54 protein-coding genes, 2 pseudogenes and 1 riboswitch (2 of these 57 cut by a window edge) are annotated in these 55697 nt (G+C 72.0%); of the genes and pseudogenes, 24 read left to right on the top strand and 32 right to left on the bottom strand.

All coding sequences use genetic code 11. From position 1 onward, the window contains the following. The 8 genes from ADL29_RS04960 to ADL29_RS04925 all read right to left on the bottom strand — a co-directional run. Positions 1-521, bottom strand: the 5' end (the start) of a protein-coding gene (locus ADL29_RS04960; RefSeq protein ID WP_053922513.1) for a beta-ketoacyl-[acyl-carrier-protein] synthase family protein. Its footprint begins 742 nt before the window's first position; only the first 521 of its 1263 coding nucleotides appear in the window; its start codon is at positions 519-521; the stop codon falls past the left edge of the window. Then, on the bottom strand, positions 518-769 hold the full coding sequence (locus ADL29_RS04955; protein WP_053922512.1) for an acyl carrier protein: 252 nt from the start codon (positions 767-769) through the stop codon (positions 518-520). The genes ADL29_RS04960 and ADL29_RS04955 overlap by 4 nt, the downstream gene beginning before the upstream one ends. Next, complete coding sequence (locus ADL29_RS04950) at positions 742-1848, bottom strand: beta-ketoacyl-ACP synthase III (RefSeq protein WP_053922511.1); 1107 nt, start codon at positions 1846-1848, stop codon at positions 742-744. Before ADL29_RS04950 ends, ADL29_RS04955 begins: the two co-directional genes overlap by 28 nt. A 30-nt stretch (positions 1849-1878) precedes the next feature. Further along, positions 1879-2754 carry an SDR family NAD(P)-dependent oxidoreductase gene (locus ADL29_RS04945; protein WP_053922623.1) on the bottom strand — a complete coding sequence of 292 codons (876 nt, stop codon included), beginning with the start codon at positions 2752-2754 and terminating at the stop codon, positions 1879-1881. Between the two features lie 20 nt (positions 2755-2774). Beyond that, positions 2775-3917, bottom strand: a complete 1143-nt coding sequence (locus ADL29_RS04940) for a 3-oxoacyl-ACP synthase III family protein (RefSeq protein ID WP_053922510.1) — start codon at positions 3915-3917, stop codon at positions 2775-2777. Further along, complete coding sequence (locus ADL29_RS04935) at positions 3914-5824, bottom strand: acyl-CoA dehydrogenase family protein (RefSeq protein WP_053922509.1); 1911 nt, start codon at positions 5822-5824, stop codon at positions 3914-3916. Before ADL29_RS04935 ends, ADL29_RS04940 begins: the two co-directional genes overlap by 4 nt. Next, entirely contained in the window at positions 5821-6777 is a 957-nt protein-coding gene (locus ADL29_RS04930; protein WP_063788390.1) for an ACP S-malonyltransferase, read from the bottom strand. The genes ADL29_RS04935 and ADL29_RS04930 overlap by 4 nt, the downstream gene beginning before the upstream one ends. 411 nt (positions 6778-7188) lie before the next feature. Further along, entirely contained in the window at positions 7189-8469 is a 1281-nt protein-coding gene (locus ADL29_RS04925) for an NsdA family TPR-like regulatory protein (RefSeq protein WP_053922508.1), read from the bottom strand. A 521-nt stretch (positions 8470-8990) separates the two neighbouring features. On the opposite strand from ADL29_RS04925, the gene ADL29_RS04920 reads away from it, so the two are divergent. Both ADL29_RS04920 and ADL29_RS04915 read left to right on the top strand, forming a co-directional pair. Then, on the top strand, positions 8991-10367 hold the full coding sequence (locus ADL29_RS04920; protein ID WP_053922507.1) for an NsdA family TPR-like regulatory protein: 1377 nt from the start codon (positions 8991-8993) through the stop codon (positions 10365-10367). A gap of 306 nt (positions 10368-10673) precedes the next feature. After that, positions 10674-11777, top strand: coding sequence for an aminopeptidase P family protein (locus tag ADL29_RS04915; RefSeq protein ID WP_046926566.1), 1104 nt, complete (start codon positions 10674-10676; stop codon positions 11775-11777). A 53-nt stretch (positions 11778-11830) separates the two neighbouring features. On the opposite strand, the gene ADL29_RS04910 is transcribed toward ADL29_RS04915, so the two are convergent. Further along, positions 11831-12844 carry a zinc-binding dehydrogenase gene (locus ADL29_RS04910; protein ID WP_053922506.1) on the bottom strand — a complete coding sequence of 338 codons (1014 nt, stop codon included), beginning with the start codon at positions 12842-12844 and terminating at the stop codon, positions 11831-11833. 294 nt (positions 12845-13138) lie between these two features. Between ADL29_RS04910 and ADL29_RS04905 the strand changes: the two genes are divergently transcribed. Further along, complete coding sequence (locus tag ADL29_RS04905; RefSeq protein ID WP_053922505.1) at positions 13139-13783, top strand: pentapeptide repeat-containing protein; 645 nt, start codon at positions 13139-13141, stop codon at positions 13781-13783. Between the two features lie 24 nt (positions 13784-13807). On the opposite strand, the gene ADL29_RS04900 is transcribed toward ADL29_RS04905, so the two are convergent. The 3 genes and pseudogenes from ADL29_RS04900 to ADL29_RS04890 form a co-directional block, all read right to left on the bottom strand. Then, a complete protein-coding gene (locus ADL29_RS04900) occupies positions 13808-14305 on the bottom strand; it encodes a hypothetical protein (protein ID WP_053922622.1) in 498 nt (165 codons plus the stop codon). A gap of 29 nt (positions 14306-14334) precedes the next feature. Beyond that, a pseudogene (locus ADL29_RS04895) lies at positions 14335-14727 on the bottom strand (LuxR C-terminal-related transcriptional regulator); the annotation flags it as partial. Beyond that, positions 14709-15757 (bottom strand): annotated as a pseudogene (locus ADL29_RS04890) (RNA-guided endonuclease InsQ/TnpB family protein). The pseudogenes ADL29_RS04895 and ADL29_RS04890, both read right to left, overlap by 19 nt. A gap of 310 nt (positions 15758-16067) precedes the next feature. On the opposite strand from ADL29_RS04890, the gene ADL29_RS04885 reads away from it, so the two are divergent. Further along, a complete protein-coding gene (locus ADL29_RS04885) occupies positions 16068-16661 on the top strand; it encodes a GlcG/HbpS family heme-binding protein (RefSeq protein WP_053922621.1) in 594 nt (197 codons plus the stop codon). A 17-nt stretch (positions 16662-16678) separates the two neighbouring features. Here the strand turns inward: ADL29_RS04885 and map are convergent, their stop codons facing one another. Then, entirely contained in the window at positions 16679-17446 is a 768-nt protein-coding gene (map, locus tag ADL29_RS04880) for a type I methionyl aminopeptidase (RefSeq protein WP_053922504.1), read from the bottom strand. Positions 17447-17606: 160 nt separating this feature from the next. Here map and ADL29_RS04875 point away from each other — a divergent pair, with 160 nt between their 5' ends. Then, on the top strand, positions 17607-17888 hold the full coding sequence (locus ADL29_RS04875; RefSeq protein ID WP_053922503.1) for a helix-turn-helix domain-containing protein: 282 nt from the start codon (positions 17607-17609) through the stop codon (positions 17886-17888). A 149-nt stretch (positions 17889-18037) separates the two neighbouring features. On the opposite strand, the gene ADL29_RS04870 is transcribed toward ADL29_RS04875, so the two are convergent. Continuing rightward, entirely contained in the window at positions 18038-18613 is a 576-nt protein-coding gene (locus ADL29_RS04870) for a TerD family protein (protein ID WP_053922502.1), read from the bottom strand. Positions 18614-18853: 240 nt separating this feature from the next. Here ADL29_RS04870 and arfB point away from each other — a divergent pair, with 240 nt between their 5' ends. After that, positions 18854-19282, top strand: coding sequence for an alternative ribosome rescue aminoacyl-tRNA hydrolase ArfB (gene arfB / locus ADL29_RS04865; RefSeq protein WP_046926558.1), 429 nt, complete (start codon positions 18854-18856; stop codon positions 19280-19282). 44 nt (positions 19283-19326) lie between these two features. Here the strand turns inward: arfB and ADL29_RS04860 are convergent, their stop codons facing one another. Beyond that, positions 19327-19845: a flavin reductase family protein gene (locus tag ADL29_RS04860; protein WP_107094898.1), complete on the bottom strand. Its 519-nt coding sequence runs from the start codon at positions 19843-19845 to the stop codon at positions 19327-19329. Positions 19846-20299: 454 nt separating this feature from the next. Between ADL29_RS04860 and cdgB the strand changes: the two genes are divergently transcribed. Both cdgB and ADL29_RS04850 read left to right on the top strand, forming a co-directional pair. After that, the gene (gene cdgB / locus ADL29_RS04855) at positions 20300-21952 is read left to right on the top strand and encodes a diguanylate cyclase CdgB (protein WP_053922500.1); all 1653 of its coding nucleotides are present in this window, start codon (positions 20300-20302) and stop codon (positions 21950-21952) included. A gap of 276 nt (positions 21953-22228) precedes the next feature. After that, positions 22229-23116, top strand: coding sequence for a carbohydrate-binding protein (locus tag ADL29_RS04850; RefSeq protein ID WP_053922499.1), 888 nt, complete (start codon positions 22229-22231; stop codon positions 23114-23116). A 75-nt stretch (positions 23117-23191) separates the two neighbouring features. Here ADL29_RS04850 and ADL29_RS04845 read toward each other — a convergent pair whose 3' ends face one another. From ADL29_RS04845 to ADL29_RS04835, 3 genes are all read right to left on the bottom strand, one after another. Next, entirely contained in the window at positions 23192-24121 is a 930-nt protein-coding gene (locus ADL29_RS04845) for a 1-phosphofructokinase family hexose kinase (protein ID WP_053922498.1), read from the bottom strand. Positions 24122-24367: 246 nt separating this feature from the next. Then, positions 24368-25591 carry an N-acetylglucosamine-6-phosphate deacetylase gene (gene nagA, locus ADL29_RS04840; RefSeq protein ID WP_053922497.1) on the bottom strand — a complete coding sequence of 408 codons (1224 nt, stop codon included), beginning with the start codon at positions 25589-25591 and terminating at the stop codon, positions 24368-24370. After that, positions 25591-26523, bottom strand: a complete 933-nt coding sequence (locus ADL29_RS04835; RefSeq protein WP_053922496.1) for an ROK family protein — start codon at positions 26521-26523, stop codon at positions 25591-25593. Before ADL29_RS04835 ends, nagA begins: the two co-directional genes overlap by 1 nt. Before the next feature lie 259 nt (positions 26524-26782). Here ADL29_RS04835 and ADL29_RS04830 point away from each other — a divergent pair, with 259 nt between their 5' ends. The 3 genes from ADL29_RS04830 (at position 26783) to otsB (ending at position 29468) form a co-directional block, all read left to right on the top strand. Next, positions 26783-28051: an ABC transporter substrate-binding protein gene (locus tag ADL29_RS04830; RefSeq protein ID WP_470621516.1), complete on the top strand. Its 1269-nt coding sequence runs from the start codon at positions 26783-26785 to the stop codon at positions 28049-28051. A 68-nt stretch (positions 28052-28119) separates the two neighbouring features. Continuing rightward, positions 28120-28437 (top strand): DUF3263 domain-containing protein, encoded by a 318-nt coding sequence (locus tag ADL29_RS40515; RefSeq protein ID WP_078970744.1) that lies wholly within the window; start codon positions 28120-28122, stop codon positions 28435-28437. 86 nt (positions 28438-28523) lie between these two features. Continuing rightward, on the top strand, positions 28524-29468 hold the full coding sequence (gene otsB, locus ADL29_RS04820; RefSeq protein WP_053922494.1) for a trehalose-phosphatase: 945 nt from the start codon (positions 28524-28526) through the stop codon (positions 29466-29468). Between the two features lie 194 nt (positions 29469-29662). Here otsB and ADL29_RS04815 read toward each other — a convergent pair whose 3' ends face one another. Next, positions 29663-31174 (bottom strand): alpha,alpha-trehalose-phosphate synthase (UDP-forming), encoded by a 1512-nt coding sequence (locus tag ADL29_RS04815; protein ID WP_053922493.1) that lies wholly within the window; start codon positions 31172-31174, stop codon positions 29663-29665. 76 nt (positions 31175-31250) lie between these two features. Then, the gene (locus tag ADL29_RS04810) at positions 31251-32252 is read right to left on the bottom strand and encodes a glucosyl-3-phosphoglycerate synthase (RefSeq protein ID WP_053922492.1); all 1002 of its coding nucleotides are present in this window, start codon (positions 32250-32252) and stop codon (positions 31251-31253) included. A 183-nt stretch (positions 32253-32435) separates the two neighbouring features. Then, a riboswitch (SAM riboswitch) is annotated at positions 32436-32600 on the top strand. A 17-nt stretch (positions 32601-32617) separates the two neighbouring features. Between ADL29_RS04810 and thrC the strand changes: the two genes are divergently transcribed. From thrC to groL, 4 genes are all read left to right on the top strand, one after another. Next, entirely contained in the window at positions 32618-33901 is a 1284-nt protein-coding gene (gene thrC / locus ADL29_RS04805) for a threonine synthase (protein ID WP_053922491.1), read from the top strand. Between the two features lie 53 nt (positions 33902-33954). Continuing rightward, positions 33955-34233 (top strand): MoaD/ThiS family protein, encoded by a 279-nt coding sequence (locus ADL29_RS04800; RefSeq protein ID WP_046926545.1) that lies wholly within the window; start codon positions 33955-33957, stop codon positions 34231-34233. A 542-nt stretch (positions 34234-34775) separates the two neighbouring features. After that, positions 34776-34979: a cold-shock protein gene (locus tag ADL29_RS04795; RefSeq protein WP_003986833.1), complete on the top strand. Its 204-nt coding sequence runs from the start codon at positions 34776-34778 to the stop codon at positions 34977-34979. 331 nt (positions 34980-35310) lie between these two features. Next, entirely contained in the window at positions 35311-36933 is a 1623-nt protein-coding gene (gene groL, locus ADL29_RS04790) for a chaperonin GroEL (RefSeq protein WP_046926544.1), read from the top strand. A gap of 120 nt (positions 36934-37053) precedes the next feature. Here groL and ADL29_RS04785 read toward each other — a convergent pair whose 3' ends face one another. Continuing rightward, positions 37054-37701, bottom strand: coding sequence for a hypothetical protein (locus ADL29_RS04785; RefSeq protein ID WP_053922490.1), 648 nt, complete (start codon positions 37699-37701; stop codon positions 37054-37056). Positions 37702-37772: 71 nt separating this feature from the next. After that, complete coding sequence (locus ADL29_RS04780) at positions 37773-38642, bottom strand: AraC family transcriptional regulator (RefSeq protein ID WP_053922489.1); 870 nt, start codon at positions 38640-38642, stop codon at positions 37773-37775. Positions 38643-38923: 281 nt separating this feature from the next. Between ADL29_RS04780 and ADL29_RS04775 the strand changes: the two genes are divergently transcribed. Then, a complete protein-coding gene (locus ADL29_RS04775) occupies positions 38924-39208 on the top strand; it encodes an antibiotic biosynthesis monooxygenase (protein WP_053922488.1) in 285 nt (94 codons plus the stop codon). 96 nt (positions 39209-39304) lie between these two features. Here the strand turns inward: ADL29_RS04775 and ADL29_RS04770 are convergent, their stop codons facing one another. Then, entirely contained in the window at positions 39305-39670 is a 366-nt protein-coding gene (locus tag ADL29_RS04770; protein ID WP_245689143.1) for an ArsR/SmtB family transcription factor, read from the bottom strand. 112 nt (positions 39671-39782) lie between these two features. Here ADL29_RS04770 and ADL29_RS04765 point away from each other — a divergent pair, with 112 nt between their 5' ends. Then, entirely contained in the window at positions 39783-41018 is a 1236-nt protein-coding gene (locus ADL29_RS04765; protein WP_078970742.1) for an MFS transporter, read from the top strand. On the opposite strand, the gene ADL29_RS04760 is transcribed toward ADL29_RS04765, so the two are convergent. The 3 genes from ADL29_RS04760 to ADL29_RS04750 all read right to left on the bottom strand — a co-directional run bounded on the left by ADL29_RS04760 (position 41008) and on the right by ADL29_RS04750 (position 44616). Beyond that, positions 41008-42651 (bottom strand): PTS transporter subunit EIIC, encoded by a 1644-nt coding sequence (locus ADL29_RS04760; RefSeq protein ID WP_078970741.1) that lies wholly within the window; start codon positions 42649-42651, stop codon positions 41008-41010. The genes ADL29_RS04765 and ADL29_RS04760 overlap by 11 nt on opposite strands. Positions 42652-42716: 65 nt before the next feature. Next, positions 42717-43658, bottom strand: a complete 942-nt coding sequence (murQ, locus tag ADL29_RS04755; RefSeq protein ID WP_053922487.1) for an N-acetylmuramic acid 6-phosphate etherase — start codon at positions 43656-43658, stop codon at positions 42717-42719. Between the two features lie 58 nt (positions 43659-43716). Next, positions 43717-44616, bottom strand: a complete 900-nt coding sequence (locus ADL29_RS04750; protein WP_211274251.1) for a MurR/RpiR family transcriptional regulator — start codon at positions 44614-44616, stop codon at positions 43717-43719. A gap of 224 nt (positions 44617-44840) precedes the next feature. On the opposite strand from ADL29_RS04750, the gene ADL29_RS04745 reads away from it, so the two are divergent. The 3 genes from ADL29_RS04745 (at position 44841) to ADL29_RS04735 (ending at position 46116) form a co-directional block, all read left to right on the top strand. Then, positions 44841-45203, top strand: coding sequence for a hypothetical protein (locus ADL29_RS04745; protein ID WP_425424198.1), 363 nt, complete (start codon positions 44841-44843; stop codon positions 45201-45203). A gap of 1 nt (position 45204) precedes the next feature. Further along, complete coding sequence (locus tag ADL29_RS04740) at positions 45205-45492, top strand: DUF4031 domain-containing protein (RefSeq protein WP_053922485.1); 288 nt, start codon at positions 45205-45207, stop codon at positions 45490-45492. Between the two features lie 93 nt (positions 45493-45585). Next, a complete protein-coding gene (locus ADL29_RS04735; protein ID WP_053922484.1) occupies positions 45586-46116 on the top strand; it encodes a pyridoxamine 5'-phosphate oxidase family protein in 531 nt (176 codons plus the stop codon). Positions 46117-46154: 38 nt separating this feature from the next. Here ADL29_RS04735 and ADL29_RS04730 read toward each other — a convergent pair whose 3' ends face one another. After that, on the bottom strand, positions 46155-47384 hold the full coding sequence (locus tag ADL29_RS04730) for a Cmx/CmrA family chloramphenicol efflux MFS transporter (protein ID WP_046930883.1): 1230 nt from the start codon (positions 47382-47384) through the stop codon (positions 46155-46157). 203 nt (positions 47385-47587) lie between these two features. Continuing rightward, a complete protein-coding gene (locus ADL29_RS04725; protein WP_053922483.1) occupies positions 47588-48265 on the bottom strand; it encodes an HD domain-containing protein in 678 nt (225 codons plus the stop codon). 230 nt (positions 48266-48495) lie between these two features. Here ADL29_RS04725 and ADL29_RS04720 point away from each other — a divergent pair, with 230 nt between their 5' ends. Beyond that, on the top strand, positions 48496-49122 hold the full coding sequence (locus ADL29_RS04720) for a maleylpyruvate isomerase family mycothiol-dependent enzyme (RefSeq protein WP_245689142.1): 627 nt from the start codon (positions 48496-48498) through the stop codon (positions 49120-49122). Positions 49123-49148: 26 nt separating this feature from the next. On the opposite strand, the gene ADL29_RS04715 is transcribed toward ADL29_RS04720, so the two are convergent. Genes ADL29_RS04715 through ADL29_RS04705 form a run of 3 tightly spaced genes read right to left on the bottom strand, consistent with a single transcriptional unit; the run spans position 49149 to position 51287 of the window. Beyond that, complete coding sequence (locus ADL29_RS04715) at positions 49149-50051, bottom strand: transporter substrate-binding domain-containing protein (RefSeq protein WP_157878390.1); 903 nt, start codon at positions 50049-50051, stop codon at positions 49149-49151. Positions 50052-50097: 46 nt separating this feature from the next. After that, a complete protein-coding gene (locus ADL29_RS43325) occupies positions 50098-50832 on the bottom strand; it encodes a hypothetical protein (protein WP_053922482.1) in 735 nt (244 codons plus the stop codon). Then, positions 50829-51287: a hypothetical protein gene (locus tag ADL29_RS04705; RefSeq protein WP_053922481.1), complete on the bottom strand. Its 459-nt coding sequence runs from the start codon at positions 51285-51287 to the stop codon at positions 50829-50831. The genes ADL29_RS43325 and ADL29_RS04705 overlap by 4 nt, the downstream gene beginning before the upstream one ends. A 243-nt stretch (positions 51288-51530) precedes the next feature. Here ADL29_RS04705 and ADL29_RS04700 point away from each other — a divergent pair, with 243 nt between their 5' ends. Beyond that, positions 51531-52265 (top strand): copper homeostasis protein CutC, encoded by a 735-nt coding sequence (locus ADL29_RS04700; RefSeq protein ID WP_053922480.1) that lies wholly within the window; start codon positions 51531-51533, stop codon positions 52263-52265. 44 nt (positions 52266-52309) lie between these two features. Here ADL29_RS04700 and ADL29_RS04695 read toward each other — a convergent pair whose 3' ends face one another. Beyond that, on the bottom strand, positions 52310-54412 hold the full coding sequence (locus ADL29_RS04695) for a HelD family protein (protein WP_053922479.1): 2103 nt from the start codon (positions 54410-54412) through the stop codon (positions 52310-52312). Between the two features lie 336 nt (positions 54413-54748). Between ADL29_RS04695 and ADL29_RS04690 the strand changes: the two genes are divergently transcribed. Together ADL29_RS04690 and ADL29_RS04685 are read left to right on the top strand one after the other, a co-directional pair. Beyond that, a complete protein-coding gene (locus ADL29_RS04690) occupies positions 54749-54964 on the top strand; it encodes a hypothetical protein (protein WP_053922478.1) in 216 nt (71 codons plus the stop codon). A 182-nt stretch (positions 54965-55146) separates the two neighbouring features. Continuing rightward, positions 55147-55697, top strand: the start of a protein-coding gene (locus ADL29_RS04685) for a glycosyltransferase 87 family protein (protein WP_053922477.1). It continues 757 nt past the right edge of the window; the window shows 551 of its 1308 coding nt (coding positions 1-551); the start codon lies at positions 55147-55149; its stop codon lies off the right edge, out of view.

Below are 55697 nucleotides of genomic sequence, written 5' to 3'. Positions count from 1 at the left end.
GATGCGCAGGCCGTGGCCGTGTGCAGTACCGGCCCTTTGGCGTGCAGGGCGATCGCCAGCTGCCCGGCGGCCATGTTGGGCAGGAAGGCGGGGAGCGTGAGCGGCGAGACCGTATGGGCGCCGGTGTCCAGGAACTTGCGGTGCTGGTGCTCGTAGATGCCGACGCCGCCGGCCGCCGACCCCAGGATCACCGCGACCCGGCTGCCGATCCAGGCGCCGGGGTCCAGACCGGCGTCGTCCACCGCTTCCTGCGCCGCGGCCAGGGCGAACTGCGTGAACCGGTCGTGCCGCCAGGGGCGGGCGCCGCGCACATGGAGGCGGGGGTCGAACCCGGGGACCCGGCAGGAGAGGGAGACCGGAAGCCCGGCGAGCGCGGGATCGGCGGCCGCGGCCGCCGTGCCGGCGCAGACCCCCGCCCAGGTGTCCTGCCTGCCGATGCCCGCCGGGGTCACCAGGCCGATGCCGGTGACGGCGAGGGTGTCCCGTCCGGCGGCGTCCCGTCCGGGGAAGCGGCCGGTCACCGGGCGGGTCCCGGTTCCGTCAGCTGTGCGGCCACGGCCGCCGCGAACTGACGCAGCGTCATGTCCGCGGCGGAGTCGTCCTCGTCCAGCTGGACCTGCCAGTGCTCCTGGAGGGTTACGTAGAGCTCGACGACCGCGAGGGAGTCGAGCTCCAGGTCGGTCAGGGAGACGTCGGGGCCGATCCGGTCGCCGGTGACCTCGAACTTGTCGGTGAGGACGGTCACGAGCGTGTCGTAGACAGTTTCCATGGTGTGCTCCTGTGGGGATGCGGGGCTTCGGAGACGGACGGACGGGGTTCGGGGGCGTACGAGTGCGGGGCGGCGTCCGGCCAGCGCAGGGCGACCGATCCCCAGGTCAGACCGCCGCCGAAGGCGGTGAGGAGACTGCGGGCCCCGGGGCGGACGGCCTTGCGGGCCGCGGTGGCGGCCAGCGCCAGGGGGATGGACGCCGCGGCGGTGTTGCCGACCTCGCGGATGTTGCCGAAGCGGTGCCGGGGGGCGATGCCGATCCGGTCGGCGACCGAGTCGAGGATGCGCTGGTTGGCCTGGTGGCCGATGAAGGCACCGACGCCGTCCGGCCGCCAGCCGGCCAGGTGCAGTACGGCCTGGGAGGATGCGGTCATCCGGCGGACGGCCTGGCCGTACACCTCCCGGCCGCTCATGCGGAAGTAGCGTGCCTCCCGGCACAGCCGTGGCGAGGTGTCGGGCTGCCGGGAGCCGCCCGCGCCGATGGCGATCAGATCGCTGCCCGCGCCGTCCGCACCCAGGTCGACCGCCACCACCGCGCCCGGCTCGCCGTCCTCGCCAACGCGCAGGACGACGGCTCCGGCACCGTCGCCGAAGATCACCGCGGTGTCCCGGTCCAGCGGGTCGATGATGGTGGAGTAGGTCTCGGCCCCGATCACCAGGGGCCGGGCGCACACCCCGCTCCGTACCAGCGAGGTGGCCACCGCCAGGCCGTAGACGAAGCCGGAGCAGACCGCCGCGAGGTCGAAGGCGGGGACCGGTCCCAGGCCCAGCCGGTGCGCGACGTCCGGTGCGGTGCCGGGGCAGCGCCGGTCGGGTGTGGTGGTCGCCAGCAGGACCAGGTCGGCGCGGGTGCCGGCGGACCGCAGGGCCGCCCGGCCCGCGGCCACCGCGAGGTCGCCGGTGCTCGTACCGGGGTCGGCCTGCCGCCGCCGGGCGATGCCGGTACGGGAGCGGATCCAGGCGTCGGTGGTGTCCAGGACGCCCCGGCGTGCCACCTCATCGTTCGTCAGGACGCGCGGCGGCAGGCAGGAGCCGATTCCGCTGATCACGGCAGTGGGAGAGGGTTCGGGTTCGGTCATCGCGGTGGGTCCTCAGCTCTCGGGATGCGGTCAGGCGCCGGCGAAGGGGGAGGGCGGTTTCGGGATCCCGGCGAGTCCCCCGTCGGGTACGGAGGCGCCGCCGTCGAGGAGCAGGGCCTGTCCGGTGACGAACGACGCGGCGGGCGCGGCGAGGAAGAGGGCGGCGGTGGCGACCTCGTGCGGCTCCGCCCAGCGGCCCAGCGGGACATGGGCCATCAGCCAGTCGGACAACGGGCCCGTGGCGTAGGCGAAGCTCGTCATGTCGGTGCGGGTCCAGCCGGGGCAGAGGGCGTTGACCCGGATCCCGTCCCGCGCCCAGCCGGCCGAGAGGCTGCGGGCCAGCGAGATCTGGGCCGCCTTGGACGCGGCGTACGCCTCCATCCTGGGCGTACCGGCCACCCCGGCCAGCGAGGACATCAGCACGACGGCGGCCCGGGGCGAGGCGGCGAGATACCGGTGCGCGCGCCGGCACAGGGCCGCGGTGGCATTGAGGTTGACCGACACCACCGTGTCCCAGTCCCGCTGCGCGGAGTCCTGGAGGGGGACCATCGTGGGGCTGCCGTCGGGCCGGGACGGCAGGATGCCGGCGTTGTGGACGACGATGTCGAGGCCGCCGAGCGCGGTGGCGGCCTGGTCCACCACGGCGTCCGCCGCCCCGGTGTCGGCGAGGTCGCCCGGTACGAGGACGGCCGCGCGCCCTTCCTTCATCACCCGTTCCGCGGTCTCGGTGAGCGCGGTGGCCGAGCGGGCGGACAGCGCCAGGTCGGCGCCGGCCTGGGCGAGCGCCACCGCGACGGCCCGGCCGATGCCGCGGGAGGCGCCGGTGACCAGAGCGCGGGCCCCCTCGAGCCGGAAGGCTTCCAGGGCGGTGCCTCCCGAAGCGGCGTGGTACGTCGGGTCGTTCATGGGCTCGGTCACGGGGTCGTTCATGAGGTGCTCCTTTGCACGGCGGGGGCGGGGTGGGAGGAAGGGAGCGGGGAGGAGAGGGGGACGGTGCGGGCCGGGCGCGTCGGGCCCAGCCGGATGACGGAGGCGCCGGTCCAGGTCAGCAGGGCGCTGCCCCAGGTCACCCCCGCTCCGAAGGCGGCGATCAGGACCCGGCTGCCGGGCGTCAGCAGCCCACGTGCCGCGGCCCCGGCCAGCGCGTACGGGGCGCTTGCCGCGCCGATGTTGCCGACCTCGCCGCCCACGATGACCAGGCGTTCGCGGGCGATGCCGATGCGGTCGCCGAGGCGGCGCAGCAGGACGGGGTTGGGCTGGTGGGTGATGAAGACGTCGATGTCGCGGAGCCGGAGCCGGTTGCGGGCCAGGCTCTCGTCGACGACCCGGGGAAAGATCTCGGTGATGAAGTCGCGTACCGCCCGGCCGTCCATGTGGATGTGGTGCCGGCGGCCCGCCAGCGTCCCCGGGCTCGCCGGTGCGCGGCTGCCGCCGGCCGGGATGAGGACGTGGTGTGCGCCGGTGCCGTCGGAGCCGAGGCGGAAGTCCGCGAATCCGCCGTCGTCCGCCACGGGGCCCAGAACGGAGGCGGCCGCCCCGTCGGCGAACAGCACGGCCGTGCCGCGGTCGGCCGGATCGATGAATTTGGAGTACGCCTCGACGCCGACCACCGCCGCATAGCGCGTGCACGGGTCGCCCGCGAGCCAGTCGCGGGCGACCCGGGCGGCGAACAGCCAGCCCGAGCAGGCGGCGCTGACGTCGAGGGCCACGGCGTTGCGGGCCCCGGTCAGGGCCTGGACCCGGCACGCCGTGGAGGGCCCCAGTTCGTCGGGCGTCGAGGTGGCGAGGATCAGGAGGTCCAGCTGGTCGATGTCGATGCCCGCCGCGGCCACGGCGGCGCGTACGGCGGCCGCGGCCAGGTCGGATGCGGCCTCGCCGGGGGCGGCCACATGCCGGGTGTGGACGCCGGTGCGCTCGGTGATCCAGTCCGCGGTCACCCCCACGTCCCCGGCGATGTCCTCGTTGGTCCGCCGGGACCGGGGGAGGTACGTCCCCATTCCCAGCACGCCGATGCGGTGTGCGGTCGGAGCGGTCGGAGCGGTCGAAGTGGTCGAGGGTGTGGGGCTCATGACAGCCTTTCGGTGGGCCGGGCGGCGGATGCGGGCGGCCGGCCGACTGAGGCGGCCAGTGCGGCCGCGTAGTCGCCCGCGCCCAGTGGGGCGGGCAGCGCACTGCCCAGCGCTCCCATGGCGTCCTCCAGCAGGGGCAGATGAGGCAGCAGCCGGTCGCACAGCTCGTCCATCACGCCCGGCAGCGCACGCACCGTGGGCACGCCGATCACCCCCGTGGCCAGCAGCCGGCCGGCGAGACGCCGGGCCTCCACCGCCCCGTAGAGCGCCGCGAGGGGAGGGAGCACCGCACCCAGCGCGGGATCGTCCACGGCGGCCACGGTCGTGGCCAGGCTCTCGGCCGCCAGGCGGCTCGCATACGCCTCGCCGAGCTCCAGAGCCGCATCCAGCAGCGGATTCCACAGGTCCAGGCCGCTTGACGGAGCAAGTCCCTTACGGAATTGCTCCGTCAGGGCCCGGTGGAGGCAGGTGGCGAGCCAGTGCTCGTGCGCCCGGGTGATCGCCGGCCACCAGTGCGGGGCGTCCACGCGGGCATCGCGGGGCACGGCGGGGCCGACGGGCCGGTGGGCGGCCTCCTCGGCGAGGGCCCGCCCCGCGTCGAGCAGGATCAGCTGGCTGTCACCGCCCGCGCTGTCGAAGGCGTGGGCGAAACCGTGATATCCGCTCAGCAGGTTGGGCTCCAGGAACCCGGCGAGTCCGCACCGGTGCTGGCACCGGGCGGCGACCCGGGCGGCGGTGCGCACCGCGAGGGCCTTGAGCACGGCGAGCGGACGGTCGACCGCCGTCCACGGAGAGAACGTCATCCCCGCACCGGCAGGCGCCGGCGGCCCCGGACGGCCGGCGTCCGCGAGCGACGTCGCCCAGAGGTCCCGCGCGGTGTGGCCGACACAGGTCAGGGCGAAGGCCTCGGCCAGCCCGCCCAGGAGCGCGTGCTGCTGCGGACGGTAGGACAGCACCGGCGCGCCCGGCGCGAGACGGCCGTGGGCCCGGCGGTGCGCCGAGTGGCGCAGCGCCCGTACCGCGCTCTGCCGGGCCATGGCGGCCATGGCCGAGGGCAGCGTCGCCCACAGCGCCTGGCCCACGCACAGCGTCCGGGACAGGCGCGCGTCCGGGTCGGCGAGGGGGTCGTGGAACCGCCCCTGCGCGTCGACGGACGCGCCGTCGCTCAGCCACTGGTCCGTCGCCAGGCGCACCCCGTGGAAGCGCACCAGCGCGTAATCGAGGGGGAGGTCCGCCACCGCGAGGCCGCCGGAGATCTCCACCCCCGGCGCCGGGCCGTGTGCGTCGCCGAGGTCCACGACGAACGAGAACACCCCCCGGTCGGCGCCGGCGACCCGTACCCGCGCGCACACCACGGCGGTCTGCCGCACCCCGCCCGCACCGACGGCGGAGAACTTCGCGGCCCCCGCGTCCGGGGTGCCGAGCACGAACTCCCGGGTGTGCGGGTCGAATGCGGCCGTCGTGCGGATGCCCAGATGACTGCTGCCGTCCCCGATCTCCGTGACCAGGAAGACGCCCTTGGCGCGGCCCGCCGCCAGCGCGTCCCAGCGCCCGCCGAGCCGTGCCGGACCGGCCGGACCGCCCGGACCGCCCGAGAGGCAGACGATCGAGCGCAGACAGAGCGCATAGTGCGAGAGGACGGCCATGTAGAACGGCGGGTCCGTGACGGCGGCGCATTCGCTCAGCGCGGCGAGCGCATGCGGGTCGCGGCACAGTTCGTCGGCCGGCGGGAGGGCCCGGGCGAGGAGACGGAGACGGTGACCGTGCCGCATGCCGGGCGCGCCCGGGGGTGACGGCGCGGCGGCGTCCTCCGCGAGGAGCGCCATCAGGCGCGGCCGGAGGCCGCCGGGGCCGGGTCCGTCGATGAGGTGGCGCAATGCGGTGGCGGGCGGCGTGTGCGGGGTCACGGGGACTGCTCCGGGGGAGGGAGGAGGGCGGGGGAGCCGGGGAGCGCGCCGGCGGGGGTTCTGCCGCCGGGCGCCCAGGAGAAGCCGGGTTCGCCGAGCGGGGCGGCGGCGCGGGCGGCCGAGGGCGGCACGGTGCGCCGGACGTTACGGGTCAGCGCCCGGCCGGTGCCCGCCTCCAGAAGCAGCGCGGGCGCCGGCGTCGTCACCTGGAACAGGACCTCGGGCAGCCGGGCGGGACGGACGAGACAGTCGGCCAGCCCCCGGTGGACGTCGTCGCCCGGCCCGTACGGTCCGCCCCGTACGGCGGAGTGGACCGGAAGCCGCGCCGCCCGCGCCGGAACGGTGCGGATGGCCGCGGCGAAGGCATCGGCCGGCCCCTTCAGGGCCGGATGGTGCGAGGAGAACGGAAGCCGCAGCCGCGTCACGGACAGACCCTGCCGCTGTGCGCACTTCTCCGCGGTCTGCAGTTCCCGCAGCGGCCCGCTGATCACCGTCTCGCCGGGATCGTTCACACAGGCCACGGCCAGCCCGGGGCAACCGGCCTCCCGCAGCAGGGCGTTGGCCCTCCCCTCGCCCGTACCCAGCAGCGTCAGGCGGCCCTCGCACCGCTGGAGGTGCTGCGCCAGCAGGCAGGCGATCCGGGCCCCGCCCGGAATGTCGAACACCCCGGCCGCGGTGAGCGCCGCGATCTCACCGAAGCTCACCCCCACCACACGGTCGGGCGCCCTGCCGATGCCGCACAGCGCACGGTGCACGGCCACCGACGAGCAGAACAGGGCCAGTTGGGCCGTGCCGACCGGACCGTGCGCCAGATCGCGGCCGCTGGGCGGCGTACCGCCCAGCAGCGCGCCGCCCAGCGGCGGGATCCCGAACTCCGCCCCGACGTCGTCGGCCCGCCCGAACACCTCGGCAACGGCCGCCCGCACGACGGGCACCGCGCGGGCGGTGCGCACCAGCGGACTGACGGAGAAATCTCCCTGCCCGGGGAAAAGGTGGGCGACGGTGCGGTACGGATTCCCCGGAAGATCCCGGAGGTACGAAGGACCTCGAGAAAGCGAAGGATCTCGGGAAAATGGACGGTCTCGGAGAGGTGAATGATCTCCGAGTGGCGTTGAGGGGCCCCGGTGCGTCGAATCGGCGTCTGCCATGGATGCGTTCCTTCCGTATGACCGGACCGTCGCGGACAAAGGGACGGCAACTCGGCGGACAGGCACGGCGCGCAGCGCGGCGGACGCGGCACAGCTTTCGCCCTCGGGGCGCCGGATTCCGCTCCGTAACCGATTCAACAGCGCTTGCCGGTGCGATGGGCGATCCGGTACCCCGCGCTTTGTTGAAAGGTGTGAAAGCCACGGGCGGGCCCCGGGTCAGTGCCGCTTTCCGCCGGCCGCCACCGGGGAGAGCCGGTTCAGCAGTGCCGCCGCCGCCGGGACATGGCGGAACGGAATGAGAAGGGTGCGGGAACGGGTCACGGCGGCAGTGGCCGCCCCCGACGTCAGATGGGGGTAGTGGTCCAGAAATGCGCGCCAGGAGGCGCAGGCCTCCTCCACATGGCCGGCGCCCACCAGCATTTCGGCCCGGCGTGCGTAGCTGAGCGCCAGTCCCCGGTGGTCCTCGGCCGGGCGGTGCGCGAGCGACCGGTTCATCGCCGCGTGCGCACCGGCGGTATCGCCCGCCTTCCCCAGGGTCTCGGCGCTCTGGTACTCCAGTGCGGCCCGCGAGTAGGTGTCGAAGGGGCCGGCCGGGGACCTCTCGGGACCGTCCGCCGCCATGGCCCGCTCGGCCCGCGCCAGCGAACCCAGCGCCTCCCGGCGCAGACCGCAGGCGGCCTGCGCCACCGCGAGCTGGGCGAGCAGAAACGTCCCGGCCGGACCGGCCTCCCCCCTGGCCGCCTCGGCCGCGGCCTCGGCGGCCCGCAAGGACGCCCGGTGGTGCCCCAGGGCGAGGCCCTGTGCACTCAGCCCCCGCAGGACCACGGCCCGCGCCACTCGGTCCCCCGATGCGTCGGCGAGGCTCAGGGCGGTGAGGAAATGGCGCTGGGCCAGCCCCTGGGCGCCGGAATCCTCGTACATCCGGGCCAGGAGAAAGGACAGCCGGGACGCTTCCACCAGCAAGGAGCGGTGCTCCGGCGCCGGCTGTGGTGCGCGCAGCCGCGGCAGGACATCGTCGGCGAGGTACGCCGCCAGGGCGGAGCGTGCGGTGCCGCCGCCGTGCGCGTTGAAGCAGGCGGAGTAGAAGCGCACGGCGGAACGCATCAGGGCGGTTTCCGTGCCGGTGCCGCCGTCGGGGGCGCCGGGCGGCCCGAGTTGGCCCTCCGGCGCGCCCCCGCACGCCTTCAGGAGCTCCCCGGGCCGGTACGGCTGCGCCCGCGCGGGCACAGCCGGGTCCGCCGCGCCCCCGAAACCCGCCACGCTCGCGGTCACCGGCCGTTCCAGACGCCGGGTCAGGGCCTCCGCGACGAGTTCGGGGACCGGCGGATGCGGCTGTGTCCCGCTGAGCCAGTGCGCCACCGAGGTCCGGTCGTAGTCGAGCTCCAGACCGACCTCGGCGGCGACGATGTTCACGGCTCTGGCGAGCGAGCCCTGCGTCCACCGAGCCTCGGCGAGCAGGCTCCTGAGCGGCTTGTTGGGGTGACGGGGCGACGGCACGATGTCTCCTGGGACGGTTCGGACGGGACGTGCTGGGGTGACGGGGCGGCAACTGTGGGGAATTCACCGGGACGCCATTCCGCCGCACGGTCGGCGAATTTGAGACAACTCTTCGATGAACTCTCCCTCCACAACGGCACCGAGGGATTCCGGGAAAAGGCGCAGGGGTCGCCCTGACGCCGTCGGCCGGCCGTAAATCTCCGCAGCTTTACCCGGCCGGGGGCCGCCGTTCGCGCGCGTACGCGAAAATGGCCGCAGATAAGTAATACCGGTGCGCGCAACGGCCTTTCTGCCGACCGGAAAGCGGCCCGGGTGTGATTCCTCCGCTGGTGCCCCCGGGACGCGTTTCACCGTCTCCTGGCCGACACCGTTCGCTCTCCGCGGTGAAGCGTTGCCAGAGGCGTTCCTTCACAGAATCATGTATCGGGTGCCGACGGAAGCCCGCTTCCGTCCCGGAGGCGTGAATGCGTTGAACGCCCGACGGGATCGACGGCCGTGAACACGGTTCCGAGGTAAGGGCCATGGCGCGCAAAAAGCCGAACGACGCGCTCCGCGCGTTGCTGACCGAAGCCGGCTGGTCCGCCGCCGACCTCGCCCGGGCCGTCAACGCACTGGGGACGGGCAGCGGCCTGCGACTGCGCTACGACCGCACCTCCGTCGCCCACTGGCTCGACGGGGCACGCCCCCGCGGCGCCGCCGCCGACCTGGTGGCCCAGGCGCTGAGCCGCCGTATCGGCCGGCCCCTGACGCAACGGGACGCGGGGCTGGACAAGCCGGAAGAGGGGGGAAATCCCGTGGAGGACATGTTGCAGGTCACCGACCCTCTCCAGCGCCTGAGTTCGCTGTGCCGCATGGACAGCGATCCCGCCCGCCGGGTCCCGCTCACCCGCGCGGTGCTGCCCGCCGCCCTGCCCGCCCCCTGGGAGAAGCGGCCCGCGTGGACCCCGCCGAGGACCGGCCACGGCAGCCCCGCCACCGAGGCGGACGTGGCCCGGCTGGGCGATATGGCCTGCTGGATCGCCCCGGCCACGGAGCGGCACGGCGGTGCCCACACGCGTTCCACGCTCGCCCACTACATCGCGGAAGAGGTGTCGCGCCTGCTCGCCGCGCCCGCCGCCCCGATGGTGCGCAAGGGTCTGCTGAGCGGCGCCGCACAACTGACGCAGCTGCTGGCCACCATGACGGCCGACGTGGGATTCTCGGGGCTTGCCCAGCACTACTACGGCATCGGGCTGGAGCTGGCCCACGCGGCCGGTGACCGTGCCACCTACGCCGTGACGCTCCGCAGCATGAGCGTCCAGGCGCACCGGCTCGGCGACCGCCACCGGGCCCTGACCCTCGCGGAAGCGGCACTGGACACCGCGGGAGCCGCCGCACCCCCCGCCACCCGGGCCTTTCTCCACGCCGGACGCGCGGTGGGATACGCGGCCGTCGGACGGAGCGGGATGGCGCACGCCGACCTCTCGGCGGCCGAGGAGGCACTGGGCCGTTCAACGGAGCCCGAGGGCCCCTTCACCAGCTACTCCTACGCCGCGCTGCAGTACCAACGCGCGGAAGTCCTCGCACTCTTGGGAGACCACAAGAAGGCCGTCGCCGCCCTGGAATCCTCCCTGCACCACCGTCCGGCCGGGCACCGCAAGGCCCGCGCCCTGATCCATGCCCAGACGGCACATGTGCTGCTGGCCGCGGAGCAGCGGGACGCCGCTCTCGTGCAGTGCCACCGCTTCCTCGACGACTACGGGCAGCTGGCCGCCGGCTCCGCACACGGAGCGCTCACCCGGATCCTCCGCGAACTCAGCCCGTATCGCAGCAATCCCGGTGTCAGGGACTTCCGGGCCCGCCTCCGGGCGGTTTCGTCACCGGCGCACGGCGCCGAAGAGCCCCCTCCCCGCCGCTGAGCCGCCCGGTCTCGCCGCGCCCTTCCCCGTCCGGCTGCTGCGCCGCCGGGCTTCCGTCCCTCTGGCCCCACGTGATCATCGCGACATCCATCGGATCCGTCATAACCCGATGTATACGTCGGGGGCCGGTACCCAATCCCAGGTCCACCTGTCTGGCCCCGCCGTCATCGCGACCCCCGCGCGGCCCTGTTCCAGGCCCCGGATCCCGGCGCTCGGGTGACGGGCGGTGAAGGGACGGGAGGCGGCCGGGACGGTAGCGGGACGTCGGGGGGACGGCGGCGTAGATTCGCCGGCATGGTGACTTCGATGACCCAGGACGACCACGAGCGACGCATGGTGCGGGCGGCGGACGCCGCCGCCCATTTCGGGCTGACGGGGCTGATTGTGACGCCCGGTCCGGACATGGTGTGGCTGTGCGGCTACCAGCCCCCTGCGGCCACCGAGCGGCTGACCGCCCTGGTGGTGGCGCCGGGGCGGCGGCCGCGGCTGCTGGTGCCCGTACTGGAACAGCCGGATGCGGAGCGGGCGGCCGGTGCGGGGGCGATGGACGTGGCGGGATGGACCGATGGTGCCGACCCGTACGAGGAGCTGTCCAAGTGGCTCGAGCCGGAAGGACGTTACGGAACGTCGGACGCGACCTGGGCGATGCATCTGCTGGGGCTCCAGCGGACGCTGCCGGGGAGCGCCTACCGGGCGCTGTCGGAGGTGCTGCCGATGCTGCGCGCGGTCAAGGATGCGCACGAGGTGGCGAGGCTGGCGGCGGCCGGGGCGGCGGCGGATGCGGCGTACGAGGACATCCTGGGGGTGCGCTTCGCCGGGCGGCGGGAGTCAGAGGTGGCCGCGGACCTCTCGCGGCTGATGATCGAGCACGGTCACAGCCAGGTGGACTTCACGGTCGTGGGGTCCGGCCCCAATGGCGCCGATCCGCACCACGAGGCCGGGCATCGGGTCATCGAGGACGGTGACATGGTCGTCCTCGACTTCGGCGGGCTCAAGGACGGCTACGGGTCGGACACCACCCGGACCGTGCACGTCGGGGAGCCGGGGGCCGAGGAGCGCAAGGTGCACGACATCGTGCGGGAGGCGCAGCAGGCGGCGTTCGAGGCGGTCCGCATCGGTGTCGCGTGCCAGGACATCGACCGGGTGGCCAGGAGGGTCATCAAGGCGGCGGGGTACGGCGAGTACTTCATCCACCGGACCGGGCACGGGATCGGGGTGACCACGCATGAGCCGCCGTATCTGGTGGAGGGCGAGCATCTCCCCCTGGTGGCGGGCATGTGCTTCTCGATCGAACCGGGCATCTATCTGCCGGGGCGCTTCGGGGTGCGGATCGAGGACATCGTGACGTGCACGGAGTCGGGCGGGCGGCGGCTGAACCAGACGGAGCGGGGGATGGCGGTGGTGCGGTAGGCGGGGCAGGGGGCGCGGGGCACGGCCCCACGCCCCTGGCGCATCGGTTCCGGTTACGGCACCAGGACCACCTTTCCCATCGTGGCGCGGGTCTCCAGGGCGCGATGGGCGGCGGCCGCCTCCGCCAAGGGGAAGCGCTGGACCGCCGGGACGAGCCGGCCCGCCGCCGCCTCGGCGAGGGCCTCGGTCTCCAGGGTGCGGACCGGGTTGTCGCCGCCCACCTTGGCGAGCATGGGCGGGCCGAGGACCGGCTCGGACGTGATGCCGCGGGCCGCGAGCTCGCCGTCCGCGAACTCCAGGGGGCCGCCGGTGACGAGGCCGCCGGCGGACCACCCGAAGACCAGGTGGCGGCCTCCGGGCGCCAGGAGGTCCACGGCGGCGCGGCCGGGGGCGCCGCCGACCGAGTCGAAGACGACGGTGGCGCCGGGGGCGCGGCGGGCGTCGAGGAAGGCCCGTACCAGGGAGGGCCAGCCGTCGTCGGTGTAGTCGACGGCGAGGTCGGCGCCCAGTTCGCGGACCCGCGCGGCCTTGGCCGGGCCGCCGGCCAGGCCGATGACCGTGGCGCCGGTGTTCCTGGCGTGCTGGACGAGGAGCGAACCGATGCCGCCGGCGGCAGCCGGGACGATCGCGATGTCGTCGGCCGTGAGGCCGGCGAAGCGCAGGATGCCCATGGTGGTGCGGCCGGTGCCGATCATGGCGACGGCCTGGCCCGCGTCGAGCCCGTCGGGTACGGGATGCAGGCGGTCGGCGGCGACCACGGCCAGCTCGGCGTAGCCGCCGGGGGCCGTGCCCAGGTGGGCGACCACGCGCCGGCCGAGCCAGGCGGGGTCGGTGCCCTCGCCCAGGGCGTCGACGGTGCCGGAGACCTCGCGTCCGGGCACGGTCGGCAGCTCGGGAAGGGGCACCGGGCCGCCTGCGAGCCCCTCCCGCAGAGCCGTGTCCAGAAGGTGAACACCGGCCGCGGCCACGGCGATACGGACCTCACCGGTGCCCGGCCGGGGGTCGTCGACGGTCTCGTGGCGGAGGTTGGCTGCGGGACCGAAGGCGTGCAGTCGTATCGCGTGCATGGCGGGCTACTCCTCGAAGGACGGCGGGCCGTGGGAACAGGGCGCGAAGCGCGGGCAGTGGGACCGCCCGGCTGCCGCCACCCTGCTACCTCAGGTTCGGTTGAGGTCAATGCCCTGCCGTCGACAGAGGGTTGTCCACAGGCCGCGGGTGTCCACGGACGGGGTTGTCCACAGGCCGGGGCGATTGTCAGTGGGGTGGTTCACGATGGTCCGCAGACGGTGCCCGGACGGTCTGCGGGCGTCATGACGAGCGGGAAAGGCGGTGATCGCGTGGCAGGGCGCGGCAAGGAGACGGTGCGGGCGGTGCGGTGGCCCGAGGTGCGGTTGCCGGAGCTGCGGCCGTACGACGGCGGGGCGCTGGAGTCCGAAGGGGACTACGACGGCCTGGAGTTCGCGGACGCCGACTGGGCGGGGCAGACGGCGCACGGTGCGCGGTTCATGGACTGCGCGGTGCGGCGGTGCGCGCTGGACGAGACGGTGCTCAGCCGGGCCCGGCTCATCGACACCGTGCTGAGCGGGGTGCGCGGGGTCGGTACGGATCTGTCGCAGGCATCACTGCGCGATGTGGAGGTGGCGGACGCCCGGCTCGGCGGGACGCAGCTGCACGGTGCGGTGCTGGAGCGGGTCGTGGTGCGCGGCGGGAAGATCGACTTCCCGAATCTGCGCCAGGCGAGGCTGCGGGACGTGGCCTTCGAGGGGTGCGTGCTGGTCGAGGCGGATTTCTCGGGCGCGGAGCTGGAGCGGGTGACCTTCGAGGACTGCACCCTGGCGCGGGCGGATTTCACCGGGGCCCGGATGAAGGACGTCGATCTGCGGGGTGCGGCCGCGCTCGACATCGCGCGGGGCATCGACCGGCTGTCGGGCGCGGTGATCAGCGCGGCCCAACTCCTCGATCTGGCCCCGGCGTTCGCCGCGCAGATAGGTGTACGGGTGGAGTGAGCGCCCCGGTCGACAGGGGTCCGGTCAGACGCGGGGGAAGCGGACCTGGAGGTCCCAGACGACAGGGTTGTCGCCGAGGCTTTCGTGCAGATCGGTGAGGTCGGCGATCAGATCGTGCAGAAAGTCCCGGGCCTCGCGGCGCAGGGCGGCGTGGTTGAAGGTGAGCGGCGGCTCGTCGGCCGGCATCCAGTCGGCGGCGATGTCCACCCACCCGAAGCGGCGCTCGAACAGCATCCGGTCGGTGGATTCGGTGAAGTCCAGCTCGGCGTGCACCGGGCGGGCCGAGCGGCTGCCGCGCGGGTCGGTATCGAGCTGCTCGACGATGTCGCACAGGGCCCAGGCGAAGTCGAGGACGGGCACCCAGCCCCAGGCGGTGGACAGCTCGCGGTCCTCCTTGGTGTCGGCGATATAGACGTCGCCGCAGAAGAGGTCGTGCCGCAGGGTGCGCACATCCACGGTCCGGTAGTCCAGCTGTGCGGGGTCCGGAAAGCGAGGGGAGAGGGAGTAGCCGAGGTCGATCACGTCATTGATGGTGTCACGCCGGCCGGGCGTCACGGCAGCAGCCGCTGCTCCTTGGCGACCGCGACCGCGCCCGCGCGGGTGTCCACGCCGAGCTTGTCGTAGATCCGGCCCAGGTGCGTTTTGACGGTGGCCTCGCTGATGAAGAGGGCGCGGGCGATCTCGCGGTTGCCCAGGCCCCGGGCGAGCTGGCCGAGGATGTCGCGTTCCCGGTCGGTGAGCGTGGGGCGGGGGCTGCGCATCCGGGCCAGTACGCGATGGGCGACCGGCGCGGAGAGGGCGCTGCGGCCCTGGGCGGCGGCGTGGATGGCGGCGAAGAGTTCCTCGGGCCGCTCGGCCTTGAGGAGATAGCCGGTGGCGCCGGCCTCGATGGCGCGGGTGATGTCGGCGTCGGTGTCGTAGGTGGTCAGGACCAGGACATGGGGGGAAGAACGCCGTGTGCATGACCGGACCCAGCCACCGGGCGTCGGGATTCGGATCCGGCGCCGGGGGCTGCGGGGCGCGATGCGGGGATTCCTGCCACGGTCGTGTGACCGTCTCGGTATGTTCCTGCTTCAACGCGCTGTGCCGGGACCTTCGCCCTGGTCTTACCTGCGCTCTGCGAGGCGTTTAGCCTGTCCGCCCGTCCGGCGGCCAGGGTGTTCTGAGCGGCGTTGTCGTCACGGTCGTGGACGGTCCCGCATTCCTTGCACGTCCATTCCCGGACGTGGAGGGGTTTGGGGCCGTCCTTGATGCCGCAGACCGAGCAGACCTGGGAGGTCGGCTCGAAGCGTCCGATCTTCCCGAAGTACCGGCCGTGCTTGACAGCCTTGTACGCCAGCATGCCGACGAACGCCGACCATCCGGCATCATGCACCGACTTGGCCAGCCGCGTGCGGGCGAGCCCGGACACCGCAAGGTCCTCCACATACACCGCTTGGTTGTCGCGGATGATCTGGGTGGATGCCTTGTGGTGCCAGCCCCGGCGGCGGTCGGCCACGCGGGCGTGCTGCCGCGCGACCTTGATACGGGCCTTGGTCCGGTTCTTCGATCCTTTCGCCTTGCGGGACAAGTCCCGCTGCAGTCGCTTGAGCTTCTTCTCGGCGCGGCGCAGGAACTTCGGGGAGCTGATGCGGGTGCCGTCGGAGAGCACGGCGAAAGTGGACAGGCCCAGGTCGATGCCCACTTCGGTGTCCAGCTCGGGGAGGATGTCCGGCTCGGTCTCCACCACGAAGCTCAGGAAGTACCGGCCACAGGCATCCTTGGTCACGGTCAGGGACGTCGGCGCGGCCGGCAGGGTCCGGGACCACTTGAGGACAAGTCCGCCGACTTCACATACGGCAGCCCCGCCGCGTGTGCTTCCCTCCGGTCACGCAAGCAGTCGTTCCACACCACACGGGCACACCCGAACGCCCGGGCCAGCGCGGTGCGCTGCGGGGCATCCGGGTAGGCCCGGTAGGAGTAGCGGAGCTGCATGACCAACACGCTATCCGCACCCACTGACAACGCCCCGAGCCAGAAAGAACGTTCACGTAACAGCGCAGGCCAGAGCAGTCCTGCGAGGCATTCATCCCCGGCGTGAACGCCGGGGCCTTCTGCAAGATCCCCGGTAACCCGGGCGGAGAGCGGCCCGTATCAACCGATCGGCTGATACCGGTATCCCCCATCATGCACGGCCACCGCAGCCGGTACGCCGACCCGTGCGGCCCCCTACGCCTCCGACGATGGCTACATGAACCAGATGAACCCGATGGATCCGAAGAACTCTACGGACTCGACGGACTCGATGACCCCGGTCTCGGTCTCGATCCCGAAGAGGCTCTCGCTCCGCGCCCGGATCGTCACCGGTGCCGCCGCCGTCGCCCTGGTGGGCGCGGGCACCTTCGGCGCCGTGTCCGCGACCGCCGCCCCGGCCCCGAGCGCCGCCAAGCCCGCGGCCGCGCCCGCCGCCGCCCCGGCCACCGACACCAAGAACCTCACCCACACCACCCACCTCACCCTCGCCGCAGCCACCAAGGCCGCACAGGCCGCTCTGGACGCGGCGGCAAAGGCGGGCCAGAAGGTCTCGGTCGCCGTCGTGGACCGCAACGGCACCACGCTGGTCCAGCTGCGCGGCGACGGGGCCGGCCCGCAGTCGTACGAGTCGGCCGCGAAGAAGGCCTTCACCGCCGTCTCCTGGAACGCCCCCACCTCCGAGCTGGTCAAGCGCCTCGACCAGGCACCCACCCTCAAGGACATCCCCGGCACGCTCTTCCTGGCGGGCGGCGCCCCGGTGCGGTCGCAGGACGCGCCGATCGCGGGAATCGGTGTGGCGGGCGCGCCGAGCGGCGCCGCCGACGAACAGTTCGCACAGGCCGGCGCGCAGGCACTCGGCGAGTAGCCGCACCGCGCACACCGCTACGGCAGCGTCAGCACCCGCGGACCGTCCTCCGTGATGGCGACGGTGTGCTCGAAGTGGGCAGCGCGGCCGCCGTCCGCGGTACGCAGCGTCCAGCCGTCGTCCGCGACGTAGTACGCGTTGCGGCCGCCGGCGAGCAGCATCGGCTCGATGGCGAGCACCAGACCGTGGCGGAGGACGAGACCGCGGCCGGGGCGGCCGTCGTTGGGGACGGACGGGTCCTCGTGCATGCGGCGGCCGATGCCGTGCCCGCCGAAGTCCTCGGGGATGCCGTACCCGGCCGCCCGTCCGACACTGCCGATGGCGTGCGAGATGTCCCCGATCCGGGCGCCGACCACGGCCGCGGCAATGCCCGCCTCGAGCGCCTGCCGGGTGGTCTCCATCAGCCGTATGTCCTCGGGGCGGGGCGTGCCGACGGTGAAGCTGACGGCCGCGTCGCCCGCCCAGCCGTCCACCACCGCGCCGCAGTCGATGCTGACCAGGTCGCCGTCGCACAGCCGGTAGGAGTCCGGTACGCCGTGCACGATCGCGTCGTTGACGGAGGCGCAGATGACGGCGGGGAAGGGGGTGGCGGCGAAGGAGGGCCGGTAGCCGAGGAACGGCGAGGTGGCCCCCGTCTCGCGCAGGACCGTACGGGCGACCTCGTCCAGATCCATCAGCCGGACGCCCGGCGCGGCCGCCGCGCGCGCCGCCGCCAGCGCGTCGGCGACCACCCGCCCGGCCACCCGCATGGCCTCCAGCGAGGCATCCGTCTTGATCTCCACCATGAGCACGACCTTCCAGCGGCGACGGGCCCGCCCTGGGGCCCGCCGGCGCGTACGGCCACGCGGCGACAGCAGCCACGCGGCAACAGCAACAGCAACGGCAACACAAGCCCTACCGGTAAACAAATACCGGTATTTCTTTACCGGTATTAGTATCACGGGCATGGTGCGAACTCCACTGACCCCCTGGGAACGCGAACGCGGCGAGCGGCTGGGCGCGCTGCTGCGGGCGGCGCGCGGCGAACGGAGCATGGTCGACGTGGCGGCGGGGGCGGGGCTGTCCGCCGAAACGCTGCGGAAGATCGAGACCGGCCGGGCGCCGACCCCGGCGTTCTTCACGGTTGCCGCGCTGGCCGGGACGCTCGGGCTGTCGCTGGACGAGGTGGCGGCGCTGGCCACCCCGCCCGAAGCGGAGCCCGAAGCCGTGGCGGACGCCGCCGCCTGAGGCGGGCGGCGCAGCGGCGGGGCGGCCGAGCCCCGCAAGACGCGCCGGAACGCGTCGCAGAAAGCACCGAGGGCCGGCCCCCAAAGGGAACCGGCCCTCGGCCGAGCGCGGCCGGCCACGGCCACGCGCGGTCACGTCAGAGGGTCACCTCAGACGTTGACGCCGAAGTCCTGCGCGATGCCCGCCAGACCCGAGGCGTAACCCTGGCCCACCGCGCGGAACTTCCACTCCGTGCCGTTGCGGTAGAGCTCGCCGAAGACCATGGCGGTCTCGGTCGCCGCGTCCTCGCTGAGGTCGTAGCGGGCGATCTCGGCGCCGCCGGCCTGGTTGACGATGCGGATGTAGGCGTTGCGCACCTGGCCGAAGTTCTGGCTGCGGCTCTCGGCGTCGTAGATGGAGACCGGGAAGACGATCTTGTCGATGTCGGCGGGCAGGCCCGCCAGGTTGACATTGATCTGCTCGTCGTCGCCCTCGCCCTGGCCGGTGACGTTGTCACCGGTGTGGACGATGGTCTGGTCCGGCGTCGCCTTGTTGTTGAAGAAGACGAAGTGCTGGTCCGAGAAGACCTTGCCGTTGCCGTTGACCGCGATCGCGCTCGCGTCCAGGTCGAAGTCCGTGCCGGTGGTGGTGCGGACGTCCCAGCCGAGGCCGACCGTGACGGCGGTCAGGCCCGGCGCCTCCTTGGTGAGGGAGACGTTGCCGCCCTTGGACAGGCTTACAGCCATGGGAAGTCCCTTTCCTTGTCAATGCGTCAATTCGTCGCGTCGTCGAGTGGCGGAGCACGAGGTGCCGAAGCATCCGGCTTCGCACTGCGGACGACGCTACCGTCACCCACCACAACGCCGTCAGGGGACCGGGAGGTTCCAGCTGGCTTTACTTACTTTGCCGAATCCTGATGCGGACCCCTGGTCACGGAGTCGAAAAGCGGGTGACGGGCTCCCGGAATACGCGGGATCATAGGACGCATGTCCGGGCCCTATGTCATCCGCGGTTCGGTCGCCCTCCCGGAGGCCGAGCTCGTCTGGCGTTTCTCGCGGTCCTCCGGTCCGGGCGGCCAGCACGTCAACACCAGCGACAGCCAAGTGGAGCTGCGCTTCGACCTCGTCAAGACGCAGGCGCTGCCCGAGGTGTGGAAGGCGCGCGCCCTGGAGCGGCTGGCCGGCCGTCTGGTCGACGGCGTGCTGTCCGTACGGGCCTCCGAACACCGTTCCCAGTGGCGCAACCGCGAGACCGCGGCCGTCCGGCTGGCGGCCCTGCTCGCCGAGGCCACGGCCCCGCCGCCCAAGCCGCGCCGCAAGTCGCGCATCCCACGCGGCATCAACGAGCGTCGGCTGCGCGAGAAGAAGCAGCGCGGCGAGACCAAGCGCGGCCGCTCGGGCCGCGATTGGGGCTAGAGCCGCGACGGCTGGAGGCGGCTTCGCGCGGTCGGCGGCGCGGATCACCCCAGGTGGCGGTATTTGCCCCGGAAGTACGTGAGCGGCCCGGCGTCGGTGCTCAGGGTCGACGCGGTCAGTACGCGGCCGATGACGAGCGTGTGATCGCCGGCCGGCACCCGCTGCTCGGTCCGGCACTCCAGCGTGGCGAGTGCCCCGCCGATGAGCGGCGCGCCGGCCGCTTCGCCCTGTACGTGCGGAATATCCGCAAAGAGCAGTCGGTCGCTGATGCGGCCCTTCATCGCGAATCGCCCGGCGATGTGCCGCTGGCTCTCCGCGAGCACCGAGACGGCCCACAGCGGCTGGTGCGCGAGCAGGTCATCCATGCGCGAGTCGTTGCGAACGCTCACCATCACCAGCGGCGGTTCGAGGGAGACGGACAGGAACGCGGTGGCGGTCATGCCGACGTCCTCGCCGCGCGGACCGTCCTCCGGGTCGTGGGCCGTGATCAGCACCACGCCTGCGGCGAGGCGGGACAGGGCGGCGCGGAATTCGTCATCACTCACCCCAACAGAATGCGGGATCGGCGCGCCGCCCGGCGCGGGCGCGAGGGAAACGACGGGTACGGCTTGGGCGGCGGGCCCGGAGGCCGCCGCATCGGCAGAGGGAGTCGTCGCATCGGCAGGGGTTTTCGTGAACACGCCATGAACGCTAACGTCGCCCGGCCCTGCCGCGCATCGGGCGCCGGGACCACCTGCGCCCTAGGTCGGACGACGGAGGCCGCCGGTATCTGTCCGAATTTGCGTTCAGGAAGTGCAAGTGCGGCGCGAAAGGGCCACGGAAATGCCGTTTGACGAGGCCCTTCGAAGATCATCAATATCCCTTTTCAGCTTGTGACTTGAGTCACAGCGCGCGGTAATTGTTGACCCTGTGTACCGAGTGAACAGCTCACTGTGATTCAGTGAGCGAAGAAAGAGCGTGGAATCGGGCGATCGAAGAATCCTGGAGTTGCTGTCGAGGTCTCAGGGAGAGCGAGCGATGGAGACCGAGTCGGAGCCATACGTCCGTCTTGCGACCCTGCGGCAGCTGCACCAAGTGGTCGCCGAACTGAATACCGCACGCAGCCTTGCGGACACCTTGCAGTCGGTTGCCGACGGCGTGATCGCGGGGCTGGGCTATGAACTGGCGGCGGTCAATCTCGTCCAGCCGGACGGCGATCTCGTCGTCGCGGCGGTGGCCGGCAGCGCGGGTGCCGAGGCGCTGATGGCGGGGCGGGTCGGATCCCGGTCCTCCTGGGAACGCCGGCTGTCCATGGGGGAGCGGTGGGGCGACCTGTGCTTCATCCCGCACACCGAGGGCTGGGTGCTGGACGACGACGATGTCCCGCAGTGGCACACGGCCGGGCCCGCGCCGCGGTTCCCCGACGAGTGGCATCCCATGGACCGGCTGTTCGCGCCGATGTACTCCCAGGCCAACGGCCGTGGCGAGCTGCTCGGCGTGATCTCCGTCGACCGGCCGCGCACAGGCCGGCGCCCCGGCGCCTGGGGGCGCGAGGCGCTGCAGATGTACGCGTTCCAGGCCGCCATCGCGATCAGCAACGCCCGGCTGCGGGCCAACATGCAGCGCGCCCTGGTCCGCCTTGAGCGCGAGCAGCAGGCCCTGCGCGCCAGCGAGGAAAGCTTCCGGCAGGCCTTCGAGTACGCGCCGAGCGGTATGGCCGTCGCGGAAATGGGCGGTGACCAGCACGGACGGCTGCTGCGCACCAATGACGCGCTCTGCCGGCTGCTGGGCCGCCCGGCCTCCGCGATGCGCCGCTACTCCTTCTCGGACCTGGTGCATCCCGAGGACATCGGAACCCTGCTGCGGACGTCGGCCGAGGGCGGCCGCGCCGAGCTGCGGCTGGCCCGGCGCGACGGGACCTATGTCTGGGTCTCGCTGCGCAATTCCGTGGTCGCCGACACCGCCGACGGGCCCCGGTTCCTGCTCACCCACGTCGAGGACATCGAGGACCGCAAGCGTCATGAGCTGCAGCTCGCGCACCGCGCCAGCCATGACTCGCTGACCGGCCTGCCCAACAGCGCCGAGCTGCGCGCCCGGCTCGGCGCCCGGCTGTGCTCCCGGCCGCCGGGCTCGGCGGCCGACGCCTACGCCTCCTCGGCCACCCTCACGGCGGACCCGGGTGGTCCGCATGCCTTCCGGCCGGGCGGCAAGGAACCGTTCGACGGCGGACCCGGCGGCTACGACCACCATGTGCCCACCGTCGACCCCACGGAGGGCCCGGATGACGACGGTGCCAAGGGGCTCGCGGTCCTCTTCTGCGACCTCGACGGTTTCAAGTCGATCAACGACCGCTTCGGGCACCACACGGGCGACGCGGTGCTGATCGAGGTCGCCCGCCGGCTGACCAGCGGCGTCCGGGACGGCGATACGGTCGCCCGGCTGGGCGGCGACGAGTTCGTGGTGCTGGCGGACGGTCTGGGCACCGCCGACGCCCAGGACCTCGCGGTGCGGCTGCGGAACGCGATCATCCCGCCGATCCGGGTGGACGGCCGGGCGGTGCGGGTCGGCGCCAGCTTCGGCATCGGCTGGGCGAGCTGCGGGATGACCGCCGAGGAGGTCCTGGCCTCGGCCGACCAGCGGATGTACGTCGAGAAGCGGTCCCGCTCGAAGGCGAACCGCCGGGCGGGGTGAGCCGCAACGGACGGGCCCCGCTGCCCTCGCGCGGCGCATTGACGCGTATCTCACACGCGCCGCATACCCACCGCATTCCACCCCGGCCCACCAGCCGTTCACCGATCTGTAGCGATCTTGTGGCTCTCCCGGCTCGGTGTGGGCATGCCCCGAAGGGGTAGGCTGCGCCGATGCGGCGCGCTGCCGACGGGGGCCCGGAACAGACAGATCGTGCAGCCGACGCGCATGCGTATCTACGCAGACCGACGCGTACACCTCGCTTGGGAGTGACACGGAATGACGGCCGGCAACAACGGCGCGGACACGCCGGAGAACGACGACCCGTTCGGCTACCTCTACCGCTCGGAGGGCGGCGACGGTGGCGCACCGGGCTCGGCGGCCGGTGGGCCGGCGCGGCAGCCGGGAGTCCCGAGAACCTCCTACAACCAGGTGCGGGCGGTCGGTGAGCGGCAGTACGGGGGCCAGCAGAACGCGCACTACGCCGCTCCCGAGACGCTGCCGGGCGGTGAGCGGACGCGTTCGGTCCCGGCCCAGGGCTACGACCAGGAGCCCCGGCGCAGCCGTAACGGGCTGCTGATCGGTGCCGTCGCGGTGGTCGCGGTGGTGTGCATAGGCATCGGCGTGGCGATGCTCACCAACGGCAACAAGGACTCGGACGACACCGCGAACAAGCCGGGCCCGGCGGCCGGCGACTCGGTGGCCCCCAGCAAGGAGCCCGACGCCAAGCCCACTCCCGCTGAGCTCCCCAAGCAGGACGCGGGCAGCCTGCGGCTCGACGGCGGCGCCACCACCGCCAAGGACATACCGGGCGCGCGCTCGGCGAACGGCACCTATGTCGCGGGGATGAACACCCCGGGCGCCTCGGCCACTTGGACGGTCGACGTCGACAAGAAGGGCACGTACAAGCTCTATGTCGACTACGGCGTGCCCGGCAAGGACGCCAATCTCACGCTGACCGTGAACAGCAAGGTCGACCCCCGGCCCATTTCCCTGAAGAACTTCGCGCATGCCCCGGAGGGGGCCTGGGACAAGGGCTGGACCGAGTCCTGGTCGCTTGTGCAGCTCAACGCGGGCACCAACACCATCAAGATGTCCTGTGAGAGCGGCAATCAGTGCGATGTGAATCTTGAGAAGGTGTGGCTCGCGGACAAGGGCAAGAAGTAGCGGGCTCGGCGCCGCCACCCGCCCCTCGACGCCAACACCCCCTCCAGCACTGGTGTTTCACGTGAAACGTCCGGTTCACGCCGCCGTCGGATGATCCGTTACTACGACCCGCGGCAGCAGCTCCTCATACGTCGCCGGATCGAACTCGCCCGCGGCCGCGGCCCGTACCGTCGCGGCCGACAGCGCCACCGCGCGGGTCAGCCGGTCCGGCCACGGCAGATCCTCCACCAGCCCCGACAGCAGCCCCGCCACCGCCGAATCGCCGGCGCCCGTCGGATTGCCCGCGATACGCCGCGGCGGGGCGGCCTGCCAGGCGCCGTCCGCGGTGACCGCGAGCATGCCCTTTGCGCCCAGTGAGGCGGCCACCGCATGGGCGCCCCGGCGGCGGGCGTCGCGGGCGGCGCGCAGCGGTTCGGTGCTGCCGGTGAGGGCGGCCAGCTCATCGGCGTTGGGTTTGGCGAGATCGGGGCGGGCGGCCAGCCCCCGGCGCAGCGGTTCGCCGCTGGTGTCCAGCAGGACCGGCACCCCGGCGGCGTGGGCGGCGCGGGTGAGCCGGGCGTAGACATCGACCGGGACGCCCGGGGGGAGGCTGCCACACAGGGCCACCGCCCGTGCCTCGCCGAGCAGTTCGCGGTAGGTGCCGAGGAAGGTGTCCCATTCGGCGGGCGAGACGGTCGGGCCCGGTTCGTTGAGCTGGGTGGTGTCGCCGGTGGCCCGGTCGACGACGGCGACGGTGCGGCGGGTGGCGCCGCCGACCGGCACCAGGGCGTCGGTGACCTCGCTCTCCTGGGAGAGCAGGGCGCGCAGCGCCTGGCCCGTGCCGCCGCCCGCGAAGCCGGTGGCGACCGTGCGGTGGCCGAGCGCGGCCAGGACCCGGGCGACGTTCAGGCCCTTGCCGCCGGGGCGTTCGGTGACTTCGGCGATCCGGTTGGTGGTGTGGGTACGGAGCCGGGGCAGCCGATAGGTGATGTCCAGTGCGGCGTTCAGCGTGACCGTGAGGATCATGGTTCCCCCTCCCGCGCCGTGCTCGGACGGCTGTGCCGGTGGGTGGCAGCCGTTGGCCGGGCAGTCGTTGGCCCGGAGTACGGACCGAGGTCGGGCAACCGCGTTCGGCGGTGGCATGCGGACAAGTGCGCGAGCGATCATGCCATCGCCGGTGGTGGTTGGCCCAGACCCGGTTCAGCCGCAGGTTGGCGGGGAACCGGCCGCCAGGGGGCGTCGGCCGGTCACCGCGCCGTGGTGTCCGTCCGGTCAGGCCCCTCCGGGACGTACCAGCCATGCGCCCTGGCGCATCACGCCGACCAGGTCGTATCCGGCGTCCAGCACCACCAGGTCGGCGTCCTTGCCGGCCGCCAGGGACCCCACCCGGTCGTCGATGCCGAGCAGTCGGGCGGGGTTGGCCGACAGCGCCTGGACGGCCTGATCCACCGTCAGGCCGTCGACCGTGACGGCCCGCTTGAAGGCGCGGTCCAGGGTGAGCGTGGACCCGGCGATGGAACCGGCCGTCGGCCCCTCGCTGATCCGCGCGACGCCGTCCTTCACCTCGACCCGCATCGGGCCGAGCGGATACATCCCGTCGGTCATCCCTGCCGCGCCCATCGCGTCCGTGATGAAGGCGGCGCGCTCGGCGCCGGCGGAGCGGAAGGCCAGCTGGAGCACCGCGGCATGCAGATGCGTGCCGTCGTTGATCAGCTCCACGGTGATCCGCTCGTCCTCCAGGAGGGCCGCGACCGGGCCCGGCGCGCGGTGGCCCAGGCCCGGCATCGCGTTGAAGAGGTGCGTGGCCACGGTCGCGCCCGCGTCGACGGCCTCGCGGGTGGCGTCGTAGGAGGCATCGGTGTGGCCGATGGCCGCGATGATGCCGGCGTCGGCGAGCAGCCGTACGGACTCGAGGCCGCCGGGCAGCTCCGGGGCGACGGTCATCATCCGGGCGGCGCCGTGCGCGGCGTCGATCAGCTTGCGGACCGCGGCCGGGTCGGGGTCGCGCAGCAGGCCGGGCTGGTGGGCGCCGCAGCGGCCGGGGGAGATGAACGGGCCCTCGAAGTGGATACCGGCCAGATCGCCCTGCTGGACGAGCTCGGCGAGCACCGCGGCCTGCCGGGAGAGGTCGTCGAGGGCGCCGGTGACGGTGGAGGCGACCATCGAGGTGGTGCCGTGGCGCCGGTGGGTGTCGACGACCGTCAGGCATTCCTCGGGGTCCGCGGAGGAGAAGGAGCCGCCGCCTCCGCCGTGGAGATGCATATCGACGAAACCGGGCACGACGAGATGGCCCGGGAGGTCGAGGACCTCGGTGTCCGGATCGCGGGGGAGGCCGCCGTCCGCGTCGAGGTCCCGGCTACGGATATCGGCGATCCGGGTGCCCTCGACGGTGATCCGGCCGCTGTCGACGGTGCCGGTCGGGCGGGCGATCCGGGCGCCCGCCAGAACGGTGCGCCGGGGCTGCGCGGGCCGGGCCGGGGAACGGTGCAGTGCCATCAGGCGGTTACCTCCGTGGAGAGAAGATCCCAGGCGAGCAGTCCTGCGCCCAGGCACCCGGCCGCGTCCCCGAGGGCCGCCGGAACGATCGAGGGGACCGGCTGGAACGTAACGCGCCGGCGGACCGCTTCCCGCAGAGGCACGAACAGCGTGTCGCCCGCCTCGGCGAGTCCGCCGCCGATGATCAGCAGCTCGGGGTCGAGCAGGGTGAGCCCGGTGACCAGGCCGTCGGCGAGGGCGTCCACGGCGTGGTGCCAGACGGTGCGGGCGCGCTCGTCGCCCGATTCCACGGCCTTGGCCGCGTCCGCCGCACCGGCCTGCGGATCGCCGCAGACCGCCGCCCAGTCCCGGCCGACCGCGGCGGCCGAGGCCAGCGTCTCCAGACAGCCGCGCTGTCCGCAGCCGCACTCCCGCCCGCCGGGCCGTACGACGATGTGGCCGATCTCGCCCGCGCTGCCGTGTGCGCCCGCCTCGATCCGGCCGTTGATGCCGATGGCGCCCGCGATGCCCGTACCGAGCGGTACGAACAGGAACCGGCCGGCGTCCCTTCCCGCGCCGATCCGGCCCTCCGCCAGGCCCCCGGTGCGGACGTCGTGCCCGAGCGCGACCGGCACCCCGCCGAGCCGCTCGGACAGCAGGGCCCGCATGGGTACGTCCCGCCAGCCGAGGTTGGCGGAGTAGACGGCGGTGCCTGACGCCTCGTCAACGATGCCGGGGACCGCGACGCCGGCGGCCGCTGCCGCGGCGCCGAACCGTGTCCGGCCGAGCTCCTGCAGCTCGGCGGCGAATCCGAGGATCGTCCGGATCACCGCCTCGGCCCCGCGCTCGCGGCCGGTGGGGCGCCGCGCCTCGTGGAGCAAAGTGCCGTCCGCCCCTACGAGGGCGGCTTTCATCCCGGTGCCGCCCACATCCAGGGCGATGACGTTTCTCACGGCAACAGTTTTGCGCGATCCCCCATAAAAGGTCTAGTCCACTCACCGTATCTGTGGCCCCTTGCGCCTGTTCGGCCTGGTCGGCGCCCGGTCTCGTGATCTTTGCGTGGGCAGGGCGATATCGAAGAGAGACTTCCGGTGGTGTAGACCTTGTGGAGACATGCGAGAAACACTCGCAGTTCATTGCGGTGGAGGGTGATCCCCGACACCGAGATGGACCCGGCACATACAGAATTTCGGGACAAGGCGGTAATCAACGGTGCAGCGGCGGTACTTGAGCCTGACGGCGGCGGGAATTGCCACCGTCATGACCCTCACTCTCACCGGCTGTGGAGCCGGCTCGGGCGACGGCGACGTCACGCTCAAGCTCATCGCGGCGGACTACGGCGACAGTGAGGCCAACAGCTCCCGGCACTACTGGGACAACCTCGCTCACGAGTTCGAGAAGAAGAACCCCGGCATCAAGGTCGACGTCGACGTCTACAGCTGGACCGAGGTCGACAAGAAGGTCGAGGACCTGGTCAAGGCGGGCAAGGCCCCCGACATGGCGCAGGTGGGCGCGTACGCCGACTACGCCGCCCGCCACCAGCTCTACAGCACGGACAAGCTGCTCTCCATACCCACCGAGGCCGACTTCACCCCGGGCATATCGGACGCCGGGGAATACAACCGGGTGCAGTACGGCATGCCGTTCGGCGCCAGCACCCGGCGGCTCTTCTACAACAAGAAGCTCTTTGCCAAGGCGGGCATCACCAGCCCCCCGAAGACCTGGGACGACATCGCCCACGACGCCCAGCTGCTCAAGGAGCACGGCGTGAAGATGCCCTTCGCGCTGCCGCTCGGCCCGGAGGAGACCCAGGCCGAGACGCTGCTGTGGATGCTCGGCGGGGGCGGCGGCTACACCGACACCATCGGCAAGTACACGATCGACTCGCCGCAGAACATCCGGACCTTCCAGTGGCTGCAGAAGAACCTCGTCGCCAAGGGCCTGACCGGCGAGGCCCCCGCCGACGTCAACCGCGCCGATGCCTTCCAGGGCTTCGCCGACGGTGACGTGGGCATGCTCAACGGCCACCCCACCCTGATGAAGCAGGCCGAGGCCAAGGGCGTCGACTACGGGACCACCGAACTCCCCGGCATCGACGGCAAGGCCAAGACCACCATGGGCGTCGCCGACTGGATGATGGCCTTCAAGCAGCCCGGCCACCGCAGCGAGGTCGGCAAGTTCCTCGACTTCGTCTACACCACGAAGAACGTGCTGAAGTTCTCCAGCACCTACGGGCTGCTGCCGGTCACCTCCTCCGCCTCCCAGGCGATGATGTCCGACGACAAGTACAGCAAGCTGCACGGCTTCCTCGAGCAGCTCCCGCACGCCCAGTTCTACCCGGCCGACAAGACCTCCTGGCCGCTGGTCTCCAAGACTCTCAAGGCAAAGATGGGCGCCGCCGTGGGCCCCCGCGGCAACCCGTCCGCCGTGCTCACCGACATCCAGAACACCGCGGACGCGGCGGACAACACCGTCGGCTGACGGCGCACGCGGCCGCCGGGGCCGCCCGGCCGGGCACTGTCCGACCGTGGGCTTATCGTGGGAATGTGATGACGGGCGGTACGGAGACGACGGGCGACGGCGCGGGCACTGCGGACGGTGCCGGCGCCGGTGACCGTACGGACGGGGAGGGCGGTCCCGCCGCCCCGCTCTCCTCCCGTGACGAAGCGGTGCTCGCCGTCGAGCGCCGCTCCTGGCCCGGCCCCGGCGCCAAGGAGCGCGTCATCCGAGAGCGTCTCGGTATCTCCCCGACCCGCTACTACCAGCTCCTGAACGCCCTGTTGGACGACCCCCGCGCGCTCGCCCACGACCCGGTCACCGTCAACCGCCTGCGCCGGATACGCGACGCCCGCCGCGCCCGCCGCTGACCCCGGCGCCCCGGCGCTGCCCTCCGGCACCCCGGTGCTCCCGTACACCCGGCGTGCGCCCAGGTCCCGCCGGTAGGGTCGGCGCCATGGGCAGCCCCGGAAACGCCGCGCCGAATTCCGAACCGACCCCGCCGACCCCGCAGTCCGCACCGCCGGCGGACGCCGCGCCGCCGCACGTCCTCCCCGCACCGGCGACCGAGGCCGGCCGCGAGGGCCTCTCCGCTCTCCTCTCCCACCCCGAACGCACCGTCATCGCCCTCGACTTCGACGGCACCCTCGCCGACATCGTCCCCGACCCCGAGAAGGCCCGCGCCCGCCCCGGCGCGGTCGCCGCCCTCGGCCGCCTCGTCCCCCGGCTGCGCGCCGCGGCCGTGATCACCGGACGTCCGGCCACCGTCGCGGTCCGCCTCGGCGCCTTCGACTCCGCCCCCGGCCTGGACCGCCTCACCGTCCTCGGCCACTACGGCGCCGAGCGCTGGGAAGCGACCACCCGCACCGTTCACGCCCCGCCACCGCACCCCGGCATCGCCGCCATACAGGCCGAACTCCCCGGCGTACTGGACGCCTCCGGCGTCTGGCGCGGCACCTGGGTGGAGACCGCCATCGAACGCAAGGGCGGCCGCGCCATCGCCATCCACACCCGCCGCGCCACCGACCCCCAAAGCGCCTTCGAACGCCTCCGCGGCCCCCTCGCCGCCCTCGCCGAACGCCACGGCCTGATCGTCGAACCGGGCCGCCTGGTCCTGGAACTCCGCCCCCCGGGCATGGACAAGGGCGTCGCCCTCGCCGACTGGATCCACGAAACCGGCGCCGCCACCGTCCTCTACGCCGGCGACGACCTGGGCGACCTGGCCGCCTTCGCCGCCGTCGAGAAACTCCGTTCCGAAGGCCTCACCGGCACCCTCGTCTGCAGCGGCAGCAAGGAGGTCACCGAACTGGCCGAGCGCGCCGACCTGGTGGTGGACGGGCCGACCGGGGTGGTGGGGCTGCTGGGCGCACTCGCGGACCGGCTGGCGGCGGACAACCCCTAGGGGGCGTTCGAACAGATCCCCTAGGGGATGGGGGCGCCCCTTGCAGGCCACAACGGGGCGGGGGCGGGTGGTATTCCCGGGGCTTGACGGTGGTTCGGGCCTGGTCGACGGTGGTTCGGGCCTGGTCGGTCGGTGGTTCGGGCCTGGTCGGTCGGTGGTTCGGGCCTGGTCGGCGGCGGTCCGTCGGACAGGCCCTAGTCCTCCTTCAGTGCCCGCAGCTGGTCCAGGAACCACTGGGCTGGCGGCAGCGCGGTGGCGGCCGCGGCGAGGCGGGCGGTGCGCTCGGACCGTTCCGTGTCGTCCATCGAGAGGGCGGTGTGCAGTGCCTCGGCGGTGGCGTTGATGTCGTACGGGTTGACGACGATCGCGTCCTCGCCCAGCTCCCAGTACGCGCCCGCTCCCCGGGAGAGCACCAGCGCACAGCCCCGGTCCGAGACCACCGGCACCTCCTTCGCGACCAGATTCATACCGTCCCGGATCGGATTGACCAGCGCCACATCCGCCAGCCGGTACGCGGCGAGCGACCGGGCGAAGTCGTCCTTGACGTGCAGCACGACGGGCTGCCAGCCCGCTGTTCCGTACTCCGCGTTGATCTCCTCGGCGAGGCGCCCGACCTGTGCCGTGTACTCCCGGTAGACGGCCAGGTCCTGCCGCGAGGGATAGGCGAAGGCGAGATGCACCACCCGCTCGCGCCACTCGGGCCGGTCGGCGAGCAGCCGGCGGTAGGCGAGCAGCCCGCGCACGATGTTCTTCGACAGCTCGGTGCGGTCGACCCGGACGATGGTCTTGCGGTCTGTCCCGCCGGTCCGGCCGATCTGCTCGCGCAGCGCCGTCAGCCGCTCGCCGACATCGGGCCGGTGCGCCCGCTCGCGCAGAAACTCCCCGTCGGCGCCGAGGCCGTGCACCCCGATACGGGTCTTGCGCGGCGTGAGCCACGTCGAGACGAGATACGCATCCTTTTCGCGCGGCCGGTGCGCCTCGCATTCCGGCCCCAGCGCCCACTGACAGCAGTCCATGAAGGCCCGCGCCCAGTGCCGGGTCAGGAAATTCGCCCGGTCCGCGCCGAGGATGCCCGTCACCAGCTTCCGCTGGATGTCGTCGGGCAGCATCGCGAAGTAGTCGGCCGGCGCCCACGGTGTATGCGAGAAATGCGCGATCCGCAGGTCAGGGCGGCGTTCACGGAGCAGTCCGGGCACCAGCGCCAGGTGATAGTCCTGTACGAGAACGGCCGCACCTGGCGCCGCGGTCTCGGCCAGCGCATCCGCAAAGGCCGTGTTGTATGCCTCGTACGACGCCCATTGCGCGCGGAATTCCGTGTCGAATACCGGCTCCAGCGGCGTCTGGTACAGCATGTGGTGGACGAACCACAGCACGGAATTGGCAATTCCGTTGTACGCGTCCGCATAGACCTCCGCCGGAATATCCAGCATCCGGACCCGCTGGCCGCCCGTGTCCGCCGGATCCAGGGCGCCCCCGGTCCGCCGTACGGCCTCCCGGTCGCCCTCCCCGAGCGCCGCGCACACCCACAGCGCGTCGGTGTCCGGACCGATGGCCGACAGGCCCGACACCAGCCCGCCACCGCCCCGCTTGGCGGTCAGCGCGCCGCCTTCCCCCACGGCGTACGACACCGGACCGCGATTGGACGCGACGAGGACCTCGGCACCTGACTGCGCCGCACTGCGCTCGGAGACCGTCTCGGAGACCATGTCGCGACATTAACCAGCTGCCGATCCGCGCAAACGTACGGAAACCAGCCGCGCTCAGGGACCGGCAGGGCGGTTCTCAGGCCGCCCGCCGCTTCGCGTACTCCGGTATATCGGCCATCGGGGGGCGCTCCTCCGTGTCCACATCCGTCGTCCGCGGTACGAAGCCGTGCTCACCGCGGTCGAACTGGGTGAGGCGGGGGCGGACCAGATGGCCGCGGGTGAGGCGGAGCTGCGCGGTGCGGTAGATGGCGGCGGCCATCCGGCCCAGGGCCTTGCCGTCCTGGTGGCGGTGCTTGCGGACGCCGACGTCCACCTGTGCCAGGGCATCCAGGCCGACCGTGTGCAGGGCGTCGACCAGGAGGCCGAGCTCGACGCCGTAGCCGACCGGGAAGGGCAGGCGCTCCAGGAGCGAGCGGCGGGCCGCGTACTCGCCGCCCAGGGGCTGGACGAAACCGGCCAGCTGCGGCCAGTGGAGATTCAGGAGGGGGCGGGCGACCAGCTCGGTCACCCTTCCGCCTTGCTCGCTTCCGGCGAGACGGTCCCCCTGGCCTGCGCCGGAGCCTTCGCCGGCCCCTCCGCCGCCGGCCTCCAGGGGGCGGTCGTACATCGCCTTGACGAAATGGATGTCGGGGTCGGTCAGCAGCGGCCCGACGATGCCGGAGACAAAGGTGGCGGAGAATTCGCGCAGGTCGGCGTCGATGAAGCAGATGATGTCGCCGGTGGTGGCGAGCAGGGAGCGCCACAGGACCTCGCCCTTGCCGGGGAGCGCCGGAATCCGGGGGAGGACGCTGTCCCGGTGGACGACCACGGCGCCGGCCGCCGCCGCGACCTCGGCCGTACGGTCGGTGGAGCCCGAATCCAGCACCACCAGCTCGTCCACCAGAGGGACGGCATCGGTCATCAGGCCGTCGCGGATCGCCGTGACGATGGCGCCGACCGTGGCCTCCTCGTCCAGGGCCGGCAGGACGACGCTGACCGTGCGGCCGCTCTGGCGCTTGGCCTCCAGCAGCCGCCCGAGCGGCCGGTCGGCCGCGGACCAGGAGCGGCTGCTGAGCCAGCGCTCCACTTCTTCCAGCACGTTTACGACTCCTCGGTGGCCGCCGGGTCAGCGGCCGACGGGTGATCCATCTGTGATCCATCTCGCGGTTCGGACGACTATCTCAACTGTCAGAGCCTTCGGTTACAGTCTTGGACAACGCGGATGACCGTCGCATGCCGGGGTCACCGCCACAAACGCCTGGGTTTCGGCCCAGCGCCATACCGCTCATCCAGAGGGGCAGAGGGATACGGCCCGTTGAAGCCCCGGCAACCCTCCAGTCGGTCTCCGCCGCAGACAGCTGCTGCCAGCTCAGCGCGCGCGAGGCTCCCGGCTAGGGAAGGTGCCAAATCCGTCTCGTGGCGAGATGCGTCGCGAGGAAGATGAGGAGAAAGGGCCTCGCCTCCATGGCTGTGCAAGTCACCGAAACCGCCACCACTCCCGCTGTTGCTCTGGGTCCGGCCGCCGCGCTCTCCTGCCGCGAATGCGGCCAGCGCTTCCCGCTCGGTCCCATCTTCGCCTGCCAGGAATGTTTCGGGCCGCTCGAAGTGGCGTACGACCTGCCGAGCGGCGACCCCGAGAGCCTGAGGAAGCGGATCGAGGCCGGTCCGCACAACATCTGGCGCTACGCCCCGCTGCTGCCCGTCCCGGCCGATGTCGCCGACAAGCCGAACCTCAACCCCGGCTTCACCCAGCTCGTCAAGGCCGACCGCCTCGCCGCCGAGCTCGGCGTCACCGGCGGCCTGTACGTCAAGGACGACTCCGGCAACCCGACGCACTCCTTCAAGGACCGCGTGGTGGCCATCGCGGTCGAGGCCGCGCGGGCCTTCGGTTTCACCACCCTCTCCTGCTCCTCGACGGGCAATCTGGCCGGTGCGGTCGGTGCGGCCGCCCGCCGGGCCGGCCTGAAGTCCTGCGTCTTCATCCCGCACGACCTGGAGGCCGGCAAGGTCGTCATGGCCGCGGTCTACGGCGGCGACCTGGTCGGCATCGAGGGCAACTACGACGACGTCAACCGCTTCTGCTCGGAGCTCATCGGCGACCCACTGGGCGAGGGCTGGGGCTTCGTCAACGTCAACCTCCGCCCGTACTACGGCGAGGGTTCCAAGACCCTGGCGTACGAGATCTGCGAGCAGCTGGGCTGGCAGCTCCCGGACCAGATCGTCATTCCGATCGCCTCCGGCTCCCAGCTCACCAAGATCGACAAGGGGTTCAAGGAGCTGATCGCCCTCGGCCTGGTCGAGGACCGGCCGTACAAGATCTTCGGCGCCCAGGCGGAGGGCTGCTCCCCGGTGTCGGCGGCCTTCAAGGCCGGGCACGACGTCGTACGCCCCCAGAAGCCGAACACCATCGCCAAGTCGCTGGCCATCGGCAACCCGGCGGACGGGCCGTATGTGCTCGACATCGCGCGGCGTACCGGCGGTGCGGTGGAGGATGTCGACGACGGGCAGGTCGTGGACGCCATCAAGCTGCTGGCCCGGACGGAGGGCATCTTCGCGGAGACCGCGGGCGGGGTGACCGTCGGCGTGACGAAGAAGCTGATCGAGGACGGCCTGCTCGACCCGGCGCTCACCACCGTCGTCCTGAACACCGGTGACGGCCTGAAGACCCTGGACGCCGTCGCGGCCGGGCCCACGGCCACCATCCGGCCGGACCTGGACGCGTTCCGCGCGGCCGGCCTGGCCGGCTGAGCCCCGGCCCGTACCCCGAACTCGTATCCCGCAGTCGCTGGAAGGCAGAACCCATGAGCGTCAAGGTCCGCATCCCGACCATCCTCCGCACGTACACCGCCGGCCAGGCCGAGGTCGCCGCCGAGGGCGCGACCCTCGCCGAGGTGATCTCCGACCTGGAGAAGAACCACACCGGCATCGCGGCCCGCGTGCTGGACGACGCGGGCAAGCTGCGCCGGTTCGTGAACGTCTACGTGAACGACGACGACGTCCGCTTCGAGCAGGGACTGGAGACGCCGACGCCGGACGGTGCGGGCGTGTCCATCATTCCGGCGGTGGCCGGAGGCTGCTGACGGATCGGTGCACGGCGGCCGAACATCGACCGGACGCCGGTCGGACATCGACCAGGCATTGTTTTGCGCCATCTCTTGCTGTGCGTGACTGAAATTGCCCCATCCGCCCAAAAGCGGATGGGGCAATTCCATGCCGGGAAAGGCGATACCATGGGGGAGATCTCTTTCGTGCGAGCCCTCGTACAACCCCCTTTTGCCTCGCGTATGACCCCTCATACGACCCCTTGTGCGTCTCTCGTGCGTGCCCCGTGCATATCTGATCGCCATCACTTGTGCCCGAAGTGTGTGCAGCAATTGTCGGATACGTGAGCTATGCCCGGCCCGACTTGCCCCGCCGTAACGGCACTTGGCCGCATAATTCCTGATTCCCCGGCGCCATAATTCTCGTCTGATTGACCTGTTGCGCTGGGCATTGGTGCGGATACATTCAGCGGCGGTCGACGCGTTCCGGCGCACACCCCGCGGGCCTTTCGGGGGGTGAGGTCTGACCCGGGTCCGCGGAGTGCGGTCCTGTGCAAGGGCCAGTAATAGGGGAGTTAGGCATGGCTCAGGGCACCGTCAAGTGGTTCAACGCGGAGAAGGGCTACGGCTTCATCGCGGTCGACGGTGGTGCGGATGTATTCGTCCACTACAGCGCGATCCAGATGGACGGCTACCGCACCCTTGAGGAGGGTCAGCGGGTCGAGTTCGAGATCTCGCAGGGCCAGAAGGGGCCGCAGGCGGACATGGTCCGGGTGGCCGGCTGAGGCGCCGACCGACTGCAGCGTCGGGAAGGCCCGCACCCTTTGGGGGTGCGGGCCTTCTGGCGTGCCGGACCACGTCGCCCCCGGCTGCTTGCGCCCCCCGTCGCCCGACCACCACCCCAGCCGAGACTCCTACGGAGCCGCTTGCACTCTCGGGGGTCGAGTGCTAATCATTGGCGTTAGCACTCTCCGGGTGAGAGTGACAATCAAGGATCGGGTCGGTGAGGTCCGCGGGCCGGGTGGGGCAAGGAACCACACGGCGTGCAGACCGTCCGTCGCGGGCGCCAGCGCGGTCCGGAGCAATCCACCCCGATGTCCGGGAGGACCACTTCACATGGCCAAGATCATCGCGTTCGACGAGGAGGCACGGCGCGGTCTCGAGCGCGGGATGAACCAGCTCGCCGACGCCGTCAAGGTCACCCTCGGCCCCAAGGGCCGTAACGTCGTCCTCGAGAAGAAGTGGGGCGCCCCCACGATCACCAACGATGGTGTGTCCATCGCCAAGGAGATCGAGCTCGAGGACCCGTACGAGAAGATCGGCGCCGAGCTGGTCAAGGAGGTCGCGAAGAAGACGGACGACGTCGCCGGTGACGGCACGACGACCGCGACCGTCCTGGCCCAGGCCCTGGTCCGCGAGGGCCTGCGCAACGTTGCCGCCGGTGCCAACCCGATGGCGCTGAAGCGCGGTATCGAGAAGGCCGTCGAGTCCGTCTCCGCCGCCCTGCTCGAGCAGGCGAAGGATGTCGAGACCAAGGAGCAGATCGCTTCCACCGCCTCCATCTCCGCCGCCGACACCCAGATCGGTGAGCTCATCGCCGAGGCGATGGACAAGGTCGGCAAGGAAGGCGTCATCACCGTCGAGGAGTCCCAGACCTTCGGTCTGGAGCTGGAGCTCACCGAGGGTATGCGCTTCGACAAGGGCTACATCTCGGCGTACTTCGCGACCGACATGGAGCGCATGGAGGCGGCCCTGGATGACCCGTACATCCTGATCGTCAACTCCAAGATCGGCAACGTGAAGGACCTCCTTCCGCTGCTCGAGAAGGTCATGCAGTCCGGCAAGCCGCTGCTGATCATCGCCGAGGACGTCGAGGGCGAGGCCCTGTCGACCCTGGTCGTCAACAAGATCCGTGGCACCTTCAAGTCCGTCGCCGTCAAGGCCCCGGGCTTCGGTGACCGCCGCAAGGCCATGCTCGGCGACATCGCCATCCTCACCGGTGGCACCGTCATCTCCGAGGAGGTCGGCCTCAAGCTGGAGAACGCCGGTCTCGACCTGCTGGGCCGCGCCCGCAAGGTCGTCATCACCAAGGACGAGACCACCATCGTCGACGGTGCCGGCGACAGCGACCAGGTCCAGGGCCGCGTCAACCAGATCCGCGCCGAGATCGAGAACAGCGACTCGGACTACGACCGCGAGAAGCTCCAGGAGCGTCTGGCGAAGCTGGCCGGCGGCGTGGCCGTCATCAAGGCCGGTGCCGCCACCGAGGTCGAGCTCAAGGAGCGCAAGCACCGCATCGAGGACGCCGTGCGCAACGCCAAGGCGGCCGTCGAGGAGGGCATCGTCGCCGGTGGTGGCGTGGCCCTGCTGCAGGCCTCCGCGGTCTTCGAGAAGCTGGAGCTCGAGGGTGACGAGGCGACCGGCGCCAACGCCGTGAAGCTCGCCCTGGAGGCCCCGCTCAAGCAGATCGCCGTCAACGGTGGTCTCGAGGGCGGCGTCGTCGTGGAGAAGGTGCGCAACCTGGCCGTCGGCCACGGTCTGAACGCCGCCACCGGCGAGTACGTCGACATGATCGCCGAGGGCATCCTCGACCCGGCGAAGGTGACCCGTTCTGCCCTGCAGAACGCGGCCTCCATCGCGGCGCTGTTCCTGACCACCGAGGCCGTCATCGCCGACAAGCCGGAGAAGGCCGCCGCGGCCGCTCCGGGCGGCATGCCGGGCGGTGACATGGACTTCTGATCCGTCATCGGATCGGACACACGTCCAGACGTTCGTCGGGGCGGCACCCTCCTCCCAGGGGTGCCGCCCCGGCGGCGTTCCCGGCCTGCACGCAGAGCCCCGGCCCTGCTCCCGGTGCGCCTATCCGGCGTGGGCCGTCGACCACCGCATGCCGTCCACCATGTGCTCCAGATAGCCCGCGTCCCGCACCGTCACCGTGATGTCCGCAGAGGGCCACTCGCTGAACGGACGGGTGGTTATCAGCGTCCAGGCGCGCTCGTAGGCCGGATCGACCTCGTCGTGGATGCGGGCGAGCTCCTCGCGCTCTCCCGGTGGCCAGGGGTCGTACGCGTCCTCCACCTCGGCCACCTCGCTGTAGAGCGGCAGGGACCGGAGGGGGCCGGCCTCGTAGGACGTCACGATGCCGGCCGCCCGGCGGGCGAATTCCCCGGGGTCCGGAGCGCCCGAGGTGAATTCGGTCGCGCTGAGCTGGATCTCCTTGCCGAGGACGAGATCATGGAGCTCCTGGAACTCGTCCCTCAACCGCATCCCCGCGACGGTCCGGGCCGCCTCCTCCTCGGGTATGGGGAGCCGGTCGCCCCTGCCGCCACGGGAGCTCTGCGTGTGCAGATACCCCTTCGTCAGCAGGAACCAGGCGTCCACCAGGAGGGCCAGCGGGAAGGTGGCCTTCTCGGGGACGTACGGGGCGTCGGGGTTGATGAGGTGCACCCTCGCGTGCAGGGTGCACCCGTCAACGCCGTTGATGGACACGGTGTAGAGGTCTGTCATGCCAGGACGGTATCGGCCGTCGCCGACACACGGCTCAACTGCCCTCCACGGAAAGCCGGTTGCCTGCCGTGTCAGTGCGAGGGCTCCCGCTCCACCGGTATCCACAGCTCCGAGTCCGCCCGAGTCCCGTCCTCCGACGGCCGGGTGCGCAGGATTTCCGGCCCCGGCCGGCTCCGGTAGGGATTGGACGGGAACCACTGGGTGAACACATCCCGCCAGAGGTACTGGAGCGACTCCGGGAACGGCCCGGAGTCCTCGAAGACGGCCCAGGTCCCGGCCGGGACGCTGAGCGTGTCCAGGTCCTCCGGCGCGGGCGAACCCGTCACCACACCGTGGTAGTAGTCGAGTTCGGTGCCCTCCGCACGGCTCGGGTCCAGGTTGTCGGTGACGGCGACGATCCCCTCCGGCGCCTGATCGGACAGCTCCGCGATGCGCCGCAGTTCCTCCTTGCCGATGCTCCGGATGAATTCGGCGATCGCCGGGTTCACCCCCTGATGGACGAGCGGGACCCGCGCCTTCTTTCCGACCACCTGGAACTCGTCCTTCTCCACGACCCGGTACCGCATGCTGCTGCTCCCTTCGATGATGAGGCGGAAGGACATCCGTGGCTGGGAGCGCAGGGCCGCACCGGTCCGCCTGGCCTCACCGGGCCCGACGCCGTGTACGGCGCGGAAGGCCCGTGCGAACGCCTCGCCCGATCCATAGCCGTAGCGCACCGCGACCTCCAGCAGCGTCCGCTCGTCGGCGAGCACCTCGGCACCCGCGACGGTCAGCCGCCGGCGCCGGATGTACTCCGACAGCGGCATCCCCGCCAGCGCGGAGAACAGCCGCCGGAAGTGGTACTCCGACGTCAGCGCGATCCGCGCCAGCTCGGCCGCCTCGATCTGTTGGTCGAGGCGGTGCTCGATGTGCTCCATGGCCTGGTTCAGCCGCTCCAGCACCTCGGTCTCCTTCCCTTCTGATCACTCACGTCAGGAAGCATCGATGGTGCCGGACCCGGCATCCTGTGCCCGGTCCGGGTCGGCGGTGGCCGTCAATGAGGCGACGGCGGGGGGCCGTTGGGGTCGTAGGCAGGCCGTGGAATAACATACATACGTGCATGCATGTATGAGAGTGCAGGGCGCGCGGTGAGCTGGATCATGCCGCCGTCCATGTGCTTTCGATGAGATCGCCGGCGGTTCCCAGTCCAGGCCCACCATCGAGAAAGCCAGGGGAGAGCGACATGAAGGTCGGCATGGTGGCAAGTCACTATCCGCACGCTGCCTACCGCGAGGAGTTCGTCGCGCGTGTCCAGCAGGTCGCCGAGGTGTTCCGGCAGGCGCCGGGCTGCCTTTCGGCCGACTACTGGCTGTCCGCCGACGGCGAAGCCGTGGTTTCGATCGTGCAGTGGGAGTCCGAGGAGGCGTCCGCCGCATCGTTCGCCGCCATAGCGGCGGCCGGGGTGGACGTTGCCTATGACGAGCGCGAGGCGCGCCCGCGCGAGATTGTCCGCCTGGTCGCGGCCTGATCGCAGCAGGAACCCGCTCGCCCGGATGAAGCCGGGCGGGCGGGTTTTGCGGTGCCGGGGCGAGTCGTATGTGCAGCTGCGGGCGGGCGCGGGGGCTTAGAGCTCTTCTCCCTCGGCGGATTTGAGCAGCGCGTCCAGGAAGCCGGGGAAGCGTGCGTCGAGGTCGGCGCGGCGCAGCTGTACGTAGCGGTTGCGGCCGACGGCCCGCGTGGAGGTGATCCCGGCCTCGCGCATGATCCGCATATGGTGCGAGACGGTCGACTTGTGCAGATGGTCGAGCCCCAGCCGCTCTGACGAGCAGTCGCACTGCTCCCCGTTCGCGTAGACCCGCAGAAGGTGCAGGCGGGTCGGGTCCCCGAGTGCATGCAGGATCTTCACCAGCCGGATGTCTCCGGTCTCGGGCTGCGGCAGCAGCGCACCGTCTTCGTCGCCCGTCATGTGATCCGTCACTTGCTCGCTCATCCGTCCACTGTATTTCCTCGCCGGCAGACTGTTTGACAATGATCCAACAGTCTCTATTGTTTGATGCACGTCAAACTTACGTGTGCCGTTGTGGCCCATGGGAAGGACACCCGTGCGTCTCCGCCTGCTCCTGCTCGCCCTCGGCAGCTTCGCCGTCGGCACCGACTCGATGGTGATGGCCGGCATCCTCGGCCTGATCGCCCGCGACCTGGACATCTCCGTACCGGCGGCCGGCCAGATGGTCACCGTCTTCGCCCTGTCCTACGCGGTGCTCGCCCCGGTGCTCGCGACCGCCGCCGCCCGCTGGCCGCGCCGGCGGCTGCTGCTGACCGCGCTCACCGTCTTCACCGTCGCCAACGCGCTGAGCGCCGTGGCACCCAACTACCCAGTCCTGCTGGCCACTCGGGTCCTGGCCGCGGCCGGTGCCGCGCTCTACGGCCCGACCGCCAACGCCGTGGCCACCACCCTCGTACCGCCCGAGCGGCGCGGCCGTGCGCTGGCCACCGTCCTCGGCGGCATGACGGTGGCCACCGCGCTCGGCGTGCCCCTGGGCACCTACATCGGGCGTACGGACTGGCGGCTGACGATGTGGCTGGTGGTCGCCCTGGGAGCCGCGGCGTTCCTCGGTATCTCCCTGCTGCTCCGCGAACTGCCGGCCCCGGAAGCCGCGCCCGGCCTGCGCGCCCGCCTCGCCCCGCTGCGCAACCGGAGCGTCGTGGTCGCCGCGCTCACCACCTTGGTGTTCTTCCTGGCCGTCAACGTCGTCTACATCTATCTGGGCATCGCGGTGCGCCCCGCCACCGGAGGCGACGCGGGCCGGCTGAGCCTGGTCATGCTGGTCTCCGGCGTTTCCTCGATTGCCGGCAACTGGCTGGGCGGCCGGGCGGTCGACCGGCTGGGCGTGCGGACCGTTCTGCTCAGCGGTGGCGGGCTGGCCGCGGCGGCCGCCCTCGCGCTGCCCTGGGCCTCGGCGACGATGCCGGGCACGCTCGTCTACGCCGCGGTCGCACCGGTCGCCGGGTGGGCCGTCGCGGTGGCGCTGCCGCACCGGCTGGTGTCCCTCGATCCGCCCAATGCGCCCCTGCTGATCTCCCTCAACAGCAGTGCCCTCTACCTGGGGGTGGCCACGGCGGGCGGTGTGGGCAGCCTCGCCCTGACCGTCCTCGGTAGCCGCTGGTTCCCGCTCGTCTCGGTAGCGCTGAACCTTGTGGCGCTGACGCTGGTGGCGGTGACGGTGCGCCGGCGCCCGGCCCGGCGCACCGATGGCGTACCGGCCGCCGGTTCCGTACCGGCCACCGCTCCGGTACAGCCGGCCGGGCACGCACGGGATGTGAGTGTCAGGCGGTGACCGACTCCTTGTCCGGGGGTGTGTCGTCGGGGGTGGCGGCGGTGAACGGCGCGGGGGAGACGAGGGGCGCGGTGTCGTCGGCGGTGGCGTTCAGCTCGGTGAGCATCTGCCTGCTGAAGCCGAAGAGATAGGTGGCCAGGAAGCCGGTGACATAGCCGACCACCAGGCCCAGGGCGTAGACGGCGAGTGTGACGCCGATGCCCTGGTTGCCCTTGACCAGGGGGAAGAGGGCCCAGCCGGACGGGCCGATGGCGGTGGATCCGACGGTGTCGCCGAGTTGGTTGAACAGGCCGACGAAACCGCCGCCGAAGGCGCCGCCGAGACAGGCGGTGATGAAGGGGCGGCCGAGGGGGAGCGATACGCCGTAGATGAGGGGTTCGCCGACGCCCAGGAAGCCCGCGGGGAGGGCGGATCTGACGGTCGCCCGGATCGGGCCGTTGCGGGGGAGGCGGAGATAGACGGCGATCGCGGCGCCCACCTGGCCCGCACCGGCCATGGCCAGGATGGGGAGCAGAACGGTGTAGCCCTGCTGCTCGATGAGGGTGGTGTGGATGGGGATGAGGGCCTGGTGGAGGCCCAGCATGACCAGGGGGAGGAAGAGGCCGCCCAGGAGGAATCCGGCGACCGCGCCGCCGTGGGCGAGCAGCCCGTTGGCGAAGACGCCGATGGCGGCGGAGACCTCCCCGGCGGCGTACATCAGGCCGTAGACGGTGACCAGGCCGGTGAGCAGGACGGTGAGGGTGGGGGTGAGGAGGACGTCCAGGGCGGCGGGCACCAGCCTCCGGCAGTGTTTTTCCACCTGGACGGCGAGGAGGGCGGCGGCCAGCGCGCCGAGAACGCCTCCCTGTCCTGGGGAGAGCTGCCGGCCGAAGGCGGTGATGTGGGCGATGCCCGGGAAGACGATGACCGCGGCGACCGCGCCGCCGAGGACCGGGGTGCCGCCGAATCCCTTGGCGGTGTTGTAGCCGACGAAGACGGCGATCAGGGACATGAAGCCGGCGGCGACGGCGGTCAGGGCCGGGACGACCGAGGGCGCCCAGCCGAGGTTGGTGAGCATGCCGTTGAGGCCTGCGACGATGCCGCAGCCGATCAGGGCCGGGATCAGCGGGACGAAGATATCGGCGATCCGGCGGAGGAAGAGTTTGAACGGGGTGGCGTTCTTGGCCCGTTGACGGGCTTTGAGGGCGGCCCCCTGGGCGGCGAGGCCGGCGCCGGAGGTGGCAGCGGTGGAAGCGGCGGGGGCGGACGGGCCTGCCGCCCGGCGCCTGGTCTCCTCGACGAGGCGCTCGAACTCGGGGGTGACCCGGGCGACCGTCCCGGGACCCAGGACGACCTGGTAGGTGTCGTCCTCGACCACACCCATCACGCCGGGCACGGCCTTGAGGGCTTGGTCCTGGACCAGCGAACGGTCCTGGATGCCGAGGCGGAGCCGGGTCATGCAGTGGGCGATGGACGTGACGTTCCCGGCGCCGCCGACCAGCGGAAGGATCGCGGCGGCGAGAGCGCGGTTCTTGTCCGGGCTCGTGCCGGGGCTCGTGCCGGGGCTCGTGCCGGGGTTCGTGCCGGGGTTCGTGTGGGGATTCGAGCGGGGGTTTGAGTCGGGGTTCGTGTCGCGGTTCTTGCCTTCGGTCATCGGAGGTTCTTCGGGCATAGGGGATGCCTTGCTGTGCGGACGACGGCGAGGGGCCTCGCGCGCGGTCAGTGGTTCCCGGCGGCCTCGAGGGCGTCGCGGAGGTGGCCGTGGGACTTTTCGAGAAGGAGGGCCGCGGTCGGGCCGTCGACCTTGCCGAGGAGGGTCAGGATGGCGTTCTTGACCTCGCCGTTCGTCGCGGCGAGAGCGGCCTCGATCTCCGGCTCCGCGGCGCCGGTGGCCAGCGCGACGATCCGGCGCGAGCGGGCCCGCAGCTTGTCGTTGGTGGCGCGGACGTCGACCATCAGATTTCCGTAGGTCTTGCCCAGACGGATCATGGTGATGGTCGAGAGCATGTTGAGCACGAGCTTCTGGGCCGTACCGGCCTTGAGCCGGGTGGATCCGGTCAGCAGCTCGGGGCCCACGACGACCTCGATGCCGTGTTCGGCGGCCGCGGCCAGCGCGGAGCCGGCGTTGCAGGACAGGCCGATGGTGAGCGCGCCGAGGGCGCGGGCGTGCTCGACGGCCCCTATGGCGTACGGGGTGCGGCCGGAGGCGGAGATGCCGACGACGGTGTCCTGGCCGGTCAGGCGGATCGCGGTCAGATCCTCGGCGGCGAGGTCCTTGCTGTCCTCGGCGCCCTCGACGGCGGTGACCATCGCGGGCGGGCCGCCCGCGATCAGCCCGAGGACCTCGGCGGGATCGGTGTTGAACGTCGGCGGGCATTCGCTGGCGTCCAGCACGCCGAGCCGCCCCGCCGTGCCGGCACCGGCATAGACCAGCCGGCCGCCGCGCGCCATCCGCTCCGCCGTGGCGTCGATGGCGGCGGCGATCCGGGGGAGCTGTGCGGCGACGGCGGCGGGGACGGCGGCGTCCTCGCCGTTCATCGTGCGGGCGATGTCGAGGGTGGAGCGGCGGTCGATATCGGCGAACTCGGGGCGGAACGCCTCGGTGGTGAGGGCGTCCAGCTCGGCGCGCAGGCCGGTGTGGTCGGCGGTGGAGGAGGTCATGACGTGACGGCTCTTTCCGGGGGCGGGATCGTGCCCGCAGCGGGGGCTGGTCGGAAGGTCAGGGCTGGTGACGGTGGGCGAGAGCCTCGTAGGAGGCGGACAGCGCGGGCGCGGCGGTCTCGTACGTACGCTGGGCGACGCCTATGAACAGGCAGTCCACCACGAGGAGTTGACTCGTCCGGGACGACATCGCGGCCGGCCGCAGCTCGCTCTCGCGGGCCGTGGAGGTGGTCAGGATGTGGTCGGCGTACGCGGCGACCTCGCCGTCGGGGCGGCCGGTGACCGCGATGGTCGTCGCGCCGTTGTCGAACGCCACCCGCAGCGGCTCTATGACATCGGTGGTCCGGCCGGAGTGGGTGATCGCGATGGCGACATCGCCGGTACGCATCTGCACGGCGTTCGTCACGGCGAGATGCGGGTCGGAGTGCGCCTGCGCGATCAGGCCGATGCGCAACAGCTTCTGCACGAGGTCCTGGCCGACGAGACTGGAGGCCCCGATGCCGTACACATCGATGCGGCGGGCTCCGCAGAGCGCGGCGACGGCTGCATCGAGCTGGCCGACATCGAGCCCGGCGGCGGTGTCGGCCAGACACTGCTGTTCCTCCTGCGCGAGCTTGGCGACGACGTCGACAAGGGAATCGTCGACCGCTATGTCCGCGGTCACGGCGGGGGCGCCGCCGGCCGCCTGCTGCGCGGCGAGCGCGGCCAGGGCGAGGCGCAGGTCGCGATAGCCGGGGTAGCCGAGCAGACGGGACGTGCGCACGACGGTGGCCTCGCTGGTGCCGGTGCGCTCGGCGAGGCCGGTGACGGTGAGGGCGGCGCAGCCGGCGGGGTCGCCCGCGACCGCTTCCGCGACCCGCTGCATGGAGCGGGTCATGGTCGGGCCGAGGGCGCGGACCTTGGCGGCCAGGGCCGCGGGGGCGGGGGGAGTCGGGGCCGGTCGGGTCTCGACGGCCATGTCCTTCGCGGCCTCCCCGGCCGCGCTCTTGAAAGTTTCCTTCACGCTGCTGCTCACGTGTGAAAAGTAATTTCATCCGGGTGCCGCGTCAACGTTCGCCGTGCGGGTTGTGGAAAAGTCGCGTGGCACGGACCGGGCTGTGGACAGCGGCCCGGCCGGCCCTGTGGACGACGAGTGCCCCGGGCGGGCGGTCCGGTCCGGCCGTCCGCGCGACAATGGACGGCATGGAGCTGGAACAGGCATTGCATGCCGCGCGGGCGCTGGTGCTCGCCGACCTGGTCGCGGACGACGTCGCCGACGCCGACATCGTCTCGCTCGTCGAGGACGCGGTCGCCCATCGCCGCTGGTGGGTGGAGCAGTGGCCTGAGGGCGCGGAGTTCGTCGCCGGACTGATAGCCCAGGATGTGCAGGACGCCCTGCTCGAGCGGTACGGCCGCTGGCCGCTGTGCCCCGTGTGCACCACGTCCGGCGATCCTCATGCCCTTGATGTCGAGCCGGAATTGGGGCCCGATCCGCACTGGGTCTGCCCCAAGACGGCGGTTGCGGTGGCGCGCGTCGGCAGACTGCGCGCCCCCATGGAGACCTGAGGTGGCGGTCTATATCGATCCGCCCACCTGGCCGGGGCACGGCCGGATGTGGTCCCACCTGGTCAGCGACACCTCGTTCGACGAACTGCATGCGTTCGCGGCCGCGATAGGCGCGCCGCCGCGGGCGTTCGAGCGTGACCACTACGACCTGCCCGCGGAGCGGTACGCCGACGCGGTACGGGCCGGGGCGGTGGAGGTCGGCTGCAAGGAACTGCTGCGCCGGCTGACGGCGGCGGGCCTGCGCAGGCCCAAGAACCGGGCGGCGCCGGGCGTCCGGGATGTTCCGTAACGAGGCGAGAGACGTTCCGTAGCGAGGCGAAACACGTAGCGAGGGGAAAGACGTTCCGTAGCGAGCGGAAAGCGAACGGAAGAGGAGTCAGCCATGGCAGCCAGGGAGCCGGTCACCGAGCTTCACCCGGACTACAGCAGCGCGGGCGCCACGGCCACGGCATGGACGGCGGCGGTCGGCGGCATGACCGAGGCGGAGATCTTCTGGCTGTCCACCGTCCGGCCTGACGGCCGCCCGCACGTCACTCCGCTGCTGGCGGTGTGGGCGGACGGCGCGCTCCATTTCGCGACCGGGGCCGAGGAGCGCAAGGCCAGGAATCTCGCGGCCGCCCCGCACTGTGTGCTCACGACGTCGACGGCCGGCGGCAACGATCTGCATGCCGGCCTGGACGTGGTGGTCGAGGGCGATGCGGTGCGGGTCGAGGACGAGACGACGCTGGTCGGGCTGGCCGATCTCTTCGTCGAGAAGTACGGCGATGACTGGCGGTTCGAGGTCCGCGACGGTGCGTTCCACCGGGAGGGCCACCGGGCCGTCGTGTTCCGGGTCGAGCCGGTCACGGCGTTCGGCTTCGGGCGGGGCGAGACGTACAGCCAGACGCGCTGGCGGTTCGACGGCGGCGCGTGAGGTGAAGCGGGGCGGGCGCCGGGCCCGCCCCGCCTGCCTCAGTGCTGCTCGGCGGCCGCCTTCTCCAGGGTGGGGGCGACGCCCGCCGAGGAGGCGACGAGCGTGGAGCGGTGGTCGGCCGAGCGGTGCAGCCGGAAGGCGACGGCCGTCACGACGACGGCCCCGGCGGCCAGCGCCGCGCCCGTCCAGGCCACCGACGGATAGCCCCAGTGGGCACCGATGGCCAGTCCGCCCAGCCAGGGCCCGAGGGTGTTGCCGATGTTGAAGGCCGCCGTGGTGGTCGCGCCCGCGAGCGTCGGCGCGGCGTTGGCCACATTGAACATCCGGGCGTTGAGCGCCGGGGCCGTGGTGAAGGCCGTCACGCCGAGCATCAGGGAGAGGGCCACCGCGGCGATCGGGCTGTGGGCGGTCAGCGCCAGGAGGGCCAGTACGGACGTGGAGGCGGAGATCCCGACGAACAGCGTGCCGAAGAGGTGGGCGTCGGCGATCCGGCCGCCGATGAACGTACCGATCAGCGCGCCGACACCGAAGAGGGCGAGCACCGTCGGAACCCAGCTCTCGGCGAGCCCGGCGGTGTCGGTCAGCAGCGGCGAGAGGTACGAGAAGAGCGCGAAGACGGCCGCGCCGTTCAGGGCCGTGGCGGTCAGCGCGAGCCAGACCTGCTTGTCCTTGTAGATCGCGAGCTCACGGCGCAGCTGCGGACGCTCGTCCCCGGTGGGCACGGGCACCCGCGGCACCAGTGCGATCACCCCGAGCAGACCGATCGCGGCCAGCGCCGCCACCGCCCAGAAGGCCGAACGCCAGCCGGCGTGCTGGCCGAGCAGCGCACCCGCCGGGACGCCCGCGATATTGGCGATGCTCAGCCCGCCGACCATCACGGCCATCGCACGGGCACGTGCGGTGACCGGCACCAGCGAGACGGCGACCGCCGCCCCGACCGCCCAGAAACCGGCGCAGGCCAGCGCGCTCACCACGCGCGAGGCGAACAGCACGCCGTAGGTCGGCGCCACCGCGCCGGCCACCTGGCCCAGGCCGAACAGGCCGAGCAGGGCTATCAGGGTCGTACGGCGCGGCAGCCGCAGCGTCGCCGCGGCGAGGACGGGGGCGCCGACCACCATGCCGATCGCGAACGCGGAGACCAGCAGTCCGGCCTGCGGAATGGAGACGTCCAGATCGCGGGCAAGGGGCTGGAGGATGCCGGAGAGCATGAATTCCGACGTGCCCAGGGCGAATACGGACAGGCCCAGGACGTAGACGGCGATGGGCATGCGGGCACCTTCGGCGGGTGCGGCGGGGCCGGTGCGTTCGGGGTTTTCGGTGAGCTCGGTGCGTTCGGATCGGGCTGGCATGACAGGTACTAACAGCGGTAGGACGCCTGACATTCCCGTTTTCGCCCGCGAATTTTCCGGTGCCGGGGAGGAGGGGGCCGCCGGGAGTGCGGGGGCGCGACGCACCGCGCCCCCGCGGCCCGTCACCCGGTCAGCAGCTCCAGCTCCGTCGCCAGATTCCGGCGCGCCGTGTGTTCCCACCGGTCGTACGCCAACGGGGTCCGGAACAGCCGTGGCAGGGCGAGGAGTTGACGCAGCACGGCGGCGCGGCCCGCGGTGAAATCGGGGTCGGGGACGAAGGCGTACTCCTCGCGGACGGCCGCGGCATAGGCCGCGTAGTCGTCCGGGGAACCCCCGAGCACCGCCAGGTCGGCGTCGCACAGCACCTCGCCGTCGGGATCGTCCGGGGACGGGTCATGGGTGACTGTGAGCCGTACCAGACGGGCCACCTCGGCCGTACGGGCCGCGCCGATGCCCAGTTCGGGCAGGGCGCGCTCGGCAAGCGCGGCGCTGCGTTCCTCGTTCTCGGAGCGGTCCGGGCGGTAGACCGCGTCATGGAACCAGGCCGCCAACTGGACGACGGGCAGATCGTCGGCGTGCCCGGCCAGTTCGTCGATCCGCTCCAGGACGGCGGTCAGATGGGCGACGGTGTGATAGCGGCGTTGCGGTTCGGCCCAGCGGGCGAGGAGGTTGTCCGCGTACGGGGCCGGATCGGGGCCCCCGGTGGTGTGCGAGCCGCGGGCCTCGGCGACGGTGTCGGCCCAGCGGCGGGCCAGCTCCGCCGGGGCGATGGGATACGCCTTACGGGACTCGGGGTTCATGGCAGTCATTCTGCCTCCGGGGACCGGGAATTGCCTGCGGGTGGCGGAGGGGGCGATTAGGGTGCCGCCGTATCGTCGTCGCACTGATCATGGGGTGGGTCGTGGCCGAATCGGGCGTTTCCTCAACGGGTGTTTCCTCAACGGGCGGGTCGGCAGCAGCGGGAGATTCCAGGGGCTCCCGCGATGCCGAGCTGCCGGGCCGGCTGCTCCGGACCGAGCGGGACGTCTTCATGCCGCTGCTCCGGGCCACTCCCGAGGAGCGGTTCGCGCTGCGGACGGCCTGTCCCGGGTGGACCGTACGCGATGTGCTCGCGCACTGCGGCGCGGCGCTGGTCCGGATCGTCGAAGGCCGCCTGGAGCCGGGGGTGTTCTCGCCCGCGTCGAACGCCGCCGATGTCGCCGAGCGGGCCGGCTGGCCGCTGGCCCGGGTGCTGGACGAGCTGGAGCGCGGGTTCACCGAGGCCGGACCGGTCATCGCGGCCGGCGACGGGCGGCTCGACGGGGTGGCGCTGGGGGAGTGGGTGCACGCGGGCGATGTACGGGACGCCTTCGGAGTGCCCGGGGCGTACGCCGGGGAGGGCGCGGAGGCGGCGCTCGAACTGCTGGTGATGTCGGCCGGGAAGCGCGGTACGCCGCTGCTGCGGGCCGAGCTCCTGGACGGCGACGACGGCAACGGCGGCGGCCATGGAGGCGGCGGCCGGACACTGGAACTCGGCGTCGCGGCCGACGGACGTCCGCCGGCCCGGCTGACCTGCGATGTGCCGACGCTGATCCGGCTCTATGCGGGACGTTCGCTGGTCGGTACGCGGTATGAGCTGGAGGGCGCGGCGGAGGGGGAGTTGGCGATCTACACCTGAGCCCCCGGCCCGCCGCGCGGGAGGCGTCAGGTCCTGGGGCGGTCGCGGCAGGAGAGGGAGTCGACGGTCTCGATGCGCGGCTTGAAGTCGGTCTCCCAGGTGGCGTCGGCCTTCGGAATCGAGGGCAGGGACGTCGCGAAGTCCTGGCTCCAGGTGTTGTCGCCGATGTACTCCCGCAGGGCGTCGCGCAGCTTCAGGCAGTCCTGGCGGTGGCCCTTGGCCATGGCGATGCCGTACTGGTTGGCCGAGCCGTAGGTGATGTCGGGGACGACCTTGAGATCCGGGTTCTCCTGGGTGAAGCCGTAGAGGATCATCTGGTCGGTGGAGACCGCGTCGGCCGTCTTCTTGACCTTGAGGTCGTTGATGCAGGTGGACGCGTCCGGCTGCTCGTAGACCGCGATCCGGTCGTACTGCGGGCCCTCCAGGGTGGTGGCGGAGGTGGTCCCCGGCCAGGTGCAGACGCGCTTTCCGTTGACGTCGTCGGGCTTCTTGATCCGGTTGTCGTTCCTGCGGACCATGAGGCCCTGGTAGGTGGTCGCGTACGGGCCCGCGAAGTCCAGCGCCTTCATCCGGTCGACGGTGATCGAGTACGTCGCGACGACCAGGTCCTTCGTCTTGTCGGTGAGCACGGCGCGGCGGTCCTCGGACGGCACGATCCCGAAGTCGGCCTTGGCGCCGACCGCCTTGAGGACCTGGCGGGCGACGGTGGTGTCGAAGCCGGAGAACTTGTAGTTGCGCACGACGGCGGTGCCGGGCTGGTCGTTCTTCGTCCCGACGAGGACCTTGCCGTCCGCGAAGAGGGAGGGCGGCTGGTCGTCGGCGCAGGCGCTCGCCGTCAGGGCGCCGAGGGCGAGGACCGCCGCCAGGAGCGTGGCGCGGCGGCGGGCGGTGCGTCTTGTGGGTGCGGTGTTCTCCGGCCTGGTGGTCATGAGGTCCCCGTTCTTCGTTCTTCTCGTTCGCCGTCGGTCGCGCCGGTCATCCGTCATGCAGGACGGCACGGGTCGCCCGTACGTCCATCCGGCAGCCGCGGGCGGTGTGCAGCCGCAGATCGATCCGTACGGAGCCGGCCCGCGCGCCCAGGGCGAAGTCGGCGGTGCCACCGGGTCGCAGGCTCTCGGTCTGGGCGGCGACATCCGAGGTGAGCAGCGAGACCGTGGCGCTGGTGTCCGGGAGGCAGGTCGGGCCGGCCGGGTCGTGGTCGTCGATGGCCAGCGTCAGCCGCAGGGAATTGCGCGGCTCCTTGAGGGCGTCGGCGTCCAGGCGGAGGGTCAGGGTGCGGTGTGCGGAGTCGTCCAGCGGCTGGCTGCCCTCGGTGTGTACCTGCCCGGTGACATCGATCTCTCCGTGGGTGCGGACGTTCTGGAACGCCAGCCAGGCGCCGACCGCTGCCAGGACGGAGACGAGGGAGAGGACGCCGACCACCCGGGCGCCGCGCGGGCTCCGGTTGAGCATGCGGGCGGCCGCCGTGCCGACCGACAGCACGGCGAGCGCGCCCCACAGGGTGTACTGGCTCGCGGGTCCGTCCGGCCAGGTGCTCCCGGCGATCACCAGGCCGGTGCAGGCCACCAGGAGCGGCACCCAGCGTGCGTTGGGGTGCATCACCCACCGGATGATCACGTTCTTGATGTGGTTGGCGGCGATGGGGTGGTCGCCGTGCGCCGTCGAGCTGTTGTGGACGGCGCCGTCGCGGGTGCCCCCCGGGCCGGTCATGAGCCGTCCTGGGTGCCGCTGCCGCCCCCCTGGTTGATGGTGCCGATGTTGACGGCCGCGATGCCGCCCTGGCCGTTCGCGGTGACGTTGTTGTGGACGATGTTCCGCTGGAAGAGGTGTTCCAGCAGGTGGGGGCCGTCGCGGCGGTCGGCGGGGGTGTCCAGCCACGCCGTCACCGCGGTGGACAGCAGCAGCCGCTCGCGGTGGTCGAGGCCCGCGAGCAGCTCGTCGAGGGCGTCCGCGCGGCGGGTGTCGAGGAGCGGCTGGGAAGTGCCGTCGCCGAGGGCGCGGGTGCCGCCGCCGCGGAGCAGGCTGCGGAAGAAGCCCTCGCCGGCCGCCACGGTGCGCTCGGCGATCCGCTGCTGGGCGGCGGTGATCACGGCGGTGCCCAGGCTGTTCGCGGCCAGGGCGAGATACGGAGCGATCTCGGCGGACACGGTCGCCAGGTCAGACATCCGACTCTCCCCACACTCATCGGTCACGGGCGCAACAGCCTTATCGGAAAGGCGTGTTACCCATGTGCGGGGTGATCCATACCTGCACGAATGAGGGGTTTCGGGCCGGGTTCGGGGAGGGGTGCGGAGCGGCGGCGTACGGGTGGTTGCCGGGCGCGTCCGGCGGCGATGTGATCCCCGGAGGGCCGGCCAGGACGTAGGCTGGATATTGGACTAGACCTGTTGCCGCTGGATTGGGGTCATATGAGCAAGCGCGCGCTCCTGGAGGTCATCGCGCTCGGTCCGGAGGATGCGATCGCGGCCCAGGCCGGCGGAGCCGACCGCCTGGAGCTGGTCACCGACATGGCGGCCGACGGGCTCACCCCGCCGCGGGCCGTCTTCGCGGCGATCCGGGCGGCCGTCGACATCCCGCTGCGGGTGATGCTGCGGGCCGCCGACGGGTTCGCGGCCGGGGACGCCGCGGATGTCGCGGCACTGTGCGCGGACGCGGCGGCGCTGCGGGCGGAGGGCGCGGACGAGTTCGTCCTGGGCTTCCTGACCCCGGACGGACGGCCCGACCTCGACGCCGTACGGGCCGTGGCGGCGGCGATCGACGGCTGCCGCTGGACCTTCCACCGGGCCATCGACCACGCCGCCGACCGCGACGCGCTGCGCCGGGAACTGGCGGGGCTCCCCGGGGGCTCCGGGCCCGACACCTACCTGACGGCCGGCTCCGCACAGGGCGTCGAGGCGGGCCTGGGGACGCTGGTCGCCGAGCAGGCCCGTACGGCCGCGGGCGAGGCCGGGTACGCGCCGCGGATCCTGGTGGGCGGCGGACTGACCCTCGGCCATCTGCCGCGGCTGCGGGCGGCGGGCCTGGACGCCTTCCACATCGGCGGCGCGGCCCGGCCCGCCGGCTGGTCCGCCCCGGTGGACGCGGCGGCGGTACGGGAGTGGCGGGAGGCGCTGGACGGGGTGCGGGACGGGGTGGGCGTTTAGGGCCCGCCCGGTGGATCAGGGGTGCCGCCCCGCCGACCGGCGGCTCAGCGCCCGTCCGCTTCCGCCGTCAGCTGTTCCGGCAGTTCCGCCGCATGAACGACCGTCAGACCGGAGACCGGGCGCGTCAGGCACACATACAGCCGGCGCAGCCCGGTCCGTTCGTCCGGCTCGCCGTCGATGATCGCCGCGGGCTCGTCCAGCACCACGTGGTCGTACTCCAGACCCTTGGCCAGGGTGGCGGGCACCAGGGTGAGACGGGACCCGGCGGAGGTCTCCTCGCCCGGGGCCAGACAGCTCAGGCCCGCCGCCTCGAGGGCCGTCCGCAACACCGGAATACGGGCCTCCGCAGCGATCAGGCCGATCGACCCCTCCTTCGCCAGCGCCTCGTCGCACGCCGCGAGGACGGCTGTATCCAGTCCGGCCGTCGCGACCCGGCGCACCGCGAAGTCGCCCGCGGACTCGCGGATCGAGGTGGCCTCCGTCAGGTCCGGAGCGATGGCCGGCAGCAACCGGGACGCATACGCGATGACCTCGCGCGGCACCCGGAAGCCCTGGGTCAGCTCCTCGACGGCCGACCCGGGCTTGCCCAGGTGGGCCAGCGCCTCCTCCCAGGTGTCGGTCGCCCACGGGGTGGTCCCTTGAGCGATATCGCCCAGAATCGTCGCGGAACCCGTCGTACAGCGGCGCCCCACCGCCCGGTACTGCATCGGGGAGAGGTCCTGCGCCTCGTCGAGCACCACATGACCCAGTGACGGGGTGCGCTCCACCAGGTCCATCGCCTCATCGATCAGCACCGCATCCGCGGACGACCACTTGGCGCTCTTCACACTGCGGGCCGGTCTGGTCCACAGGATCGTCTTCTGCTCCTCGGGCGTGAGGATGCCCGCCGCCTGCTCGGCCAGAAAATCGGCGTCGCTCAGCAGGCGCAGCACCAGCTTGGCCGGATCGACCGGCGGCCAGACCGCCTTGACCGCGGCCTTCACGGCGGCGTTACGGGCCACCGCGTCCTGCACCCGGTCGTCCGGCGCCTCGCCCGCCTGCTCCATCCGCACCAGGACGGCGTGCGCGATGCGCTGCGGCAGGGCGTCGCGGGCCGCGCCGTAGCGGATGTCGCGGTCCATCAACTCCCGTACGAGCTCTTCGAGTTCATACGCCGGTACGCGCCAGCGGCGGGAGCCACGGACGACCACACAGGGCTCCTGCGGCATGGTGATGCCCGAGCGGACGGCGCGCCGCAGCACCTCCGCCATCCGGGCGTCGCCCTTGACCGTCGCCGCGGCCGCCTCGTCCGTGCCGCGTACCTCCACATGCCCCACCAGGTCATCGACCGTGGCCTGCTTGACCTCCAGCTCGCCGAGGGCCGGCAGGACCTGCTCGATGTAGTGCAGGAAGGAGCGGTTCGGGCCGATGACGAGGGTGCCGGAACGGGCCAGCCGCTCCCGGTGGGCGTACAGGAGATAGGCGACACGGTGCAGGCCGACCGCCGTCTTGCCGGTGCCCGGCGCCCCCTGGACGCAGACCGAACCGCCGATCCCGGCACGCACGATCTCGTCCTGCTCGGGCTGGATGGTGGCGACGATGTCCCGCATGGGGCCGACGCGCGGCCGCTCGATCTCCGACTGGAGGAGCTGACTGGCGCGCTCCGCCTCCGCGGGGTCGGTGAGATGCTCGTCCTCGTAGGCCGTCAACTCGCCGCCGGTGTAACCGAATCGGCGGCGCAGCTTCAGATCCATCGGGTCCTTCTTGGACGCCCGGTAGAACGGCTGGGAGACGGGGGCGCGCCAGTCGATGACCATGGGGTCGCCGTCGGCGTCGTGGACATGGCGGCGGCCGATGTAGAAGTTCTCGCCCTCCCGTCGCCCACCATCACCCTTGCCCGGGGCGTGCAGATAGTCGAGGCGGCCGAAGAACAGCGGGGTGTGGGAGAGGTCGGCGAGCGCCTTGATACGGGCTTCGATCTCGCCCTGGAGGACCTCGGCGTTGACCCAGTTCGCGGTGACGTCCGCGATGTTGAGCTCCTCCGCGTCCTTGCGCATGGCGCGGAGGGCCGAGCGGGAGGCGGCGAGATGCGCCTTTTCGCGCTCCAAGGGTCCGGGCGACGGGTGAGCGGCTGAGTCGGGGACAGAGTCGGGGACAGGCGAGGGCACGGCGTTGCCTCCGGTGGGAGTCCTGCGGGACGTACTGCGGCGGGCGCGTGCGCGCGACGGGCGGGCACGGCGGGGCCGGCCGGTTTCCGTCCGGTCGGCGGCGCTCCTCGACGGGAGGCAGGGCAGACGCGCGATTGTAGTCAGCACCTATTAAGGGCGCCAATGGATATTGGGCGGCGGTGACCCGGTGCGTACGGGGGCGGGCGGACCCTGGACCCCTAGCTCTCCCGTAGGTCTCCCGTAGGGGTTGCGTAGAACCAGAGGCTGACTTCCGGGCGATGCAGGATGGACCCATGGACCGATGTGCGGCAATCGCGTGAAATCCATCATGGAGACATGAGCAGCGCAGCGATTCACTCCGCATCCGTCCACCCGATCTCCCTGCATCCGGTCAAAGGCGCAACCGCCCTCGGCCCCGGCACCGACGCCCCGCATGCCGCGGAGCACGCCCACCAGCACCGCCATGTGGTCGGCAACGTCCTCCGCGCGGTCAAGGTCTTCGCCGCGGCGGCATTCAGCGTCGCGGTCCTGGGGGAGTACGCCGACGATTGACCGCCGTATCCCACGACCCCACCACCCCGGAGCCCACCACCCCGGACCCCGCGCCATCGGGCGCAAGGGCCCGCCCCCGCCGCGACGTCCGGATGACCGGAAACCGTTACGGGCCGTAGGCCTCGATCCACTAGCGTCGCCGCAAAGAGCGCGCTCCGGGGCGACAAAGGAGGGGTCGACGGGTGTCTGCCGCCGAGGGGACGGGGACCTGGAAAGGGAGACGGACGCGGACCGGGGCGCAGAGCATCGCCGGCTCCCGCATCGCCGGACCCCGCCGGCTGATCATCGCGGCGGCACTGCTCGCGGTGTCATTCGGGGGGCTGTGGGCGCTGTACGAGGTCCAGCCGCTCCCGATGTCCGACATAGCCGTCTACCGCGCGGAAGGCGAAGCCGCCGCGACCGGCGGTGACCTCTACGGATTCACCGTCACCAAGTGGCACCTCCCCGCCACCTACCCGCCCTTCGCCGCCCTGCTCTTCATCCCCACCGCCTGGATCTCGCTCGCCACCCTCAAGGTCGTCTGCGTTCTCGTCAACGCCGCCCTCCTCGCCCTGCTGGTCCACCTCTCCTGCAAGGCCGCCGGTCTGCGCAAGGCCGCCGGCTCGGCCCCCGTCCTCCTCGCCGCCACCGCCCTCGGCCTCTGGCTCGAACCGGTCTTCCAGACCTTCGTCTTCGGCCAGGTCAACCTCGCCCTGGCCTGCCTGGTCCTGTGGGACCTCTCCCGCCCCGACGG

This window comes from Streptomyces chattanoogensis (genome assembly GCF_001294335.1).
GTDB lineage: Bacteria > Actinomycetota > Actinomycetes > Streptomycetales > Streptomycetaceae > Streptomyces > Streptomyces chattanoogensis.
This window is presented reverse-complemented; position numbering and strand designations above follow the sequence as displayed.

Coding starts and splice junctions, on each gene's coding strand:
- ADL29_RS40515 (WP_078970744.1), top strand. CDS start 28,120: ATGACGGGCGGTACGGAGACGACGGGCGACGGCGCGGGCACTGCGGAC.
- ADL29_RS04705 (WP_053922481.1), bottom strand. CDS start 51,287: ATGTCTGACCTGGCGACCGTGTCCGCCGAGATCGCTCCGTATCTCGCC.
- ADL29_RS04775 (WP_053922488.1), top strand. CDS start 38,924: ATGAAGGTCGGCATGGTGGCAAGTCACTATCCGCACGCTGCCTACCGC.
- ADL29_RS04945 (WP_053922623.1), bottom strand. CDS start 2,754: ATGAACGACCCGACGTACCACGCCGCTTCGGGAGGCACCGCCCTGGAA.
- ADL29_RS04750 (WP_211274251.1), bottom strand. CDS start 44,616: ATGGCCGTCGAGACCCGACCGGCCCCGACTCCCCCCGCCCCCGCGGCC.
- thrC (WP_053922491.1), top strand. CDS start 32,618: ATGGCTGTGCAAGTCACCGAAACCGCCACCACTCCCGCTGTTGCTCTG.
- ADL29_RS43325 (WP_053922482.1), bottom strand. CDS start 50,832: ATGACCGGCCCGGGGGGCACCCGCGACGGCGCCGTCCACAACAGCTCG.
- ADL29_RS04795 (WP_003986833.1), top strand. CDS start 34,776: ATGGCTCAGGGCACCGTCAAGTGGTTCAACGCGGAGAAGGGCTACGGC.
- ADL29_RS04910 (WP_053922506.1), bottom strand. CDS start 12,844: ATGCACGCGATACGACTGCACGCCTTCGGTCCCGCAGCCAACCTCCGC.
- ADL29_RS04940 (WP_053922510.1), bottom strand. CDS start 3,917: ATGAGCCCCACACCCTCGACCACTTCGACCGCTCCGACCGCTCCGACC.
- ADL29_RS04745 (WP_425424198.1), top strand. CDS start 44,841: ATGGAGCTGGAACAGGCATTGCATGCCGCGCGGGCGCTGGTGCTCGCC.
- ADL29_RS04770 (WP_245689143.1), bottom strand. CDS start 39,670: ATGAGCGAGCAAGTGACGGATCACATGACGGGCGACGAAGACGGTGCG.
- ADL29_RS04735 (WP_053922484.1), top strand. CDS start 45,586: ATGGCAGCCAGGGAGCCGGTCACCGAGCTTCACCCGGACTACAGCAGC.
- ADL29_RS04760 (WP_078970741.1), bottom strand. CDS start 42,651: ATGACCGAAGGCAAGAACCGCGACACGAACCCCGACTCAAACCCCCGC.
- otsB (WP_053922494.1), top strand. CDS start 28,524: ATGGGCAGCCCCGGAAACGCCGCGCCGAATTCCGAACCGACCCCGCCG.
- ADL29_RS04720 (WP_245689142.1), top strand. CDS start 48,496: ATGCCGCTGCTCCGGGCCACTCCCGAGGAGCGGTTCGCGCTGCGGACG.
- ADL29_RS04875 (WP_053922503.1), top strand. CDS start 17,607: ATGGTGCGAACTCCACTGACCCCCTGGGAACGCGAACGCGGCGAGCGG.
- ADL29_RS04690 (WP_053922478.1), top strand. CDS start 54,749: ATGAGCAGCGCAGCGATTCACTCCGCATCCGTCCACCCGATCTCCCTG.
- cdgB (WP_053922500.1), top strand. CDS start 20,300: ATGGAGACCGAGTCGGAGCCATACGTCCGTCTTGCGACCCTGCGGCAG.
- ADL29_RS04870 (WP_053922502.1), bottom strand. CDS start 18,613: ATGGCTGTAAGCCTGTCCAAGGGCGGCAACGTCTCCCTCACCAAGGAG.
- ADL29_RS04730 (WP_046930883.1), bottom strand. CDS start 47,384: ATGCCCATCGCCGTCTACGTCCTGGGCCTGTCCGTATTCGCCCTGGGC.
- ADL29_RS04700 (WP_053922480.1), top strand. CDS start 51,531: ATGAGCAAGCGCGCGCTCCTGGAGGTCATCGCGCTCGGTCCGGAGGAT.
- ADL29_RS04715 (WP_157878390.1), bottom strand. CDS start 50,051: ATGACCACCAGGCCGGAGAACACCGCACCCACAAGACGCACCGCCCGC.
- ADL29_RS04885 (WP_053922621.1), top strand. CDS start 16,068: ATGACCCCGGTCTCGGTCTCGATCCCGAAGAGGCTCTCGCTCCGCGCC.
- ADL29_RS04845 (WP_053922498.1), bottom strand. CDS start 24,121: ATGATCCTCACGGTCACGCTGAACGCCGCACTGGACATCACCTATCGG.
- ADL29_RS04850 (WP_053922499.1), top strand. CDS start 22,229: ATGACGGCCGGCAACAACGGCGCGGACACGCCGGAGAACGACGACCCG.
- map (WP_053922504.1), bottom strand. CDS start 17,446: ATGGTGGAGATCAAGACGGATGCCTCGCTGGAGGCCATGCGGGTGGCC.
- ADL29_RS04920 (WP_053922507.1), top strand. CDS start 8,991: ATGGCGCGCAAAAAGCCGAACGACGCGCTCCGCGCGTTGCTGACCGAA.
- ADL29_RS04815 (WP_053922493.1), bottom strand. CDS start 31,174: ATGGTCTCCGAGACGGTCTCCGAGCGCAGTGCGGCGCAGTCAGGTGCC.
- ADL29_RS04915 (WP_046926566.1), top strand. CDS start 10,674: ATGACCCAGGACGACCACGAGCGACGCATGGTGCGGGCGGCGGACGCC.
- ADL29_RS04950 (WP_053922511.1), bottom strand. CDS start 1,848: ATGACCGAACCCGAACCCTCTCCCACTGCCGTGATCAGCGGAATCGGC.
- nagA (WP_053922497.1), bottom strand. CDS start 25,591: ATGGCACTGCACCGTTCCCCGGCCCGGCCCGCGCAGCCCCGGCGCACC.
- murQ (WP_053922487.1), bottom strand. CDS start 43,658: ATGACCTCCTCCACCGCCGACCACACCGGCCTGCGCGCCGAGCTGGAC.
- ADL29_RS04800 (WP_046926545.1), top strand. CDS start 33,955: ATGAGCGTCAAGGTCCGCATCCCGACCATCCTCCGCACGTACACCGCC.
- ADL29_RS04725 (WP_053922483.1), bottom strand. CDS start 48,265: ATGAACCCCGAGTCCCGTAAGGCGTATCCCATCGCCCCGGCGGAGCTG.
- ADL29_RS04785 (WP_053922490.1), bottom strand. CDS start 37,701: ATGACAGACCTCTACACCGTGTCCATCAACGGCGTTGACGGGTGCACC.
- ADL29_RS04955 (WP_053922512.1), bottom strand. CDS start 769: ATGGAAACTGTCTACGACACGCTCGTGACCGTCCTCACCGACAAGTTC.
- arfB (WP_046926558.1), top strand. CDS start 18,854: ATGTCCGGGCCCTATGTCATCCGCGGTTCGGTCGCCCTCCCGGAGGCC.
- groL (WP_046926544.1), top strand. CDS start 35,311: ATGGCCAAGATCATCGCGTTCGACGAGGAGGCACGGCGCGGTCTCGAG.